Source organism: Sphingobacterium sp. ML3W (assembly GCF_029542085.1).
In the GTDB taxonomy this organism is placed as follows: Bacteria; Bacteroidota; Bacteroidia; order Sphingobacteriales; family Sphingobacteriaceae; genus Sphingobacterium.
The window spans coordinates 4381954-4439624 of the sequence record NZ_CP107036.1; the positions used below are offsets into that span (position 1 = coordinate 4381954).

Annotated in this window: 38 protein-coding genes (2 of these 38 only partly in view); 15 read left to right on the forward strand and 23 right to left on the reverse strand. The window is 39.5% G+C overall.

All coding sequences use genetic code 11. The features are described from left to right. The 10 genes in view from OGI71_RS18595 to OGI71_RS18640 are tightly spaced (at most 45 nt apart) and all read left to right on the forward strand, a layout consistent with a single transcriptional unit that may run on beyond the window. On the forward strand, nucleotides 1-2306 hold the 3' portion of the coding sequence (locus OGI71_RS18595) for a SusC/RagA family TonB-linked outer membrane protein (RefSeq protein WP_282250962.1). The gene continues 1048 nt to the left of window position 1, outside the view; 2306 of the gene's 3354 nt are visible here — the last part of the coding sequence; its start codon lies beyond the left edge, outside the window; the stop codon is at nucleotides 2304-2306. Nucleotides 2307-2310: 4 nt separating this feature from the next. Beyond that, nucleotides 2311-3765 carry a RagB/SusD family nutrient uptake outer membrane protein gene (locus OGI71_RS18600; protein ID WP_282250964.1) on the forward strand — a complete coding sequence of 485 codons (1455 nt, stop codon included), beginning with the start codon at nucleotides 2311-2313 and terminating at the stop codon, nucleotides 3763-3765. A gap of 8 nt (nucleotides 3766-3773) precedes the next feature. Further along, nucleotides 3774-4541, forward strand: coding sequence for a DUF4843 domain-containing protein (locus OGI71_RS18605; protein WP_282250966.1), 768 nt, complete (start codon nucleotides 3774-3776; stop codon nucleotides 4539-4541). Between the two features lie 9 nt (nucleotides 4542-4550). Next, complete coding sequence (locus OGI71_RS18610; protein ID WP_282250968.1) at nucleotides 4551-6104, forward strand: PKD-like family lipoprotein; 1554 nt, start codon at nucleotides 4551-4553, stop codon at nucleotides 6102-6104. Between the two features lie 29 nt (nucleotides 6105-6133). Then, nucleotides 6134-7513 (forward strand): TlpA disulfide reductase family protein, encoded by a 1380-nt coding sequence (locus OGI71_RS18615; protein WP_282250970.1) that lies wholly within the window; start codon nucleotides 6134-6136, stop codon nucleotides 7511-7513. Nucleotides 7514-7515: 2 nt separating this feature from the next. Beyond that, a complete protein-coding gene (locus OGI71_RS18620) occupies nucleotides 7516-8688 on the forward strand; it encodes a TlpA family protein disulfide reductase (protein ID WP_282250972.1) in 1173 nt (390 codons plus the stop codon). A 4-nt stretch (nucleotides 8689-8692) separates the two neighbouring features. Further along, nucleotides 8693-10222: a retropepsin-like aspartic protease gene (locus tag OGI71_RS18625; protein WP_282250973.1), complete on the forward strand. Its 1530-nt coding sequence runs from the start codon at nucleotides 8693-8695 to the stop codon at nucleotides 10220-10222. Nucleotides 10223-10267: 45 nt separating this feature from the next. After that, nucleotides 10268-11494, forward strand: a complete 1227-nt coding sequence (locus tag OGI71_RS18630; protein WP_282250974.1) for a thioredoxin family protein — start codon at nucleotides 10268-10270, stop codon at nucleotides 11492-11494. A gap of 11 nt (nucleotides 11495-11505) precedes the next feature. Beyond that, nucleotides 11506-12192 carry a hypothetical protein gene (locus tag OGI71_RS18635; protein WP_282250975.1) on the forward strand — a complete coding sequence of 229 codons (687 nt, stop codon included), beginning with the start codon at nucleotides 11506-11508 and terminating at the stop codon, nucleotides 12190-12192. 23 nt (nucleotides 12193-12215) lie between these two features. After that, nucleotides 12216-12869, forward strand: a complete 654-nt coding sequence (locus tag OGI71_RS18640) for a TlpA disulfide reductase family protein (protein ID WP_282250976.1) — start codon at nucleotides 12216-12218, stop codon at nucleotides 12867-12869. A gap of 115 nt (nucleotides 12870-12984) precedes the next feature. On the opposite strand, the gene OGI71_RS18645 is transcribed toward OGI71_RS18640, so the two are convergent. The 9 genes from OGI71_RS18645 to OGI71_RS18685 all read right to left on the reverse strand — a co-directional run bounded on the left by OGI71_RS18645 (nucleotide 12985) and on the right by OGI71_RS18685 (nucleotide 27866). Beyond that, nucleotides 12985-15456, reverse strand: a complete 2472-nt coding sequence (locus OGI71_RS18645; RefSeq protein WP_282250977.1) for a phospholipase C, phosphocholine-specific — start codon at nucleotides 15454-15456, stop codon at nucleotides 12985-12987. 163 nt (nucleotides 15457-15619) lie between these two features. After that, nucleotides 15620-17137: a SusD/RagB family nutrient-binding outer membrane lipoprotein gene (locus tag OGI71_RS18650; protein WP_282250979.1), complete on the reverse strand. Its 1518-nt coding sequence runs from the start codon at nucleotides 17135-17137 to the stop codon at nucleotides 15620-15622. A gap of 26 nt (nucleotides 17138-17163) precedes the next feature. Continuing rightward, nucleotides 17164-20517, reverse strand: a complete 3354-nt coding sequence (locus OGI71_RS18655; protein WP_282250981.1) for a SusC/RagA family TonB-linked outer membrane protein — start codon at nucleotides 20515-20517, stop codon at nucleotides 17164-17166. Nucleotides 20518-20520: 3 nt separating this feature from the next. Further along, the gene (locus OGI71_RS18660) at nucleotides 20521-21486 is read right to left on the reverse strand and encodes a FecR domain-containing protein (protein WP_282250982.1); all 966 of its coding nucleotides are present in this window, start codon (nucleotides 21484-21486) and stop codon (nucleotides 20521-20523) included. 47 nt (nucleotides 21487-21533) lie between these two features. Next, nucleotides 21534-22088: an RNA polymerase sigma-70 factor gene (locus OGI71_RS18665; protein ID WP_282250984.1), complete on the reverse strand. Its 555-nt coding sequence runs from the start codon at nucleotides 22086-22088 to the stop codon at nucleotides 21534-21536. A 286-nt stretch (nucleotides 22089-22374) separates the two neighbouring features. Next, on the reverse strand, nucleotides 22375-23967 hold the full coding sequence (locus OGI71_RS18670) for a DUF3843 family protein (RefSeq protein WP_282250986.1): 1593 nt from the start codon (nucleotides 23965-23967) through the stop codon (nucleotides 22375-22377). Between the two features lie 214 nt (nucleotides 23968-24181). Then, nucleotides 24182-24982, reverse strand: a complete 801-nt coding sequence (locus OGI71_RS18675) for a CpsB/CapC family capsule biosynthesis tyrosine phosphatase (RefSeq protein WP_282250988.1) — start codon at nucleotides 24980-24982, stop codon at nucleotides 24182-24184. A gap of 185 nt (nucleotides 24983-25167) precedes the next feature. After that, the gene (locus tag OGI71_RS18680) at nucleotides 25168-27156 is read right to left on the reverse strand and encodes a DUF4836 family protein (protein ID WP_282250990.1); all 1989 of its coding nucleotides are present in this window, start codon (nucleotides 27154-27156) and stop codon (nucleotides 25168-25170) included. Between the two features lie 5 nt (nucleotides 27157-27161). Further along, nucleotides 27162-27866 (reverse strand): hypothetical protein, encoded by a 705-nt coding sequence (locus tag OGI71_RS18685; protein WP_282250992.1) that lies wholly within the window; start codon nucleotides 27864-27866, stop codon nucleotides 27162-27164. 424 nt (nucleotides 27867-28290) lie between these two features. Between OGI71_RS18685 and OGI71_RS18690 the strand changes: the two genes are divergently transcribed. Next, on the forward strand, nucleotides 28291-29790 hold the full coding sequence (locus tag OGI71_RS18690) for a fimbrillin family protein (protein ID WP_282250993.1): 1500 nt from the start codon (nucleotides 28291-28293) through the stop codon (nucleotides 29788-29790). 239 nt (nucleotides 29791-30029) lie between these two features. After that, entirely contained in the window at nucleotides 30030-30674 is a 645-nt protein-coding gene (locus OGI71_RS18695) for an HAD family hydrolase (protein WP_282250994.1), read from the forward strand. A gap of 70 nt (nucleotides 30675-30744) precedes the next feature. Here OGI71_RS18695 and OGI71_RS18700 read toward each other — a convergent pair whose 3' ends face one another. Next, a complete protein-coding gene (locus OGI71_RS18700; RefSeq protein WP_282250996.1) occupies nucleotides 30745-32250 on the reverse strand; it encodes an alpha-L-fucosidase in 1506 nt (501 codons plus the stop codon). Between the two features lie 86 nt (nucleotides 32251-32336). Continuing rightward, nucleotides 32337-33935 carry a beta-N-acetylhexosaminidase gene (locus OGI71_RS18705; protein WP_282250997.1) on the reverse strand — a complete coding sequence of 533 codons (1599 nt, stop codon included), beginning with the start codon at nucleotides 33933-33935 and terminating at the stop codon, nucleotides 32337-32339. A gap of 368 nt (nucleotides 33936-34303) precedes the next feature. Here OGI71_RS18705 and OGI71_RS18710 point away from each other — a divergent pair, with 368 nt between their 5' ends. From OGI71_RS18710 to OGI71_RS18720, 3 genes are all read left to right on the forward strand, one after another. Further along, nucleotides 34304-36538, forward strand: coding sequence for a glycoside hydrolase family 2 TIM barrel-domain containing protein (locus tag OGI71_RS18710; RefSeq protein WP_282250998.1), 2235 nt, complete (start codon nucleotides 34304-34306; stop codon nucleotides 36536-36538). Between the two features lie 358 nt (nucleotides 36539-36896). Beyond that, nucleotides 36897-37175, forward strand: a complete 279-nt coding sequence (locus OGI71_RS18715) for a DUF4342 domain-containing protein (RefSeq protein WP_223584273.1) — start codon at nucleotides 36897-36899, stop codon at nucleotides 37173-37175. Nucleotides 37176-37458: 283 nt separating this feature from the next. After that, nucleotides 37459-39798 (forward strand): hypothetical protein, encoded by a 2340-nt coding sequence (locus tag OGI71_RS18720; protein ID WP_282250999.1) that lies wholly within the window; start codon nucleotides 37459-37461, stop codon nucleotides 39796-39798. A 59-nt stretch (nucleotides 39799-39857) separates the two neighbouring features. Here OGI71_RS18720 and OGI71_RS18725 read toward each other — a convergent pair whose 3' ends face one another. The 12 genes in view from OGI71_RS18725 to OGI71_RS18780 are tightly spaced (at most 30 nt apart) and all read right to left on the reverse strand, a layout consistent with a single transcriptional unit that may run on beyond the window. Beyond that, on the reverse strand, nucleotides 39858-41237 hold the full coding sequence (locus tag OGI71_RS18725) for a discoidin domain-containing protein (RefSeq protein WP_282251001.1): 1380 nt from the start codon (nucleotides 41235-41237) through the stop codon (nucleotides 39858-39860). 17 nt (nucleotides 41238-41254) lie between these two features. Further along, nucleotides 41255-43018, reverse strand: coding sequence for an alkaline phosphatase family protein (locus tag OGI71_RS18730; RefSeq protein ID WP_282251003.1), 1764 nt, complete (start codon nucleotides 43016-43018; stop codon nucleotides 41255-41257). Nucleotides 43019-43024: 6 nt separating this feature from the next. After that, nucleotides 43025-45034 (reverse strand): M60 family metallopeptidase, encoded by a 2010-nt coding sequence (locus tag OGI71_RS18735; RefSeq protein ID WP_282251004.1) that lies wholly within the window; start codon nucleotides 45032-45034, stop codon nucleotides 43025-43027. Nucleotides 45035-45052: 18 nt separating this feature from the next. After that, nucleotides 45053-46783, reverse strand: coding sequence for a LamG-like jellyroll fold domain-containing protein (locus tag OGI71_RS18740; protein WP_282251005.1), 1731 nt, complete (start codon nucleotides 46781-46783; stop codon nucleotides 45053-45055). An 18-nt stretch (nucleotides 46784-46801) separates the two neighbouring features. Further along, complete coding sequence (locus OGI71_RS18745) at nucleotides 46802-48397, reverse strand: DUF5008 domain-containing protein (RefSeq protein ID WP_282251006.1); 1596 nt, start codon at nucleotides 48395-48397, stop codon at nucleotides 46802-46804. Nucleotides 48398-48412: 15 nt separating this feature from the next. Continuing rightward, nucleotides 48413-49147, reverse strand: coding sequence for a hypothetical protein (locus tag OGI71_RS18750; protein ID WP_282251007.1), 735 nt, complete (start codon nucleotides 49145-49147; stop codon nucleotides 48413-48415). Between the two features lie 12 nt (nucleotides 49148-49159). After that, nucleotides 49160-50677: a RagB/SusD family nutrient uptake outer membrane protein gene (locus OGI71_RS18755; protein WP_282251008.1), complete on the reverse strand. Its 1518-nt coding sequence runs from the start codon at nucleotides 50675-50677 to the stop codon at nucleotides 49160-49162. A gap of 12 nt (nucleotides 50678-50689) precedes the next feature. Further along, nucleotides 50690-53863, reverse strand: coding sequence for a SusC/RagA family TonB-linked outer membrane protein (locus OGI71_RS18760; protein ID WP_282251009.1), 3174 nt, complete (start codon nucleotides 53861-53863; stop codon nucleotides 50690-50692). Between the two features lie 30 nt (nucleotides 53864-53893). Continuing rightward, nucleotides 53894-54937 (reverse strand): DUF5007 domain-containing protein, encoded by a 1044-nt coding sequence (locus OGI71_RS18765; protein WP_282251010.1) that lies wholly within the window; start codon nucleotides 54935-54937, stop codon nucleotides 53894-53896. Between the two features lies 1 nt (nucleotide 54938). After that, nucleotides 54939-55610 carry a hypothetical protein gene (locus OGI71_RS18770; protein ID WP_282251011.1) on the reverse strand — a complete coding sequence of 224 codons (672 nt, stop codon included), beginning with the start codon at nucleotides 55608-55610 and terminating at the stop codon, nucleotides 54939-54941. A 14-nt stretch (nucleotides 55611-55624) separates the two neighbouring features. Next, nucleotides 55625-57154, reverse strand: coding sequence for a RagB/SusD family nutrient uptake outer membrane protein (locus OGI71_RS18775; RefSeq protein WP_282251012.1), 1530 nt, complete (start codon nucleotides 57152-57154; stop codon nucleotides 55625-55627). Between the two features lie 13 nt (nucleotides 57155-57167). Further along, a protein-coding gene (locus OGI71_RS18780; protein WP_282251014.1) for a SusC/RagA family TonB-linked outer membrane protein crosses the window boundary here: on the reverse strand, nucleotides 57168-57671 show its 3' portion. The gene runs 2430 nt beyond the window's last position; the window shows 504 of its 2934 coding nt (coding positions 2431-2934); its start codon lies off the right edge, out of view — the gene reads right to left on this strand; it ends in the stop codon at nucleotides 57168-57170.

The following is a 57671-nucleotide window of genomic DNA, read 5'->3' on the forward strand; positions in this document are numbered from 1 at the left end:
GTAAATTACGTTTAAGTTTTGGATCAGAGCTAAAGGTTGAAAATGCTGACTTATCGGCTTACCACCTCCTTAATGCAAGAAACAAGCTCGAGTTGGAACGTATTACCGGACTTTATGACTCTCCAAATGCAAGTACCGACATTCCGAATAAACGTTATTATAATTTTCTGCTAGATGAAGTTAATAGCGGCGTAGAAACGGACTGGATGGCTATTCCACTGCGCACATCCTACGCATTAAGAAGTAATTTAAGATTGGAAGGCGGTGATAACCAGTTCCGTTATTCAGCCGGTATTCAAAATAACAATACAGCCGGTGTAATGAAAGGTTCTTCCAGAAATACACTGAATGGATCTATCACCCTATCTTATACCTACAAAAATTTGATATTTAGAAATTATTTAAACATTAATAATATTAAGAATCAGCAGTCACCATATGGATCATTCAGCGATTATTTCGACCTCAATCCGTATTGGCGTCCTTATGATAAAGATGGAAATGTAAATAAAGTATTGGGCGATCCGGGTACAACCGATTATTCAAATATATGGACTACCCTCCCAACGAACCCATTATATAATGCTACTCTAAAAACATTTGACAAAGGAGAACAAACAGATATAACCAATCAGACTGCTGTCGAATGGTCGATTCAAGAAGGATTAAGATTAATTGGTAAATTCAGCTTTACGAAATCGGATAAACAGTCCGATACGTTTAAACCGGCAGAACATACTGACTTTACCAATTATACTGGAGTCGATGTCTTTAGAAAAGGAGCTTATTGGATTGGTCTCAATCGTGGAATGAAATACGAGGGAGCTTTAAATCTATCCTACAGCAAAAAAATAAAAGAAAAACATCAGATTTTTGTCGGAACAGAGGCAAATATTTTTCAGGATAACACATCGCAACTAACAAACGCCGCAGAAGGTTTTCCAAACAGTGATCTTGATTTTCCATCGATGGCACTGCAATATATGAAAGATGGAAAACCTTCAGGAAACGAATACTACTATCGTACAGTGGGTTTCGTTGGAAATGCCAATTATAACTTTGATAACCGTTATTTTATTGACGGTACATTCCGTATGGATGGCTCATCACAATTTGGCGCCAACAAGCGTTTTGCGCCTTTTTGGTCAGCAGGTCTCGGCTGGAATTTGCACGAAGAAAAGTTCTTTAAAAAGAATGATATTGTCAATCGACTTAAATTACGTGGTTCAGTAGGGACATCCGGGTCTACAAAATTCAATACTTACCAGGCGTTGACAACTTATGGCTACTACACTTCCGATAGATATTATAATTGGCTGGGAGCTTATGTCTTGGGTCTCGGCAATCCGGATCTAAAATGGCAGCAGGTGCTTAAATACAATATCGGAACCGATATCGACCTTTTCGACCGTTATTTAACGTTACAGGCCAACTATTATATTGAAAACACCAATGACCTCGTTTCGTCCGTTAATACCCCCGCATCAAGTGGTGTAGGCTATTATACAGCCAACATCGGAAAATTACGAAATAAAGGATTCGAGTTATATGCGACAGTTTATCTGATGAAAAAACCAACCGGTCTAACCTGGTCAGTTTCGGGCTCAGTATTACATAACAAAAATAAGGTACTTGAAACTTCACAAGCATTAAAAGACGCGCAGAAAACACTTCAGGGGGATCTCTATAATGCCAATAAAATGTACATCGAGGGATATTCTAGCAACGCGATTTGGGTAGTCCCATCCCTGGGAATAGACCCGAGCACAGGGAAAGAGCTTTATCTCGCTGCTGACGGAACACCAACTTACACTTGGGCATCAAAAGATGTTACTGCTGTCGGAAACACGGACCCTAAAGTTTGGGGTAATTTCAATACGATGTTACGCTACAAAGGATTCACCTTTACCGCTTCATTCGGTTACCGTTTTGGAGGCCAGGCGTATAATAGAACACTTGCTGAACGAGTAGAAACCAGTAGTTACAAATATAATGTTGACGAACGTGTATACACCGGCAGATGGCAGAACCCCGGCGATTACGCTCCCTTCAAAGGACTCTTAAATACAAACCCAACCTATAAAACGTCCCGGTTTGTCCAGGATGAGAACACCATTTATGCGAGAAGTTTCAACTTCCAATATGATTTTCGCTACATGAACTGGGTTAAAAAAATAGGCTTTGAAAATGTCAATATAGGACTGGATGTTTCTGATCCATTTATTATTTCCAGTATTCGTCAGGAACGGGGTACAAATTATCCATTCTCAAGACAGGTTACTTTTAGTCTCAACGCAACATTTTAATAAAATGAAAAAACACATCATATTAGCGAGTTTATTGGGCATCTTATTTTTAAGCTCTTGCAATAAATTTTTGGATGTCTTACCACGGACCCAAATTCCTGCGGATAAGTTATTCGATTCCGAACAAGGGTTTAAAGATGCTTTGGCGGGCGTTTATATTTCGGCAAAAAGTAGCGCAAGCTATGGAAAAGCTTTAACTTTTGGAACATTAGAAAGCCTAGTCTCCAGTTGGGACGTGACCACAAATACTGTGGAACAGCAGCTGGGACTGTTCAACTATACTGACAATCGCGTAATTGATCAATTCAATGCCATATTTAGTAAGCAGTATGCAACAATCGCTTCAATTAACTCTATTCTGCAGAATTTAGAAGCCAACAAATCTGTTTTCAAGACCGAGGGGGTATATCAAGTGATCAAAGCAGAATGCCTGGGTTTACGTGCTTATATACACTTTGATCTTATGCGGCTATATGGCCCGATCCCAAGTGATCCATCCACTGGAAATCAACTTGCTTATGTAACAGAATTCAACAGAGAGATCCATCAGCATATTTCTTATGAAGAATTTAAAAGCAAAATTTTTACAGATCTGAAACAGGCTGAAGAACTCATCAAAGAATTCGACCCCATGCTTACCTATTCGATGAATGACGTAAGAAATCCGAATGGTTTTGGAAGCAATTACAAACCATTGGATGACTTCCTATCTTATCGCAATATGCGCATGAACTACTACGCAATGAAAGCTTTAGAATCCCGTGCAAATTTGTGGTATGGGGACAAAGACGGTGCTTACAAAGCCGCCAAAGAAGTGATTGATGCAAAAGATGCGAATGAAGACGCTAAATTCAAATTAGCAACAGGGAAAGAGTTTACAGCAACCAATTACATCCTAACTTCCGAACAGATCTTCGGACTTTATGCTTTTGATTTAGCAAAAACCTATACGGATAATTTTGGTAATGCAACCTATCGTAAAGGTACATCTGCGACAACCATCACAAATCAACTCTACGGAAATACTGGAACTGATTTTAGAGAATCTTCCCTTTGGAATATTGTTACATTGGCCAGTGGTTCTAAATATAATGTCTTAAGAAAATTCTGGGTCACAGCCGACAACGTAACCGTTTTGACGGATTACAAACAACTTCCTATGATACGAACCAGTGAACTTTATCTCATTTTAGCAGAAACCGCTCCATTCACTGAAGCCTTAGACTATTTGAAAACCTTTAGAGCAAATCGGAACATATCAAATCTCACTATACCAGGGGACGCTCCAACATTACAAAACGAGATTATCAAGGAATACCGTAAAGAATTCTATGGTGAGGGACAGGCCTTTTATATATACAAAAGACTCAATGTCCCAAAAGCGCAAGTCCTTTTTGCGCCATCAACAGCAGTTGTAAACTACCTTTTGCCCATGCCAACCGTTGAATCCATTAATTAATCACCATTATGAAACCATATTTTTTATCAATTATAGCTGGTATTGTATGCATCTCGTTCAATAGCTGCAAAAAAGACCAATATTATATATTTGACGATATCCCAAGATTACAATTTGGGCCACCACTCTCGACTCTTAAACTCAATGAATATACGGATTCGTTAAAATCTGAAACATTCTTTTACGAAGCACAGGATATCCATCAAGATACGGTGTATTTTGATATCTATACTGTGGGAGAGACATCTAAAAAAGACCGGAAATATCAGCTTCAACAAATTCAACTCAATGGGTTGGAAAATGCCATCCCAGGAAAACATTTCGTTGCGTTTGATGATCCAGCTGTTGCCAACCTCTATGTTATCAAATCCGACTCTGTACATGCAAGAGTACCTATAGTCATTTTAAGGGATGGAGAATTAAAAAATAAAACGGTCAATCTTGGTATTTCAATCGTTGAGAATGAAAACTTTGCTATTGGTGAGCCCACTAAATCTTGGCGAAAACTACAATTTACCGACCGTCTCAGCCAACCTAACGCCTGGACAACCTCTTACTCCACGTATTATTTTGGAGCATACAGTGTCAGAAAACATGAATTCATGATTGAGGTAACCGGAAAAAAATGGGATCAGGAATTTATAGCAAATCTCGCATCTGATCAAACAAGTTATTATAAATCCGTCCTTGGAATGGCGGTGATAGATTACAATAAGCGACATCCAAGTGCACCTCTACGTGCCGAAAATGGTGATCTCATTACTTTCCCTAATTAAACATAAGCGATGAAAAAGATAAATATTTACCTATTACTCCTTGGCTGTCTATCCATTTTAGCCTGCTCAAAAGATAAAAGCAATTATGATTACAGCGAAGCTGAGCATATCGATATCGAAGGCATTGAATCAAAATACAGTGTTATATCGCTAAAAGACACGTTAAAAATATCCCCAACAGCAAAATCAAATAAGGACGGTGAATTAGAATATAGATGGGGATTTTACGAAACCAATGTTCAAGGAAGAGCTGAACCATTGGATACAATCGCCAGGAGCCAGAACCTTCGCTATTTTATAACCGAGGATGCCAAGGACTGGGTAGCTGTCTGTATCGTTAAAAACAAAAAAACAGGTTACAGCCAGTACAAAACTGCAACCGTAACGGTAAGTACACAGTTTACACGGGGCTGGTATGTCCTTAAAGATGACGGCAACAATTCAGATTTGGATCTTTACCTTACCCCACAAAATAATGTGGTAAATGGAAAAATCGAAAATGTATATAGCGCGGCAAATAATCAAAAAATAGAAGGAAAGGCAAATTTTATTAGCTTCTCTTCCAGCTACAAAAGCAATATCTTAAATCCTGCGACTTATTCAAATACCCGGGCTTTATTTCTTGTTACAGACAAAGATGTACAGGCTATTAATGTCAATAATCTAAAAAAAATAAGAGACAGGCAGAACCTATTCTTAGGCGGACCACAAACGATATCTGGAACTACGGGCGCTTTCGTAGGAAGTAGTGCCAATTATGTTATTAATAACGCACAGTTATATAATATCTACGCGATGAGCGCCAACACAGGTCAGTTTGGAAACAAGGCAATGATCGATGGAAACAATAGTGCTTACGAATTATCAAAATTTATGATCTCTGGTGGTAGTAATGATCCTATTTTATTCGACAATTTAGGTGGAAATTTCGTTACACTGGGGAATGGATATGGATCTACCATGACTATATTTTCTGATGATAAGGACAATGATTTCAGCACGACGAAGAACAATCAGAAAGCGCTGTTTTTAGGAATGAAATCAAATATCTACCTACCTGATCCCGATTACTATTATAAAACTGTCGGATACGCAATTTTGCAGGACAAAACCGACCCCAGTCTGAAATCCCTCTGTGCATTAGAAAAAAATAAGTATGTCTTAAAAATAAAAAAAGATAGCATAGGGCCTTCTTCTAAATTATATGATGCAAGCCTGCATACCTTATTATTCGAAGATGAAAACCTGCTATATTTCGTCAACAACAATCAAGTATATAGCAAAAATCTGAGCAACGGTTTTGAACAATTGCAGTTTAATGCCCCCGGAGGAGAACAGGTTACTTTTATTAAACATCTCAAATACTCAGAATCAGGATATGCTTTCAATTTCTTCGTCGTTGGAACAAAAATTGGATCGAACTATAAAATCCGAATGTTTACGAAAAACTCGGGGAATTTAGATCCAAATCCCGCACAGATACTCGAAGGAACCGGTACAGCACGTTCGCTGATCTATATTGCACCATCTGTTTATGACTACACTTACCCATGGTCTTATTAAGGCTTTTATTACGTTATAAAACAATAAAAATGAAAAAACACATCATAACAGCTATAACATTCCTCAGCATAAGTGCAGTTTTTGCGCAAGCCCCAGTCCAAATCAAAGGAACATTTGACAAGGAGTTTATCAAACCCGTCAAACTTTTCAAGGTCGTGAACGGCGATATGGTAGAGATCGCTTCGGCACAACCGCAATTGGATAAAAAGTTCGGCTTCACTTTTTATCCTGAATACGAGGGATTTTATGCCATCGGTTCAGGAACAATAGGGAGTCAAACCGAGAATAATATCTTCTACTTTAAGCAGGGCGATCAACTCGAATTGACCGTCTCTGAAAAAAACTACCAATTGACCGGCACAAATAACAGTAAGGAAAACCAGATTCTCAACCGTTGGCACGAAGAAGTCAACCCAATAGAACAGAAGGCCTTCAATTGGATGAAAACCCAAAGTACCTTTGTCGATTTTTTTCCAGACCTGGAAACTGTCGCCGCCAAAGCCAATAACTTCACAAAAAATAACAAAAGTGGAAACACAAAATTCGATGCAAAACTACACGATTATATCCAATGGGATCTTGCCGCCAATGCGACAAATTTCTTAAATACACCGCGTTCGGCACACCCAGCTGTGGAGGAGTATACGGATTACTACAAAAGTCTCACGTTGACCGATTTTGCAAAAAATGCATCTCTTGTTTATCAAATGCCCTGGGGAAATCGCACCTTGGGGGGTATCTCATCGTTAGGCCGCCGGATCGCAAATATTCCTTACGAAAAAGGAATCGCAGGTTTACAAAAAGATGTGCAGCTTCTGCCTAACGACACTTTAAAAGGGGATATTATCCTGACTTATCTGGCGCGACAAAAAGATTATACCAGCTATAAAGAAGCCGTAGATAAATATCATACGTATTTGCTAACTGCAAGCCAAAAGCAACGTGCAACAAAGATCATGAATGACATGGCCCAATTAAAGACTGGCGACCAGGGACTCAATTTTTCTTTCCCAGACAATAATGGGAAAACTGTAAAATTTGCCGATTTAAAAGGTAAAGTAGTATTAATCGACGTTTGGGCGACCTGGTGCGGGCCATGTAAAGCAGAGATACCGCATCTCAAAAAACTGGAGACAGAAATGCATGGGACGGATGTACAGGTGGTAAGTATTTCCGTGGACGAGGAAAAAGATAAAGCCAAATGGCAAAAAATGATCAAAGACGAGCAACTTGGCGGCCTTCAGCTATTCGCCTCCGGATGGGGAGATTTTGCCGAATACTATAAAATTAAAGGTATTCCCCGTTTTATGGTATTTGACCGTCAAGGGAAGGTGGTGACAATAGATTCACCGCGTCCGTCAAGCCCAGAATTAAAACAGCTCCTTGAAAAAATATTAGCGACGAAATAGCGATGAATAAATTTTGGATTTACTTCCTATGCTTAACGTTATCTCCCTCGCTTCTATCTGCGCAGGGGGACAGCGTTACAATGAAAGGGAAAATAACATCGCCGGCAGTAGACCCTGTAGTAAAGCTGAGCATATCATTTATCGACACTCAAGGTAAAAGACAAGGTTTCGCAACTCCAGTAAAGGATGGATTATTTGAAGTCAAGATCCCAAAACAAGCACAGGTGGTTGATGCTACCTTAAGGACTATTGGCAAAGATCCAAACACCAGCGCATTACAACAGGTCATGCGTCATCCGCTCAATATTTTTATTTCTGAAAATGATATCATTATAGACGGCAATGCCGAGGAACTTGATTTAGCGCAAGTCAGAGGTGGAGAAGAAAACAATGAATACAATAGCTTGCGTCAATCAACAGCTGGATATATAAAGCAAAAAAACAGATTATACAGTCCAATTCTCGAGGGAAAGATAAGTACTGAATCTCCAGAAGGTAAAACGATACTCGAACAGCTCAGCCAATTAGGCAAAAAAGAAAGTGATCTCCAAAAGAAGTTTATAGAAAACCATCCGGAATCCTATGTCAGTTTATTTTTGCTTTACAGAATGAAGTTTAGCTATACTTCCGAAGACTATAAATTTGCATTTAATCGTCTTGCTTCGAATTATAAATCAACAGACATGGGTAAAGCGATAGCGTCGACAATTGCAAAAGAAACCGTGACTGCGAAAGGGAAAGCAGCACCGCTATTTACACGGACAACTGCCTACGGAACTCCTTTTAGGTTAGAAAAGATGCAAGGCCGTGTTATTCTACTCGACTTTTGGGGGAGCTGGTGTGGCCCATGCCGTGCAAGTATGCCACACCTCCAACAGCTTTACAGTCGTTACAAAAACAAAGGCTTTGAAATTATCGGTATTGCCCAAGAACGAGGTAAAACACTTGATGAGTCAAAAAACACCTGGCACAAAGCTATAGAAGAACTCAACTTGCCTTGGACAAATGTCTTAAATAACGAGAACAAGGAGCAAATGGATATTGTAAAAGAATATCAGATCAGTGGTTTTCCAACAAAAATTCTGGTGGATGAAAATGGAAAAATCATTTTGCGCGTTATAGCATCGGCAACAGATGACATCGATATTGCACTAAAAAAGATCTACGGCTATTAACCTAATGAGATCAATTACTAAAGACAATAACTTAAAAACCATGCCTTATAAACCAATAATCAAAGCTGGGAGCCTCTTACTGTTGACAGTCTGGGTATCATGGTCAAAAGCTCAGCTAGCGGCACAATTACCAGCTAAACTACTGACATGTTTTGAACAGAAAGACACCTCTATGATAACAGGTGAACTCGCACCAAATTTTTCCGTAGCAGGACATACTGGTGCAGGAGCAAGCTTCCGCTTAAACCAAATTGTCAAAAATTACCCCCTAAAAGCCGTACATATTCTATCGGACAAGAAAACAAAAAGAGGGACATTACTTCAAATAGAGGTCACAGATACAAAGGGTAAGACAACAAGCAATCAAGCTTTGGTCGACAAAGAGGGAAAACTCATCTATTTCAGTCTTTTTGATCAACTCTACGGACTAAAAAGAGAAATCCAGCCTAAATTACGTGCAGTCATTCCATTTGAAAACAAAAACGGATCTATTTACCTGCAGGTAAAAATCAATGGATACGAAAAACCCTTAAGGCTCCTCTTTGACACCGGAGCAGATGGTATGGCTGTCAACCAACAACTTGCTGATGCTATGGGCCTAAAGGTAACGCGTGAGAACAACGCTTCAGTAGTCGGTGGTAATACAAAGATTCAGGTATCTGACAACAATAGTATTCTATTAGACACGCTTAAGCTGACAGGACAAGGGATTGCCATCTTTCCTGAAATGGGAAAAGAAGGCGATGGCATCATCGGCAATAGCTTGATACGACAATTTATCACGCATATCGACTACGATAAAAATACGCTTTCATTATACGACTTCGGAGATTTTCAATACAAAGGCAAGGGAACGGTAGTACCGATTACAATGCCTGCCGGTGTAATGATATTGCCCGGACAGCTTGAGATCGTCAAGGACAAGAGTTACTCGGGGCATTTTGTTTTCGACACTGGTGCTTCGTATGACCTGATCTGTTTCCGTCCTTTTGTACGCCAAAATAAACTGCTGGTCAGCGGATTCAAACCCGAGACTCAGGCCGCAACGGTAAGCATGGGAGTTTCCTCCCCCACCTTCTCGGGCAAAAGCTACCAATTTGCCATTTCTCCACTGCCCCCAATGCAAGGCTTGCCTGTCACACTCATGGGCGGTAGTGCTGGAAATGAACAATGGCAACCTGGTTTCGATGGTTCAATTGGCGTTCGCCTATTAAGCCGTTATAACATTACAATAAATCTAGCAGAAAGCGAGGCCTACTTTTCTCCAAATAAATTACATGCCCACCCGCAGGATTTTTTGATAAAGAATTATCAGTTTGGCTGGGATAATGCCGGGCAGCTTAAAGCTCTTGGAGTTGTAGGAGCCGTCGAAAATCCAACGGGTCTGAAAGCAGGAGATTTGATTCAACGTATAGACAAGTATACGGTCGATCAATTGAAAAAAAATTCGACCCTGATAGATGCGATTCGATTAAAAGCAGCAGGAGAATCTATTTCGATTACCAGGACTGACGATAATATCGTAAACATCTAATCACGCTAAAAAGATATACTACCCTTAATTCTCAAAACAAATTATATGAAAAAGCGTATTTTTTATATTATCATAGCCTATTTTGGCATATTCTTTTCAAACGCGGCAATTGCGCAGGAAAAAACCTTCCAAGGCAGTTATGCGGAATGCCAGGCAAAGGCAAAAAAGGAAAACAAACTCATTCTGATAGATCTGTACTTTGTAGGCTGTATGCCTTGTGCTGAGATGGACAAACAAGTATTCCCGGATCCAGTCGTTATGAAGGAACTCAACGACAATTATATTATGTACAAAACAGATGTCATGAAAGAGACCGACGGGAAGAAATTAGCTCGTAAGTACGGTGCCCCAGGATTCCCCACCTATGTCATCGTAAGCCCCGAAGGTAAAACCATACTGACCGAATCTGGTTTCTTTGGTGTAGACCGATTTGTGCCACTACTGAAAGAAGCCGTACGGTTGAATAAAGCGCAGCAGTATTTAGCCTTTAATAGTACGCTGGACAACGACTTCCCCGCTGCTTACAGCGAGCGTTTTATCAAAACCGGAGAAAAACATGATTTTGCGGAACTCGAAGGATATCTCGAGCAACAAAAGGATCTCTTCAATGAGACAGCTTTCTTGGCCAATAGCGTGACCTCCTTTACAAAATATAATAACTGGGCTTATGACAATCTTCCAAAACTGATTAAACTATACGGCGGAAATCTACTCCGCAACAAAATTTCAACAATTGCCAAAGTAAAAAGTAAACAATATGGGGCAGCGCAGCAATTGGATAGCCTAAACACCATGTTGACCTATATACGTCCTACGTTCAATGATAAATTATGGGAGGTGTTTTTACCTGGGTTTGTTACGAGTTACTATGCGGGCTCACAAAATGCGGCCAGCTATTTTGCGCTGATTGACGAATATAAACTCTACCCTACTTGGGACGAACGTAGCAATGCCTTCGGACCGGTCATTATGGATCAGTCAAAAAATCCGACAATCCTGAAATCTATACGAGCTGAATATCTAGCCGCAGCACAACGAAACACACTGGATCCGGTGGATAGTTATCGACTGATACTATTAAATTACTATTTGAAAGATTTTGATCAGGCTTCCAAAGGGATGGAAAAACTACTGAAATCAGACCTGACATCTCCATTCCTAAACATCGACAAAAAAGACCTACAAGACTTACGTGAGGCCATACAAAGAAAAGATGCCAGCTTATATAAGGCTAAGGATATTAAGAAAATTATTCCATTTAAATTAAGTTAATCCTCTATATCATGATTAGAAAAACCATTTTATTGCTCGTTACCCTGACTTGCTCGATTGTCGCATTCGCACAACAGCCAAGTAACATCACCGGAACGACAGATCCCTCCAAAGTAAAACGTGTCGGACTATTTAAAGTACTGAATGGCCGCTTGAAGGAAGTCGCTACATCTATTCCCGACGCATCAGGTCGATTTGCATTTCGCTTCACGCCTGAATACGAAGGATTGTATGCTGTTGGCAGTGGAAATGCCCAGAATCAACAGGGACTTTTCCGTTTTTACTTCAAGGGAAATGAGGAATTAAACCTAAAATTAAGTCAAAATGATTATGAATTAACAGGTAAAAATAGCCCAGAAAATGAAACGTTATACGCTTGGGACAAACAATCGAAAACTTTTCGCGATAAAGGCACCACTCCTGGCGGCATGAGTACTTATGTCGATTTCTTCCCCGAGGTAGAGGAATTTAAAGGAAAATTAGAAGGGATCAAAAAGAAGGTCAAGACCGGGAATCCGAATTTTGACAAATTCTTTCCCGAGCTAGTCGATTATGATTTTGCCTATTATGCGATCTCTTATCTTTACATGCCGCGTACAGCCCACCCCAGCAAAGAGGAAATGAGCGATTTTTATACACAGTTCAACGCCGATCGATACCTGACAACTGAATTATTAAAATTTCCCTATGGCTATTAAAATTTCCCTATGGCGACCGCTTTATGAGCAATATGATTTACCGCAAACTGGATCTGTCAACAAAACCAACATTTGATCAACAAGTTGCGGCAATCGGACCAGATGTACTGAAAGGACAATATGTCTTACAACGGCTTGAAGGAGCACGTTCCTATGGTGACTTTCAGGAAATGAATGAGAAATACAAAAAATATTTTACGCTACCCGAGCAAATCGAACGGGCAAAAGTTGTAGAAGCCCGACTGGTCGAAACGAAAATCGGCGTACCTGCATTTCAATTTAATTACCCTGATATCAACGGAAAGAAAACAAGTCTTGCAGATCTTAAAGGCAAAGTTGTCTTAATTGACATGTGGGCAACCTGGTGTGGTCCATGCCGTGCCGAAGAACCGCATTGGGAAAAATTAAATGAAGAATTTAACGGAAAACCAGTTACGTTTGTAGGCGTATCAGTAGACCAGGATAAACCCAAATGGGACAGTTATGTGAAAGAGAAGAAACTAAAAGGTATCCAGCTGCACGCAGGTTCTGACAATGAACTTTCCAATGCTTACAAAGTCAATTCCATTCCGCGTTATATTCTGATTGACAAAGCCGGAAACCTCATTACCGCAGACAGTCCAAGACCAAGCGACCCCAAACTAAAAGCTTTGCTGGAAGAATGGATTAAAAAATAAAAACCCAATAACAACTTATCCTAAAAAAAGATCCCGGTCCAAATAAACCGGGATCTTTTTCTGTTCATATCGAATATGCCAACTGAATCCGTTTCGCTAGCTGTATCTTTGGTTTTTATCCCAATTGCGGATCAGTCTTCGAATGGCTTCCCGTTTCTACACGACCGGCAAACTGGCGAACAAATTTACTTCCAACAATCTGCAAAGTAACATCATACCAACCGTTAACCTTCTGAGATTCTACAACCCATTTTATAGATTTACCGGCACCCAATACTGTATTTTTTTTCCAGGAGCTATAGGCGTTATCTTTCACTTGAACATGAAGCGATTTGTCTCCTTTATTGCTCGCTTCCAGGATGAGATTCCCCGTGGGAGTACCTTTCTTTCCCATCTCATAAGTAGCGATAACAGACAAAGATTCTCCCTCACCTTTAAAGCTCCGCATAAACCCATTTGGCCCATATACCGTTAGGTCATAATACCCATCTTTAAAGTCAGCTAGGTTCCAGTCAAAACTCAATTCCTCACCCGCGATAATCGCAAATGGCCAAAAACTTACACCATCTTTATAACTCGGTCCACTATACACATTAAAAGGGCTGCTCAGGGATTTCGCCCCGAAAATCTTATTGCCCGCGGACATCGTCAGTTTTACGTTGTCCTTATCAATAGATTCACTCGAATACAGCTCATATGCCAGCGCATTAGAATTTTTTTGACCTTTTTCCTGTCTTGCCAATTGTGCAGCTTTTCCGGTAGTCTGCAAAGCTTGCATCTCATCTGCAGTCCATACATGGAAATTATTCGGTAGCGGTTTCGATTTGGCTTGATCAATTGCATAGATCTGTTGATTGCGATCCAAGAATGGCAGTTCTACAGCAGTTCCTTCTTCTGCCTTACGAAATACCGAAGTCAGATCTCCTGTTATAGCACGCCGCCAAGAACTGATATTATGTTCTTTCACATCCTTACCAAGCTTCTTATCAAAGAAATACTCCATAAATTGAATGGTCGAAGTGATATCGCAGACCTCCGAATTGACCCAGCCGCCTTTGCTCCAAGGAGACGCAATGATCAGAGGTACCCGATAGCCCAAACCAACCGGTCCCTCTGTGGCATGCTCCTTCTTCTCGCCACTGGCAAGTTCCTGCTCCAAACTCACATATTCATCGCTATAATCCAATCCTGCTGAAGTTTTTCCCGATCGGGCATCTGCCGGATTAGGCGCTACAAACGGCGGAATATGGTCGAAGTAACCATCATTTTCATCGTAGTTCAGCATAAAAACCGTTTTCTTCCAAACCTCAGGATTTTCGGTGAGTATATTCAATATTTCGGACACATACCAAGCTCCATACATCGGCGCACTGGGATGGTCCGAAAAACATTGCGGGGCGACCAGCCAAGATACAGTAGGTAAATTTCCAGACTTCACATCCTTCCGAAACTGATGTAATACATCCCCTTTTGGTACAGTAATCTGCTCACCTTCATGTACAACAGTGGCGGTTTCACGATAAAACGTATCATCCTCATTTGTCTGAAAGGCACGCTCATGCAAAGCGATTTGCTCCTTTGGAAGTTGCTGGAATGCCTGTTCGGTGAGTCGCTCTAGCTGTTTCTTATAGCTGCCCAGCTGCTCCTGTTTTTGCTTAAGCTTATTTTGGGTTTTCTGTACACTTTCAGTTCCATTATTCGCTAATGCTTTTTCAAGCTCCTGGATCTCAGCAGGTAATTCAACGACACGCTTACGCATAAATTCCAAGTGGCTTTTTTTGAATTCAATATGGTATTGTGAAAACCACTCTAAGTTATTGTCTGTAAAATTACCTAACCATTCTTCTCCATGAAGACCGCTCTCCATACTAACTTCATTCTGATATACCTTCCAAGGAATACTCGCAGCTTCCAGACGTTCAGGAAAAGTTTTCCAATGCGCCCAACGGTTGAAATAAATATCCGAATTACGAATCAACGGTTTTGCTCCTTTATTGGGCACACAAGTGCCTGTCCAGAAAAAATGACGATTGGTTGTCGTACCTGTAATGGAGGAACAAAAATGCTGGTCACAGATGGTAAACGCATCGGCTAATGCATAATAGAAGGGTATATCTTCACGGGTATAATAGCCCATGGTTAGCGGTATCTCACTCAGCACTTTTCCACCTGGACGCTTTGCTTCAATCCAATTATCATGCTTACCCTGATTACGTGCCGCCATTTGATTTTCCCATGAATGGGGAAGATTTCCTGTCCAGGCGGCATTAGAATTCTTGATATCCAATCGAAAGGGTGAATAGGTCTTTCCTGAAGCTGAAGCCTGCAACCATACGGGATTTCCACTAGGCAACTCGATAGCTCTTGGATCATTAAATCCCCGAACCCCTCTCAGTGTACCAAAACTATGGTCAAAGGAGCGATTCTCCTGCATTAACAAAACAATATGCTCGGCATCTAAAACAGAACTCCCCGCAACTGGTTCAATCGCCAAAGCACGCTGTATCGCATCCGGTACAGCACTCTGTAAGCCAAAAACCCCAGCCAACAAGGAGGCCTTCTTGATAAAGTCTCTTCTACTATCCATAAAAATATCTATTATATCTCTTATAAATTCAATGGTCTATCAGCGAATATATTCATTCGCTGGCGCTTTTCATGTAACGTTTTTAACAAAAATCCCCTCACACGATTGATCTCATGCGCAGGGATAGTTTTGACGATAAAAATTCAACAGATCAAAGTATTACCTATTTTAAGATCCACATCAATTGATTGACATTATCAACACCCTCAAATTGTCTGGATACCGCAGCATCCACATTCTCCGTGTTGTAATCATACTCAACAGCAGGATATCTCCAGCGAACCGGTATCTTGCCTGGTGCTTCTGAGTTCAAGCTTGTCTCGGGATTGATTTTCCATTTTGGATATCCTGTTCTTCTATAATCATAATACGTATTAAACTCCGATTGCAGAAAACTGGCAAGATATTTTTGAGTAATAATTTCCTCAATTTGTGCCTCCGAACCAGTAGGCAATGTCAAATCACCGAGATAGGTACTGATATAAGCTGCATCCAAGGACATCCCATGATGAAACTGTGCTGTATTAGGTGTATTATCAAAGATAAATTGCATCGATGCTTCTACACCTTTTTTGTGCCATGCCAATGCAGGTTCATTTATCCAGCCACGAACAGCTGCTTCAGCAATGATAAAACAAAGCTGCGCATAGGAAAGCTGCTGTGTCGGCTCACCTGTTGCGATCTCGGTATAGCGGTCATTCAGTTTAGAATAGTCATTGGAATTTTTAATATCTAGAATGTTATCGTATTTTAATGATGGGTCAATACCGACATAAGCATCAAAGTTCGCTGCTGTCATGCCTGCCGCAATCTTTTTCGGGGAAGGATTTCCATAATAGAATAGACGACGATCCGAACGCGATTTCAACCGATCAACGATTTCAGTTGACATGGTCGGATAGATCGTAAAGTTATTTCCAACTTTATAAAAAGGGTATTGTTGTCCGCTTTTATCCGAACGTATCAGCTGGTAATTATCCGCATTTGCCGTAAAAATTGGCTTATTGGCAACGATCTGCTGAAAACGATTTTTGATATTTAAATCAGCATCACCTGCTTTCTTGCTCAGCTGCATTAAAACATTTAACGTGTAACTATTGACCAATTTGCGCCATTTTGTGGCATTTCCTCCATAAAGAGGGTCTCCAACAAAATTTTCCCCTGCGGCAAAGGCTTGATCAGCCAGTTCCAATTCTTTTAGAATACCAATAAATACCTCCTTTTGTGTATCGTATTTAGGGAAGTATTGTTTATCCGTTTCTCCTTTTAATGCATCATGATAAGGTATATCACCTAAATCCATGGTTGCTTCAAAGAATTTGACGGCACGGGCAAAATACATTAAACCCTCGTAGGATTTAGCCAATTTTTCTGACGTGGCGAACTTAGGCATGAAGTGCGCATCATTTATTGCGCTCAAGCTCAATGTTCCAGACCCAAAACCGTTATATTGATAAGATTCGACAAATTCAGTCCAAACAATGTTTTTGTTGAGCATATAAGGCATTAGAAAACCTTTTTGTGTAGACTGATTGGCAAGATTTAGTATAATCCGTGTGGCAATCATGCCTGAAGTTACCTTGTCGGTTGCTTCAGGATTGGTATTGATATCTTCAAACTTGGAACAAGATATTGTTGTCCCAAAGAGTCCGATTAATAAATATGTGACTATTTTTTTCATTTGTAATCCGTGTTAAAAGGTTAAGATTAGAAACTAAGGCTTACGTTAAAACCAAGGTAACGCATCGATGGAGAGTTCAGATCTTCTGAACCTGCATCCGGATCAGAGAAGCGATACTCTTTTGTCCATAAAAACAAATTCTGTCCAGTAACACCAATGCTCGCCTTTTTGGCTTTAAATCGGGAAGCTACTTCTTTTGGCAAATTGTAACTTAATGAAACCTCCCTGAGCTTAATAAACGTTTCATCCCAAATATTCCGGGTACCGGAATAAGCTCTTTTCCAATAGTTTTCATAAGACACAACTGTTTCATTCGGCGCAAAAACACGCGTATCTTTTATAATCTGACCGTATTTATCGTAGCTTACCTCACCAGATACTATTTTCACCCCCTTGCCGATAAAAGTACGATTACCATTAACCACCTCTTCATAGCGCTCTTTCGTGTCGGAATCAGGATGTGCTCCTGTCTGCCATAGACGCGCATTCATATTGGAATAGGATAAACCTTTGATACGCCCATCAAAACTAAAAGAGAGACTAAAATCTTTGTATTGGAATTGATTAGTAATTCCCCAAAACCATTTCGGGGCGGTGTAACCAAACAATCGCGCTGTATGTACAGCACTGACGGGCATGCCGGCAGCATTGTGGATAATCTCTCCATCTGGTGTGCGTTCCCAGTCTCGTGTCACATAATGGTCTGTACGCATACCTTCTTTTATATAAAGTGCATCTGCTGTATAGTCAGGGTCAAGTTTATGGTAGTATTGCAAATTCTGCGAAAGATTACCATTAACAGACCATTCAAAGTTCGCTCTGCGGATCGGAACCCCGCCCAAAGAGATCTCATGACCTCGGGTCATACGCTCTTCTTTTAAATTGATCAGACGTCCCCTAAAACCTGTCGTATGTGATATATTGCTATAATTGGGATCGGAGATATCCGCTTTAATATTATAACGTCTTCTAGCGTAGTAGGTGTAACTCCCTGTCAGACGATTGTTTAAAACAGCCCATTCCAAACCGAACTCGGTCATATCTTCCTTGGTAGGATTGATGGAATAGTCTTTTATAATATTCGGATACGAAGCCGTTGTCATACCATCCCAAACATTGTTGCTTACGCCAAACGTTTGGTTAATTTCGTACGGATCAGGTGGGTATACCGTAGATGCCCAGGACCCCCTTACCTTCAATAAATTCAGCCAATTTGGCTTTTGAATTAAGTCAGATACCACAACACTTCCCGATACTGACGGATAAAAATAAGATTTGTCCGGTAACATCGAATACCAGTCGTTACGAGCTGTACCTTCGATGAAGACCGCATTACGCCATGATAAAGACAAGCGACTGTATATACCATTACGCATTTCTTTGGTTTTACCCTCAACTGCAGAAACAGGCCCCGTGGAGTTACGCAGGGAATAAAAGCCCGGAATCGTAAGACCGTTTACTGTTGACGCTGTCATCGTATTATCCCTACGATAAAAAATAGATCCCCCCACAAGCGCATCAATACCAAAATCACCAAAATTCTTCTTAGCAGTAAAGATAAAGTCATTGGTTGTACTAAAGCCATCTTGTTTTCTGGACCAGTATTTTCCTCTATTATCGTAACCTCCTGAGCCATCAAAACCGCCACGAGTGCCATAGATACCCATTGGATTGGTTTGTTCTCTTGAATTACCATAGTAATCATATCCACTACGCACCAGGAAATTCCCCCAATCAGTCATTTTGTAATTTAAGGTAACTGCAGCATTCAATTTATTGACAAGTTCTGAACTTATTTTTTCATAAGCTGAGAGATAGGGATTATCGTACCAAGCTTTATAAAGCCAGTTTTGACTCACATTTTCTGTCTGCCAATAGTCTTTATATTGTGTTAGATCGTATTCTGGTCCTGTCCATACCAGGATATTATAGATATATCCCTGATTATTGTACCCCGAACCAAAGTCATTTGGAGCATGCCTTCTGTTGTATCCCAAGCGGGTCTCCAAATTAACCTTATCAGATATTTTGGTTTCCCCAGCCACCGAAATATTGGTCATATTCAGCTTGGTGTTCGGATATTGACCCTTATTGAGAATATGGCTTATTGAGGTACGGATACTCCCGTTTTCCCCTTGGTTCGTAAAGCTGACAGAATTATTGGAAATAAATCCGGGTTCCAAAAAATTCTGGAAATTGTTTTTGCCCTTTGAAGTCAATTCGGTTTCTACGTCATCCATCTGCTTAGTAAACGGATTCCATTGCTTATATTTTCTGCCGATATCCAACTTGTCTCCCCAAACTTCATCGTCGGTATTGTATTTACCACCATATCCAGCTGAATAAGAAGACTGCACATTAGGAAGTGCTAAATAACCGGCAAAGAACATATTATTGGAGTTTACAGTTATCTCTACCCCTCTTTGTGAAAGTCCTTTTTTAGTCGTAACCATTATTGCTCCACCTGCCCCTTCAATTCCATAGAGAGCCGCCGCTGTAGAGCCTTTTAGCACCGAAATATTTTCGATATTGTCAACAGCGATATCACGCAAACTCATGTTTTCATAAGCAACACCGTCAATCACCAATAAAGGATTTTTTCCACGAAGTTGTATATCTGGTGCACGGTTAAATTCAGTACTGTTCATAACACGCAACCCTGAAACACGGCCTGTTAACGTCGTTCCTACATCAACCCCCTTTACTTTGGCTAATTGGTCTCCTTTGATGTCCTGAACGGCATATCCCAGAGCTTTCTGCTCGCGCTTGATACCCAGAGCAGTTACGACGACCTCCTCCAGAGCCTCCGAGGATTTGGAAAGCCGAATCAGACTCGCGCCAGTTGCCGGCACTTCAATAAGCTCATACCCAATAAAAGAAACTTGCAGTATCGCATGATCTGAAACACTAGATAGCTTAAATGCCCCCGTTTGATCAGTCGTTGCAGCTATTGCTGTCCCCTTGACACGTATCGTGGCACCCCCAATCGGCAGGTTAGTCTCCTGATCAACTATTTTTCCGCGCAGTTCCTTTTGTGCTACATGGAGCTTCTTACTTTCTGATTCAGTCTTCTCTTTCTTTGAAACCACATACAGCTTATCATCAATCTTTCTTACCTCAAGATGCCCGTCAGAAATCGTCCGGATGAATTGGGCAATCTCTTCCTTTTTTAATTTCTCAAGGTTAACTAATTCATTGATTTTTTGATCGGAGATAGAAGCATCATAGCCAAATTTTACATTGAACTTTTGTTCCATTTTGGCAAGAATTTTCCCGATTCCTTCCCCAGTCTTAAACTGCGTGGCCATGGTTTGAAGTGCTAAGGATTGAAATAGCAAAGCACCTCCCATAAGTTTTAAATAGTAATTGGTTCTTTTCATAAATTACTTTTTATGGATGATTGTTTGATTAAATGCGGTATTAAGAATTTTTAAAGATTTTTCAAGATCGCTGGCAGGCAGATATCCTGTATAACTTGCTGCTTGAAATGAATCGATCAACTCTAGATTTTGATCGGGGTATAGGTTATTCAGATCCGCGACAATCTGCGATAGCGGAACGTTATTGAAAGACAATAGGTCATCTTTCCCATTTGAAGAAATGACTGTATCTGCGATAGATACGTCAAATTGTTTTTGCCGTTTATCATAAGCCACCTGCTGGCCGGGATGGACGATAGAGGACTGCTGTCCATGTGATACCTTCACCTTTCCGTGGCTTAAGACCAGCCGACTACGTTGCGATGAGCAAATTAAATTAAATGCTGTCCCTAATACGCGTACGTCAAAATCTCCTGAATTTACAATGACAAAAGCTTTCTCGGGATTCTTAGCAACTTCAAAGAAAGCTTCTCCTGAAAGTTTTACCCGACGCAAACTATCTGCATTAAAATCAGATAGAATTTCGATATATGCCCCTTGACGAAGCGCAACCTGAGTACCATCAGAAAGCGTGAGCTGCTTGACAAATTTAGTCGGATTAGTATATCTTACAACGTTGAACTTGGTCTCAGTCTGCATCGATGGCACAATGTCCCAAAATAGAAATGCAAAACCAATCAATAGCAATGCTGCCGCTGCCGAGATTAAAACTCGCCATCTCCACCAAATAGGCTTCACTTTGGGCTCTAATTCAGTACCGGTAATCGTATAAAAAATATGGTCTGAAGTAGATTTATTCAAATCACTAGCGCGATCATCCAGTGCAATTACCTCTTCTAGACTGGGCAGATCATCTTCATCGCAGGCAGTAAGTAAATCTAAAAATATGGTGTTTTCCTGTGGGGTTAGTTCCCCCAGTAAGTATTTTCGGTATAATGCAGCTAGTTTAGGATCCATCATTTTTGCCATCGTTTAAATACATATACGTATCTAAAAGACGATAAGACGACGCTACACTAAAAAATAGTTAAGAAAATCAATAGGGCTATTGAAATCTCAAAATTATCAAGAATATATTGGCGGACAAACTTGTTCCCCTTGACAAGTTGGTCCCGAACAGTATTAACAGAAATACCCAAGCGGTCGGCAATTTCCTGATTGTCCAAAAATTCCTCTTTACTCAAAAGGAATATCTCCAGGCGAGCCTTAGGAAGCTTTTCAATTGCCTCTCGATAGACGCGTTCCAAATCTTTAAAACGGATGGATTCTTCATTTGAATTGTCCACTTGCCTAGAGGTATCTATCCCGTCAAGTTGAAATTGAACCCGTACTTTCTGCTTCCTTAATTCGTCAAATACAAGATTCTTAGCAATTGTATATAAATAAGACTGAGGATTCTTATTTCCATCTAATTCTCCCCACTTTTTCCAAATGCGAGAAAATGCTTCCTGAACCAAATCGGCGGCAGTATCTTCTTCTTTCAGATGTAACAAAGCATATTTATATACCTTATCTTTATAAGACAGAAAGAAATTTTTAAAATCCGGAATGTTGTCGTTTTCAATAGGCATCCTTCACCACTAATAATTGATCTTACAAGTTTAGGTAGAATTTTTCAAAATATTTGAATGAAAATGTATCATTGGTCGAAGCTGCCCCTTACCTCCGACAGTTATAACATTTTAATTATAATTAGTTTACATAAATTTAACCCTCAGACATCAGCTTTCGGACAGAAAGATAAAAGCATCCTGGCAAGATCAGAATTTGGTTTCGCTGGCAGGATATCATTCAATAAAAAATCCCATTGTAGATTCCAATGGGATTAAAAAATTATATGCGCTTAATAGAAAGCTATTATTTTAGGAGCGGAAAAGGTCCTAGAAAATAACTCCCCCTTTTATAAAAACGTAGGAAAAAATCCAGTATGGACTCTTCCAATGGGAAGAAGAATTGTTTATCTACCTCAGTTTTAAACAAGTTGGCATAATACCTTGGCAATTCGCTAGGGAAAAAGTCTTCTACCAAAAGATTCAAAAAATAACGCGCATAAGGCACATCTGCTTCAGCCCCCTTTTCTTCCTTTTCAATAAAAGGATTATGTTTCAATGGGAAAAATTCTTCTATTCCGCCAAATACCTCTAATCCTGTCTTTGGATTGAAGAAAACTGTTACTTTAGCATCTGCAGTAAGTTCCAAATTCGATTCCGGGAGTGGCGATTCCTCTTTGCTTGGATATTTTTGCTGATATCTTTGAAAGAATTCGTTTGCAAATTCTTTTACTTCTCGTCCCTCCATGAAAGCTACAGCTGCTTTTTGCTCTGACTGGAATAATTTACCCATATCTTTCAACTGCTTTTCTGTTTTTTTCAGGCTCTTGTCCTTACCGTTCATCGCTTCAATACGGTAAGTCATTTCATATTGTTCTGGTAGATCAAAATTCACCTCTTCCGGATTGACCACTGTCATAATTCCCGACAAATTCCAAGCTTCTTTCCAAGGAACGATTTCCATATAAAAGGATAATATGGCAGAAGGCTCCGCAAATTCCTGAATCGAATCCTTGTAAATCTTGAATGCTGCTTTTGTGCCAATATGTTTTACATGGACAAACTGTTCATCTGTCTTTACATATTCAAAAAAACTATGGATGCGATTACCGAGCGTTTTGACAGAGCTATACAGAGCATGTTCCTTACCCACTACTTCTGCAACAAATTCCGAAGATTTAAGGGCAAATAAATGTAGCCTATAATTGTTGAAATGATTATCACGGACACGATAAATCATTTGTTGCAATTGAGTTTGATCATGCTGATATCTTCCCAATTCAGCCACCTGCATCAAGTGGTTGAGATTGGTGTTATATTCTCCCGCGGTCAGATAGTTTGTTGCAACAAGTTTTTCGATAAAATTTCGAACCTCAAAATAGTTCGCATTTTCATCTAATGAATATTCTGATTTTAATTTTGGGTTTTCAGGCGCCACTTCATAATGTTCCTCCAAAATAGCATAGGTTAGATCTGTGACCAATTGTATCAAACGGCCCTGAGGATCAATAAACAAGTGTGGATTCCGTTCACTAAAAAATAACCAGGTCAATACAGCGACATCTTCGCTATTGATATCTTCAGGATAGTAATCCGTCAGATTATTATCCTTGTAGAAAGGCAAAAACTGGCTGTATAGTTCTTTATGGATGGTCCTAAAAGCAGCAAATATCCCTGTATTGGCAATAACATCCTCTAGATAACAGGTGAGATAAATACTTAATGTTTTTAATGCGTCAGTGTGAATGAGGTCATTTGTCTCCGGCTCTTCAAACCACAATGTCGATAGACTATCGTTGATCTTATTGGCAACTCTTAAATAATAACTATCTATATCGTTTGCTTTCTGGTAAGTATGGTGTGCAATCCAATCTTGAATAAAAATTTTGTTTCCTCTCATATGAAAAATGCTAAATCCAAAAGTAGCCAAATTTTCGAAATTTCCATGATTGCAAAACACAAGCATAGACGAAAATAATTTAGATATTCTTTCCGGTCAATAAAAGACAAAAACGGCCGTAGATGAATTAGCTCAATGACGATAGAGGATCGTCTAACAGAAACAAAAAGAGATGCCTTATGGGCATCTCCGTATCGTAAATTTTATTTTTTCTTTATCCTGCAGCAATTACATTATCATTGCTTTTCAAATGATCCTGAAGTGACGGATTTAAAATATTACATGTTTTTAGTAAATCACGGACCGGATATTTTGCAACGATATCTTCCAACGCTGCAAGGTGGCGACTGTGATGTACATCCGTTCCAACAAAATCATACATGCCGGACTTAATCATTGTCAGGGCCGCAGATTTCACCTCAACACCATAATATCGACTGATAGAAAGAAGATTCAATTGTAACATACAGCCAGCGTCTTTGATCTGTTTGTACATATTGAAATTATAGTGGTAGTAATTATAGCGTTCTGGGTGTGCTAAAATTGGCTGGTAACCCAGTCTTTGTATATCTAAAATAGTTTGAAATAAAGCTTTAGATTCCTGTAGATAGGACATTTCAATGAGCACATAACCTCCCGGCATCACACAAAGCTCGTTTGTATCAATCAGCCTTGCAATGCCATCATCTATCATATGTTCAGCAGCATGATAGATAGCAGGACTGTTAGGAAGTTGTTTTATTCCATTCACCAATTTATCTTTGGCATCCTCAATTGTTCGGATTGTATTCGGATGCACACCTTCCATAATATGTGGTGTACAAATAAATTTTTCAAACCCCATTCTTCCCAAGCCTTTCAACAAATCAATAGATTGTTCAATGGACTGGCTTCCATCATCTATTCCGGGAAGGATATGATTGTGCATATCCACCTCTAAAAAAGCGAGTGTACCAACAACCTTGATCTTTGACTCTTGAGTTTTGTTTCCAAACAGCTTTGAAAATATCCCCATATTATATAAAGTATAAATCGTTTAGTTATCTTATTATTGTGTAAATAATAAATCACAAAAGTACCACTATCAGTCCAAAAGAGCGTAATATTATTTTAACATTATAAAAATATAACCATAATATTACAAACTTTGCATCAAACAATCGGGTTATAAAATTGTTTGATGCAAAGTTCAATACCATCTTATTTACTGATCTCCCGCAGGATCTGATCGATCATATAGCCGATAGCACCTTCTTTTGTCTCTGGCAGTTTTGTTGATATTTCGGCTTCCATACGGTTGCCCACAATCCCCTTCGAAGTGATTGCTGTGCTACCATATTGGTTCAATTGTGCCACAGTTTGCTCCCATTGTCTTCCTGGACTTACACCCATCTCTTTTAACATTGCGGGCAGCTTTTGTAAATCAATCGCAGCAGACATTTTGTTTTGCTTCATCAACTTAATAAAATCTTTATTTGCAGTGCCAGCCGTTTTATTTTGACGGATATCATGTAAAGACAAAGAATCATTACTTACCATCACCAAATCATCTTTTAGAAGAACATACATTGGAAAATCTAACCCTTTTTTGGACGAAAATGCGTAGATGCCATCCTGTATTTTACCAAAGGTTTTAGCTACTGCCAGATCTAGTCCCTTTCTAAACAAACGCTGGTCTTTTGATGTAAACATCCAGATAAAGACAGGTAGAGTTTCGTCCTTTGTCTTCTTTACCTCCGTTGAATTATAATCATCGTCATAACTATAATCAATATATTCCTTTCTGAACTTGCGTAGACCATTCACCACAAATAGATGATCCCCCGGCATTACTTGAGCAATTGCTTTCTCATCCAATGCAACTTCAAGTGCCATTAATCCCCATTCAACCAAATCTTGCTGAGGGCCTAGTAATCCGCTATAATATTTTGCTGTATAACTAGGCATATCTCGCAAATAGGCTTCTGAATTAATATTAACGTTAAAGAAACCAAGCGTTTTATCGGTCAGATATTTATTGAATTTTCCATTTGGTTTTCTTGCATATAATCGCTTGGACATTTCAACCAGATCTTTATCTAATCCCATGGAGCCTCTCAATCGCAATACATTTCCATCCTGCAACAAATCCAGCATTCCATCCTTATATCCTGTTTTAAATTTGTCCATATTAATCCCCATATAGAGATAAGGAATGGTTTTATAAGGCATAAGGCCACGATAGAGTTCCTCGACATGTGGTACATATAGACGGATCAATCCTAAGTTTTTGAGAACTTTTTCCTGATCTGAAACTGAGAGAGGCTTATAGGATGCAGACAGCAAACGTGTCGCTTCTCCGAGCAACCACTTATCACGAAGCGCATTGCGTATAGAGTCGTTTTTTCTATTTTGATTCTCGTATTCTGTATAAAGCGAATCGTAATAACTTGGATCATGCATTTCCACCGCCTCAGCGGCCGCAACAGCTGCATCGGCAGCAATATCAACAGCATCCGCCTGCGCTATGACCGTATCTGGTACACTCTCTACAATCACCGGAGGAGACAGTGGCTCCAGTACCTTTTCATCTTCGTCCCACGCCACCACTGCTGCCGTTGCCGAATCCACTACCGCAGTTGTGGAATCCAGTTCGGGAGAATATGCGTCAGCCGCAGGTGCCATGTAAGCAACCTTCTTTATCCCATACCGGTTAGCAACAGAGTCGTTCTCGAAGAAAGTTGTACTCATTGTCGACGAAATAAAGCGCGCCACACGGTCGTTGTAAACCAACACGCTGCCCGCCTTCATCCCTATGCTTGAATATCCATTGGCAAAGGGCTTAGGTTCACCGACATCATGTAGCAGTTTTTCAAATTGCACTTTATTGGACAACGGAAATATAAACTCGAGAAAACTGACACTGTCTGTCTTTCTGTTATAGAAATAAGACGTTTGTGACAAATCGATACCCAAGTTTTTGATATCATTCCCAACTGAAGCACCTGATTTTTCAAGTTGCTTGAACAGACCTGCTTTCTGAAGCAACTCATTCAACTTGTTTGCATTCGCCTTCTGAACAATTTCCTTCACATTAAATGCAGCGATAATTTCTGCATCTTCAGGAATGAGCTTGACTAAATCTTGTGACTTCACAGTCCCCATCAAAGAGAGACACGCTAGTCCAGTCAATAAAATTTTTGATTTCATATAGGTTATTTTGTTAGTGTGATTTTATTTGCCAAAGTAGACTTACCATAGACCAGATCCGTAAATGGTAATTTTAGTAGTACGCCCTTCTTATTGCCCGCAACTTTTGCTTTGCTATTATCCTGAGCCACTATCGTTTTTTCAAAACGCACGATCTGCGTATAAAAAGCATCTGCAAACTGTGTTGTATTATCGCTTCCCAACTGATTGAATTTAGCCTTCCAGTTGCTCGAGGCTACAAATTTACGTTCAAAAATATTGGTCTGAGCGTTATAATAGTATCTATTTGAATTTGATATCTTTGTCTTAAACCGATTAGCCAATATATCCGAAAAGGCATTTAATGACTCGATCTGACTAAAGTCACAGGATATATTTACAATAAAATTTGTGAAGTCAGTTTGATACTGAACATTGGAGATACCCTTTGTCTGCTTGAGTAGCTGAACTACCGCCTTAATCTCCTTTTCCATCTCGGCCTGCGTTGGTATCTGTATCCCTTTTATACTTTTCATCTTCATCAAGGAAGAAACCTTTGTTTTGCTTTTACTCAGGTTCAATGTAGCCGCTATATGTCCCGAACCATTGGGTTTAAGATCAATCTGTTCAACAAAGTCAAAACAACTGGACAATGTAAAAGTCATCAACAATGCACATACAACCACATAAAACCTATTCAACGGTTCTTTTAATTTAAAAACTCTCTTCATTTCTTTTCAGTACCGATTAATAAATTATCAAATCAATATATGTTCGGGCATTAACAGCAAATAGTGTGCTATTTTCGTCACTTTAGGAAAATTTTAAAAAAAAGATATCCAATAACATATTTAGCACTAATCTTTACCGTTATTTAAAAACAGCTGTCTTCCTCAAAAATTATTCAGTAACCACAATAAATATATCTAAAAATCAAATAGATGCATTATCAAAGCATTTGCTTGCACAAAAACACAGATTTATGCCCGGATAATTCAACTTTTCTTAGGTACTTTTGCCCCTCTTTGCTAACAAACACTAACGATCAATATGATTTACACCTCCAGAACTATTCCACAGCATTCAATGTGGCGAATAGTTTATTTTATGATTACGTTGCTTACTCTTAATTCATGTAAAAAAAATGAGTCCAGAATGGAGCAAGCTGCATTACAATTTGCCCCTACAATTGTTGGCCAAATTAACACCAAAGCTGCTGGGACCTCTTGGGACAAAGGCGACCAAATTGGCGTTTTTATGATCAAATCAGGTCAGCGATTAACATCAACCTCAATTGTGAATGCTGTCAACAATCATGCATTCGCGATTAATGGTTCATTATTTCAAAGTAAATCACCTATCTTTTTACCAAATGAACAGGTAGATTTCATTGCATATTATCCTTATAAATCCATTACTGATTTTCAATATTCCATCGATCTGAGTGATCAGTCAAATCAGTCAGCATTGGATTTCATGTATGCCAGCAATGCAAAAAACATCAACAAAACCAACAATACCGTCCCACTCAATTTTGTAAGACAATTGAGCAAGATTGCGATTCATTTTTCCATTACCAATACAGCGGGTTTAGAAGCCAATCAGATTGCCGTCAGTATACCATCGGTACACACACAAGGAGGATTTGATCTCTCAACTGGAAAACTAAATGTTAACCATGCTGAAAAGAAAGATATACAAGGAAAAGTTTCGGTGAATACCAACCAAACAGCTATCGTAGAATTCATCCTCCTTCCCGGAGAGGATATCACCGGAAAGGCTATTAAATTTATCGCTTCTAACGGCGATAGTTATACATGGACAACACCACAGAGTCAGAATCTGAAAAATCTAATTACCGGAAATCGCTACAATTTCAACATCAAAATTGACAATGGTAAGCTAAGTGGAGGAATTGGAGATGCCCAAGCTTATCTGGAAATCCCCAAAATGAACAATTTGAACAATGATGAAGTGTTCATACAGCACTTTCTTCCTGATGCAAGCACAGCTAGAAACTACGCTATGCTGTATGATAAAAAGTTAAAAATGGCTTACTGGGTAGCTTACCCATTATATAATAGCATTTTAGGTTCTGGCAATCGCACGGATGCCTGGGGATATGATCCTTCTATATCAACAGCATTCCAACCAAATCTATTTAAAGGGTTTCAACCAACGGGTTATGACAGAGGTCATCAGCTACCTAGTGCTGATCGCAACCTAAATATTACCCACAATAAAACAACATTTTATTTTACCAATATGACGGCACAGGCATCCCGTCTCAATCAAGGTCTTTGGGCAAACCTGGAAACTAAGGTACGGACCTGGACAGCGCAATGTGACACCATGTATGTTGTAACAGGAGCAATGCCCACAACAGATACGGATAATCTGCTTAATTTTGCACAAGACAATGACAGGAAAGATATCGCAAAACCAAAATACTATTTCAAAGCCTTAGCCATGAAGAAAGGGAGCGAATACTATACGATTGCCTATAAAATAGACAACATAACTCCGCCTTCAGGAAGCACGTTTAATAATTATAAACTAACTGTAAGCGATCTGGAAAGAGAAACAGGATTTACATTTTTTCCCGATTTAGACAACACGAAAAAAGAAAGTATAAATACCAATATCTGGAAATAATTCATGGTCGGCTTTATCGAATTATTTTATTCCGATTAAGACAATTACTTAAAGCTTGATAAGTCTTAAAAAGGCCAAGATCTCCACCATAAAAAGACAATGCACGATGAATTGTGCCTTGTCTTTTTATTTAACGGTATAGCCACGATGCGTCAAAAAACTTGACATTCCTGTAAAAACACCATTTTATCCTTAAAATGCACAATCAATCCATCATAGTTTTTTATTAGTTTTAACCCATGAAGCTTATAATATTCGATCTGGATGGAACATTATTGGATACATTACAAGATCTTGGAGACAGTTGCAACGCGATCCTTCAGCGATTTGGTTATCCTATACATCAGCTACCGGCCTACAAGAAATTTGTAGGTAATGGTGTACAGAAACTGATCGAACGCGCCCTTCCCGAATATGCACGAACCACGGAAATAATCGCAACACTGCTAATGGCATTTAAGTCCTACTACGAAGAACAGACAATATGCCATACAAGACCTTATATTGGAATTGTCTCGCTACTGGAGATGCTTAAATCTTCGGGGTACCTCATCTCTGTAGCATCCAATAAATATCATGAGGCGGTTATTCCTTTGATGGAAAAATATTTTCCCACGATCGCTTTTGATCTGGTCCTTGGCCACCGTACAGGACATCCAGCCAAACCTGATCCAGACATTGTCCTGGATACTCTCCGAACATTAGGGATAGCAAAAGAAAACTGTTATTATGTTGGCGATTCCTCTGTTGATATGGACACAGCCAATAACGCCGGGGTGACTGCGATTGGTGTGACCTGGGGCTTTCGCGATGAAACCGAGTTGCGGCAACATGGTGCAAAGCATATTATTCACATTCCACAGGAACTGTTGGACGTCGTATAAAAGAAAAAGCCGAACTTAATTCCAACGATGGTTTAAGTTCAGCTTTTTTGAATTAAACTATTGTTGTTAGCTACATTTTAGCATCCATCAGCTTTTCACTTTGCGCCTTTGGCTTTCCTAATTTCATCTTGATCACAAAGGCTTTATTTGAGTTAAACGAATTGGGAAGCCGAATATCGTAATATGTATTTTTGTCTAAGTCTAAGCCAATATCCGCATGGCTCAATTCCAAGGATTGTCCATTGTGGAGTATAGTAGCAGAGACTGGAACCTCCACAGCCTTCTTAGGAACTGCAATACGCACGATATTGTTGACAGGACGATTAAAAACAGTCAGATAAAGGTTATCCTCTTTCTTTGTAAAGTAACCCAATTTGGATGGCGCTAGACCAGCATGTCTGACACCATATACCGCTTCGCCGTTTATCTTAATCCAGTCACCGATTTCTTTGGCGAGTTTATCTTCTCCAGGATGCATAAGACCATTCCCATCAGGTCCAAAGTTCAACACAAAATTGCCATTCATGGAAACACAATTCATCAACATATCGATGAGATCATCTGAGGTTTTGGTATAAATCCCAGACCAGTCTTTCATATAGCCCCAACCATTCGGTGGAATCGTCATGACACAGTCCCAGTCACGTCCCTCCAACCATTCAAACTCCTTCGGCATTTTTCTTTCCCAACCTTGTTCATAGTCACCTAGCATATCACCATTGGAGTCAAAATGCCGCTTTCCAAATTCGTCATTTCTAAATCGGCTTCCAATAATCAATCCTCGATGTTTTTCACGTAGCTCTTTTTCTAATTTATACGTAAAATCATACGATTGGATCCAAGATTGATCCCAAGTACCATCAAACCAAAAACCTTTTATTTGCGGGTAGTTTTCCAGAAGTTCTAGCAACTGATTACGCGTGTATTCCAAAAACTTATTGAATTTAGCCTTTTCTTCAGGACTAGAGGGGGCTTTCCCCATATAGTTTGAATTATTCCATTCAAGAATTGAAAAATACAAAAATACATCTATACCTTCCGCTGTATAGGCATCTACGACCTGCTTGACGATATCTTTTTTATAAGGACTCTTCTTCACTGTATAGTCTGTATACTTAGAAGGCCACAGGGCAAATCCATCATGATGCTTTGTGGTAAAAATAAGATACTTTGCACCCATTTCTTTCGCCTGTTTAGCCCAGTTTTTTGCGTCAAAACCTGTAGGATTGAACTTTTTGTAGAGGTTATCATAAGTATTCTTCCAATCTTTCGGCGCTGTTGGTCCACTCCAGGTACGTATCCATTCGGATGCCGCCGCTCCTTTTCGTGCACTCACCCCTTCCCATTCGTTACCAGGAATTGCATACAAGCCCCAATGGATAAATTGTCCTAATCCATAGTTTCGGAACCGTTCCATCGCTTCATCTGTCCGATGTCCGGGCGTCAAAGGCCCATATTTTACGTCTACCTTGTTTTCTACTTTCTTGCGAGGACCTGTCCATTGTGCCGAAGTAGTTTTTACTCCCAGCAATATGCTGCCGAGAATCAATGCTGTGATTATTTTATTATATTTCATCTTATCATTATTTCTTTGAAAATGACTCTTCCTAACGACAAATAAATCTATGTTTATTGACCAGATATATGTTGCCCGTCCGACGATCACTTTGGATTATCTATATATTGTTTTTGCGATTTCTTGATAACTGCGGGCTCTGCGTTACTGTCCTTAAAAGGATCAAAGTAATAAAGTCCCTGATCGCGGTACAAGGGCAAATGCTTTTTTAATGTTTTTGTAAATTCATCAAAATTTCGACCTGTTCCTGGCACCCATGCTGCCTCCGCCAATGCCGCTATTCTCGGAAACACAAGGTAATCCAAACGATTGACATTCGTCACTGTTTCAGTCCAAAGATTAGCCTGAATACCCAAGACCTGTTGTTTTCTTTTTCCCAAACTATCCAATTGATTTCCAGCAAAATTAAATACATCCTGCAAAGGATTGAAGCCTTTTCCCCATTTACGACCATACTTATGATGCTCTTGTTGTACAAAGTCAAAATACATGGGCAACCTAGGAGTTAGTATAACCTGATAGCCTTTATCCAAAATCTTGTTTAGCTGTTCTGGTTTATCATGACGCCACCACATCATGACCGTCTGATCTTTGGCCAACTTGGCATCCACCATTTCATCCCAGACAATAATCTTTCCGTTTATCCCAGCCACAGAATCTGCCATACGACGAATAAAATACTCTTCAACTTCTTTGTTAGATTTTAGACCTACTGTCTTTTTCAATTCCTGAACTTTGACATCATTATTCCAGGCTTCACTACCAAAAGCAACCTCATCTCCTCCTAAATGAATATAGACAGAGGGGAACAGTGTTTTCACTTCACGCAAAACATCAGTCAAAAATGTATATGTTGTATTTTTAGCAGGATGAAAAGTAAAATCGGGATGTCTTTCGTTCCCCCCACCAGACAGAAAAGGATAAGCCCGGTTTGCGGCTGTAGCATGTCCCGGCATATCAATTTCAGGAATGACCTCGATATTTCGCTCAGCAGCGTAGGTAACGATCTCACTAATATCAGCTTGACTATAATACTGTACCGGAGCATAAGGATCGAGATAATTGCCTATCCCCCCAACTTGGGTTAACCAGGGGTATTTTTGTATACTTAAGCGCCAAGCCGGTTCATCTGTCAAATGCCAATGGAATTTATTCAACTTGTAAAAAGCCATCCAATCCAGCAAAGATTTCACTTTCTCCTTACCAAAAAAATGGCGCGATTCATCTAACATAAACCCTCGCCAGCCAAATTGCGGTTTGTCTTCAATATTCAATACAGGTAATAGGAACGCATTGCCTTTTCTTTCAGCAGCGGTAAACACCTGCTCCAAACTAGCAAGAGCATTGACCATACCCGATCTATCAGAAGCATATATTTCAATACCTTTGCGACCGATCTTTAGACGATATGCTTCATGTTGTAATTTGCCATCAAGCTTCACGATCATTTTTGCGTCCTTTTCCAACGAAGTGTAAGTTGAAATTCCAAAACGGCTCAACATCAGCTTCCGAAGATAGTGCAAAGACGATTCAAACACAGCATCTCCAGTGACTCCAAAATTACCCGCCAACTTCAACTCTCCCTGCCCCATTTTACACTCTAAAGGTTGTGGAATAATCGCGATTTGAGCTGTCACATTTTGAATGAGCAAGTAGGTTATAATAAATACTAATTTACGTTTCATATGATAATTAAGACTTTACCTTGGTTAGAAGGTGTTAAAATTAATTATTTAAGCATCATCCTGCTACATTTTTATAAAACCTTTATTTTCGATTCTAATTGTAGCTCTGCGTAATACAATGGTAAAGAAATTATTAAGTTATTACTGAAAGTCAAATCCAGTCAATCGTTTGCGCAACTCTCGAAAACGTTATAGTGTATTTTATACAAACAAAACAATAAGGAAATATATTTAAACATAGAAATAATAAAGATTTAAAAAATTAATATTATTGCAAAATCTTACACTAACTAAAACCCGTACAATTAGCGATTGTCTTTTTGTTGGTTATATTTGAAAACGAAACAAATACCCTAAGTTAAAACCATATGATTAAAAGGATTTTTTATACGCTCTTCTTTATAGGGATAACTATTCTGAATCTACAAGCCAGAACTGTCATTCCGTTCAATGCAAACTGGTCGTTTAAAAAAGGTCCGTTTTCCACCTCAGCATTGGACTATAACCAGACATTTGATGGAAAGTGGCAATTGGTTACCCTACCACATACCTGGAATGCAACAGACATGCAGACAGCAGAGATTAAACCGGGAAGTCTTGGAAAAAATGAACGCTTTTATACCGGCGATGCTTATTACCGCAAAACATTTGTCCCAGGATCAGATTGGAAAGGTAAGCGTATTTTCATCCGATTTGAAGGGGTGAATACCAATACCGAAGTTTATCTAAATAATAAACCTCTTTCTGCCAAAGCAGGAAAAAATGATATTACCTACGATAACTCGCAACGAAATGGCAACTACAGTTTTGTTGGCAGACATCAGGGCGGCTATTCTGCTTTTGTCTTTGAATTAACCGATATGCTTCAATTGGGAGTGGAAAACGAGCTGTTAGTCAAGGTTAATAATGAAGCCAGTCCACAGGTTATTCCGGTAAACCACACCTTATTCCCGATGTACGGTGGCATTTATCGTCCTGTTGAACTTATAGTCACCGATGACATTCATGTTGCTGTAAATGACTTTGCTTCCCAAGGTGTCTATATCACGCAACAAAATGTTTCAAAAAAGACTGCGGATATAGCATTAAAAATAAAAATTGACAACAAATCCGGAAAAATACAACCGATCGAATTGCTAACGACCATTTTTGAAAAAGATGGTACCATAAAAGCAAAACAACAAACTGCATATACATTGCCGCCACAGGGCCGTCAGGTCTTATCACAACAAATTGCGGTCAAAAACCCACATTTATGGCAAGGATTGGACGATCCCTACCTCTACAAGGCTGTGACACAGATCAAAAAAAATGGTCAGATCATTGACGAGGTAACGACACCTTTAGGTATACGCAAATTTGAATTACGTACTGGCCAAGGTTTCTTTTTAAATGACATCAAGTATCCCCTATACGGTGTATGTCGACATCAGGATCGTTGGGGCAAAGGTTCAGCCCTGAGCAACGCCGACCACGACGAAGATCTATCCATTATCAAAGAAATGGGAGCCACTTCCATTCGTTTGGCACACTATCAACAGTCAGCATATTTCTATTCCAAATGCGATAGCATCGGGCTTGTGATCTGGGCCGAAATCCCATTTGTGAATCGCGTGACAACATTTGAAGACAATAACGCCCAACAGCAGTTGAAAGAATTAATTCGACAAAATTTCAATCACCCTTCTATCTATATCTGGGGGATGCACAATGAAGTTTACTCGCCGTCCGCCTACACGGTAGAACTCACAACCAAACTAAATGATCTCGCTAAATCCGAAGACCCAGATCGTTACACCGTATCCGTAAGTGGATATAATGTGATTGATCATCCGGTTAACAACAATGCCGATGTACAGGGAATTAATCATTATTTCGGTTGGTATAATGGTGAACTGGAAAACAAATCCGATAAAGATGACGATGTAGCCACATGGGCACAACGTATAAGTAAAGAGTTCAAAGATTACAAGATTATCTTCTCTGAGTATGGCGCAGAAGCCGTTCCCGAGGATCAAGCGGAAGAGGTAGGTAATTTCGGGAACCAATGGAGCAATCCATCCTTCTTTCCAGAAGAATATGCAACAAAATTCCATGAAGTCCATTGGGGAGTAATCTCCAAAAATCCTATTTTCCTTGGATCGTACGTTTGGAATACTTTTGATTTTGCCACACCGATTACCGCACTGAACGTTAATCCAAGAAATTACAAAGGCCTAGTTTCCTTTGATAGAAAACTAAAGAAAGATGGTTTTTACTGGTACAAAGCCAACTGGAGCAAAGAACCGATATTGTATGTCACCCAACGCCGTATGATCAATCGCGGAAATGAAATTACTCCTGTAACCGTTTATTCCAATAGAGGCGAACCAACCTTAACCGTTAACGGAACGGTTATCAAAGGCGTTAGAAAAGGGCAAACAGATGTACATTACATTTTTGACAATGTTAAACTTGCAAAGGGGGCCAATACCATAGAAGCAAAGATCAACCAAAAAGATGGGAAGGTATTAACCGATACCATTCATTGGAACTATGATCCATCTTATAAACAAGATGCAACTGGCCCAACGAAATCTAAAACAGAACACGTAGGACTCTAATCGCAATACAGCATAATATAAATTAAAAAAGCACCAATAGTCCTTGTACTATTGGTGTTTTTTTATGTAAAATCCATTTTGCCCGGCTGTAGCCGTTTTGACGGCCTATCTGTTCAATCCAATTGATAACAATTTAGGCATTTCACGGTTAGACGCGATCCAATTAACAGAATCAAGTTTTCACCTGTCAATGGAAAAACGTTTTCATTTCTGAAACAGGCCGATGATCATTAACCGACATAACCTGACCGTTTACCGAAATTCTTTCCTGATTAGCCTAATGCCCCTCCCCGACAACGCAAATCTGCCCTACCTTTGAGATATCAAATAAGAAACAAAACATTAAAAAATAAACATCATGGCAACTAAAACAACATTCAGCATCAACAGCAAAACGATCACAAAAGCTTTTCAAGACCTTTTTGATTCATTTAAAAGTTCACGTTTAAAGGTGTCTTCCAAAAATGGACAGGAATACCTCAATATATCATTATTGCTAGCGGTGATCATTGGAGTTATTTTTCCGATAGCTTTTGTGGTCCTTATTATCCTTACTTTGATTTGTAGCCTTCAGTTGGCCATCTTACAAGAAGATAAACAGGAAGAAGAAAAACAAAAAATGATCGAGCTAAAATAAACGCTATCCTTGATATAACTTATCATAAACGGGATGCCCATCGAAGGGCATCCCGTTCTATTTTTATCAATATCTTACTTAACGATCGGAAAACACATTGTTCCAACCTTGGATTAAATTCCCTACCATAGCCCCAATTTTTCACCAAAAACAATGCAATCGATTGATTTAGATTTATTTTTTGATAGAAAATTAATTTCCGTACCTTAAACTGAACAATACTTTTTAGTGTTGTAAATGCTATAAAATAACCCTAAGAGAAAACCATTTATAAATTTTGATCATGAGATATATTATCTTGTTCCTTCTATTTATACAAATAAACTTCAGCCACGCACAGAGCAACAGTATTTACCTGCATACAGACAGGGATTACTATTTTCCTGGCGATACCGTATGGTTTAAAGGTTATGTTTTGGAAGAAGGTATTCTTTCAAAAAATGTGTTTAATCTCTACCTCAAATGGGCAGATGGACAAGGAAAAGAATTCCAACAGGCTGTAGCAATGGTTTCGCAAGGTATTACTGCAAGTCACTTTGTTATTCCACCAACTTATCAGGGAGACGAGTTATTTATCAATGCCTATACAAATGATCCGAATTGTCCGCAAGGCCACCCATATTTTAAGAAAATAGGCATACTGCAACTCGGAAAACCTATTTCAGACCAACGATCTGATTTTCCTAAAAAAGACAAGCACTACAATCTATTTCTTTATCCTGAAGGAGGTTTATTATTAAGCGACATTTCGAATCAGCTTACGATCAAATGTATGGACAGCAATGGAATTCCGGTCTTGGCCAAAGGTAGCCTGACGGATGATCAGGGAAAGTTTTTAGGTGATTTCCAGACTGACGGGGCAGGACTTGCCATGATCTATTTTACCCCGAAAATGACAACGAATTATTTCATCGAATGGACCGCTGTGGATGGAAACAGTCGAAAAAACAGCTTACCAGCGGCGAAATTGGGCAGTAAAGCAAGCCTGATAACAGAGAATGATCAAACCGTCATCCAATTACAGACCAATATCGATTCACAATCTGTATGTATTGAAGCCAGCTTACAACAACGTTTTCTTTTCAAAGAACAAGTCCATCTGACTAAAGGAAAAAAAATTAACATTCCACTTCAGAATAACAGTTTGGAGTATGGACTTTTACAAGTTAAAGTCAACGATACATCAGGTCAATTACTTTCTTCGAGAACAGCCATCATTGGACAGGAACAAATCCTTCTCCATCCACAGGTTACTTTACAACGGGGAGATGGCGAAAAATCTGGGAATAGGCTCCAAATACAGCTTCCATTAAAAGAATCTGCAAAATTATCGATTTCGGTAACGGATATTGATGTTCCGCTAGATAGCAACGAAAGTATATTGACAGATCTATACTTTAAACCATTGGCCTCAGAAAATTTAATCGCACCTCAAGTTTACTGGAACAAAAGCAAGAATAAAGACAGTTATATCCAGAGTGTGAACTGGATGCGAGAAATCTGCTACAGTGATAAGCAAAACTATAGGGATACATTACTTGTATTGAAAGGCCAGATTATAATGCCGAAAGACAGATGGGCTAAGTTTTATGAAAGCTACCGAAGCCTATTAAAGAAGGAGGAAAAATCCAAAGGTAGGGATCGAGGAGCTTCTTTCGGTTATCAGGATTTCGGTTCGTCACGCATGAAATACCAAGAAATTGGTTTTGATTCGCTGGGGAGATTTAGTATTCCCAACTTAATCATTTTTGATTCCGTAGAAACAAAATTTAGCCAAATCTACCGTAGGCTAAAGTTTGAGCCATTTTCCGTCCATTATACTTTTGCCTATCCGCAGCAATTCCGACGTCCGGTTTATATTGCTGACGGTTTACCACAAAGAGATTATAATACGACAAATTTAGCGCAGCTCGAAACCTTTGGCCCTAATTTCACCGTTGATGCAAAGGGCCAACGTACCCTAGCAACTGTTGTCGTCAATAGAAGTCGATTGCAAAGAGCACAAGAGCGCATTCATAAAAGATTTTATATGGCAGATATTCCAACCAATATGAAGCCAGATGCAATAATGTATCCAGCGCTTGACAGCAATGTTATTAAAAGATCGTATGATATCAGCGATTACATAAGGAGACAACTCAAAAGTTATAACCCGAGAAGAAACTACAAAATCTATATCAATGGGATAGAACAGATCTTTACTAACTTTGAATCCAGTATTGGTGATAGTGGACTCTTTGAAGACGCTGCGAACTTTCCCATGGTAAAATATTATGCAAGTTTGCCGCAGGCAAACAACCAGCCAGCCATTCTTCTGTTTCAGTCCTCCGCTGATGAAGTGGACCGTGAAATTGGCAAAGTAGTGGATGAGCAGACTCTTGTGGGATACATGCCAATTACCCAATATACCAATGTGACCTACGAAACTACAGCTAAGAAGTTTAATAGCCCCAAAGATTATCGATCAACATTATATTGGAATGCCTTTGCTACGATCGAAGCCGGAAATACATCAGGACTTTTCACCTTCTTTAATAATAGCCGAGCGAAGGGATTTTGTATAACTATCCAAGGTATCACGGAATCTGGCAAGGTTGTTTATTATAGAGAAGTGTTTAATTAAGGATGTTGAATACCGAGCATATAATGCAAAATGTATAAGCTCGGTACTCAACAAAAAGACTAATATCCAAACACGCTAAATTCACCTAAGTGTGTAAAAGCGTCGCCCTGATTTTTCGGTGCTGTCATTGTAACTCGAACATATCTCGCTTTAACTGTTTTGGGCAAAATATAGTCTTGCCAACCATCATTTAATGGATTGAATTCTATATCTTTTGCAACATTGGTAAAATTATTGCCATCGACTGATACTTCCAGGTTATAACGTACAAAGCCATTACTGCTATTTTTTCTACGAATCATACTTATTTTAGAAACAAACCTTGCTTTGCCGAAATCTATTCTAAACCAATGCGGAAATGGGGCCGGTGTACCCCAATCGGAATGCCAATAGGTATCTGTATTATTATCAATTAATGCAGCAGCTCCTCCACCATCTCCCGCTTGATTGTCCGACACGGTAGCTGTCCAGCTGGCTTTATCAGTAAATTCTTTAGGCGGTAAAATGACACCATCAAAGGAAACAGAAGCGCCTTCTTTTCCCGTCAAAGTGACATGTACATTTGTCGGATTACCTTCAAGAAGTAATTCTCCATCTCGATCGCTCGTAGAAACCTGAGCTATTTTCGAACTTCCATTCCATGTGTATTCTACCTTTACAGTTACTTGCTCTCCTAGCGTGTTTGTCCAAGCAGTAATAGCATTTTTTGGTCCACTATAGTAATATGCAAAAGAAGGAACCAATGTCTTATAAGGCAAAGTTCCTGGTGATATTTCTACAAGTTTTGTTTTTGACCTGTTTAATGTCGCATCGGAAATTGTAATATTAAAATCTATGTTTTTTGTATCATCAAAAAGTTTATCGACGATCAACACATCAGACTTCGAATTCTCGCTTTCCAGCTTTCTGTTCTCTCCATTTACAACATAATTGATCACGTACTTAAATGTTTTATCAGAAGTATTAGGAAAAACAAATTTTACTCCGCCATCGACTTTGTCTGTTGCAATATTGGCCAATTTATAATCTACCTCATAAGGACGCGGCGTTAGTTTGGCGTCTGTTACTTTGGATGCAGTTGCATCGGCTGTAAGGTATTTTAGTGCGAAATCATATTCCTTTAATTCGTCTAAATGAATGATTGTTGGTTTTGTAAAATCAGTCACTTCAACCCGTTTCTCTCCCCCATCGATATAACTAATCTGTGCTTTAGCGACACGGTCACTTAAAGCTGGCCAGTGAATCTCTATATTTTGATTAAAGGTAGAAACTAGGGTCAAATTTGTTGGTTTCGCTGTAGGGCGTGTTTCAGTAACAATCACCTCTTGACCTTCCTGTTTAGGAAAAACTAGTTCTTCTTCCTTACATGCATAGAATGAAAGCAGCAAACCTACAAAGAGAAGACTGTGATTCAGATTCATTTTAAGTATTCTTTTCATTTCAAAGGGTTAATTAGTTAAGGTTTTAGGAATTCTACCTCATAATTGTTTAAGAATGTCTGTCCATCCAAATTCCATTCTTTCTGTGTTTGCAATTCCAACCAGTAAAAAATCTGTGTGTAATAATCTGTCGACTGTATAAAATAAAAGTTCTTGCCGAAATCACATGGTGAAATTTTTGTTGTATTTTTACCTCTATATGGTCCGGTCAGTTGCATCGCGCTTTTTCCAGAAATCTCATTTGCTACGACGCCAGCAGCATTTGGGCTCATTTTCCAAAACCCCTTAAGGCTTGCACCATAGCTGGAAGATTTTAGATCATCTTTATAGCAAACAAAATCCCTAATTTCTTCTTGGGACAAAGCTTTGTTCAAAATATGTACATCTGCAACATCAAAATCTACCAAATCGTAAGAAATGCTGGGTCTATATCCGAAAATTAAGGGATCAGAAGTCTTGATATTCTCAATTTTCATATTCTCTGTTGTTGATTCTTGCGCCAATGTACCATTATTATAAATTTTAATATTTAGCTTATTGGGACTAATGGATTTTAACACCGCTGTCATTGTATACCAATCGCCATTGATTTTTCCAACTTGACAAGTTGCCACTGATGATCCATCACTGACCCGAACTTGTATATCATTTCCAAAAGTATAAAACATCCATCCTGGTGTGCCTGTTGACGTATTTGAATCTTTCCCAAATATTCCAGAATACCAATAATTATATGATCCAAGATCATAAGTGCTAGGTATCTTTGTATTATTCCGATTAAACCTAAACTTCGAGAAAATCGTCAATTCATTTGTTGTCGCTAAATCGTAATCACTTTTATCACTAATATTCTCACTAAGTGCTCTTACCCCTAAAGGATATACACCGGTACCATCGTATCCCCACATCCGTACGGAGCTCATTCTTTCCCCATTCAATTCTGCCGATTTAAAGTTTTTGTTTTCGAATATGGCGAATGTATTTCTCTCTGCAACAGAATTTCCTCCATAGGACTTATCTATACCTCCGTGATTGGAGGTTATTATTATTAACCAATCTTCTAGCAAAAAATTAGGTCGCTTTTCAAGCGCACTTGTTATCTCACCAATATATCCATCTATTTTATTCAAGGCAGAGACATATCCAGCATTTTCGATGTTAAACCCACCATTTTTCCCTGCTTCTAACAAATCTGTAAATTGAACTATCGTTAAATCATTGTTCTTTTTATTTAACAATTCTACGACTTTTGTTTTTACCGCTTCATCAGATTTAGTCTCATACGTCTCATTGGCACTGACTAATAACCTATCGTTTATAGCGACAGATCGAGATATAACAGCAGTTTTTTTATTAGGTGCAATTGTTGACATCCTATATAATATTGAAGGATACCCACCTACTGTTTGGTGCGGATTATTTTCATTTGGCTTGGGAATATAAGAGTCATCAGTAATACCATGATTGGCGAATGACACACCGCTCATCATGGACATCCATGTCGATGCATCACTTGTATTTTCATCCGCCAAAGCATTAAAAGTATATTTGCTTGTCTTTAATAGGTTTGTTAAATTTTTCGGCAAGTTTTTTTTAATTTCCTGCCCCACGGCACCATCAATTGAAATAAAAAGAACTTTTCTTTTCACCGTTCCATCTCCTCCTTGCTCTAAATCCTCATATACAGCGGGAGGATTTTCATATTTAGTACAACCTGCCCAAACGATTAATATCGCCAAAGCGCATATCGCTGCTTTAATTCGATTAAAATATTTTTTCATAGTCTTTTATATATCGTAAAACACCCCTAACTCCGCTAGCGCAACATGATTCTCTCCACTCAGATTCTTCTCCGGAAATGAGAATTTCACATATTGAGCCTCCACAATTTTATCGAAAGCAAACTCTCGCATCACATTTCGTTGTCCGGTTGTTTCCGAAGATTTGGCAAGGTCATATGTCCCCATATCCACCCAGTTCTTATTATCTTGACTGACGCGTACAATGACCTTTGTTGCATAGGTATTATTCTGTCTATTCTGAATAAAAAATCCTTTGAATGCATTAATTGTCTTCATATCTATCATAATTTCTACCGGCAAATTTGTGGCAATACTACATCCGGAATAGCATGTATGCCAATATGTATCAGATTTTCCATCTTGCATCGCATCAATTTTACCCGTACTCTCACCTGTAGCTGTGGAGACGTTCGATGTATACACAAAAGTAGCTCTCGGAAGGCTGTACTTTGTGGACAGAATATCGTCTCCTCCGGTAAAGGTCAATGGGTTATAATCCCAAATTTTGTTCGCCATAGGCGGATACAAATTACGCATCTCCCGTTTTGCAGCGGTACTGACTGGAATACCCCAGGCAAAAAAGAAACGATGGAAGTCCTTGCCCGTAAAATGACATAATTGTCTGAAAAAATAGTCTTTTTTAGCTTGATCTAATGAAGTAAAGAAATTTTCATTTCTTGCTTTACTATAGATGTAAGGGAAGAAATCCCAACCAGACTCGCCATTTTTTCCTTTCACTTTATCAAAGATTTGTAGGAATGGTGTTAAGCGGGCAAATGGGTCATCTGCATCAAGCCCGTAACCCGCAGGAAATGGTTTGAATGTCTTAACGTCGTTATAGGCCGCAAACTTTAATGCACCTGGGATAGATGTTTTTAAAGCCGGATGAAAATCAATCCGGTTAGTCTCACCTCGATTTCGGGCCGCATTAAAAATAAAAAGGTTATTTGTTGTTTCCACTAGGTCAGACCAGCTCCAGGACGATCCTGCTTGGTAATTATGTCCTACCTCATGATAGGTTCCCCATGAAGTTCCTTTTTTTATCGTATTCGGGTTTGTCAATTCATCCAACCAATATTCATCTTCCTGCATGATCCACGGACTTCCGCTATGGGCATAACCGGCAGAAGGGTGAATATCCATCACTCCGCGCTCCCACAAACTTGGATAACGGTTTATTGGGTTAGCAGCAGTAGGAGAAAGACCCATCCAGTTGTAATAATCTTTTTCATACGAATCATCCCAAAGCTGCAAAGCCTCATCCACATGATCCATTTTGCCTGACTGAATCAGCTTTACAACAAGCGAGCGAGGAACTGAAAATGCTGTTCTTTTGCCAATAAGATCCATCCAGGGCACATCGTTGGCCAAAACCTGCTTTTGCCAATCTGAGACCGTCATTTTTCCCAAAACAAAATCATTGGCCTTTGTCGCTCCAGATATTTTTAAGTTAACTGGAGCTAGCCTTGTTTTTTGACTAATAATCCATAATGTACCACCATACAGGTTACCGACATAATTATTTCCAGGAAATAATTCTTTCCGGGTATAGATAATAGCATCACGCCGTGGAGCATCTTTACCCGTAATGTTGTCAGTATGTACTCCAATCTGGGCCGTGAGGCCAACTACACCAGCAGGGACAGTAATTCGAACATTTTCTCCTGCGGGCGCATACAACCCCGTGCTGTATATTGGTGATGGCGTATAGCTTACCTTGTATTGAAAATCACTGATATATTCTCGGTCTATCAATAAGGACAATGTTGTATCCTGAATACGTCTTACATTTTCGCCTACAAGTCCTGGATAGATACGGGCACGATGGTATAAACTTTTATCCGCCTTCCCCATGGTTGTATCTGTTATAATAGGAGACTCTGTTACGTCTCCTTGCTGATAGCCATCCTTAAAATCGAAGCCCTCTTTACCACAGGAAGATACCAAAGTGATCATCCCGGCAATAAATCCAAATACTATATATCTTTTATTCATAATGGTCTATTCTATTGGTTAATTTCTTATTTGTGCATAGTTGGGGCTCCAGCTCTTGCCATCCAGATTCCAGGCACTTTCTACTGAGATCCCTAACCATTGATAAATCATAAATGGAACATCCACTGCATTGGGCACCTGACGGAAAAAAGATTCGCCAATTGGGGGCTGAAAAAATGGCACCAATTCATTGAAACTAGTCCAGGATACGGGTCCTTTTAGATCTATATTTCCAGCCCCTTTACCCGTTTTTTCAGTTAATTTAATCGTATTCACATCATCATAACCTGGCCAATATGCTTGTAGATTACTCCAAAAAGGAAATTTTTCATCAATATGGGTAATACCACCATACTGTTTTACCTCATCAAATGTAAACGCACGATTATATACCTGAATATTACACATTGAAAAATCTAAGTTATCTCCATCACGTTGTGTATACCCTATTGTTAAAGGGCTTGTATTATCAAAATTGCTATTCTTAATCACATTTTGAGAAACCTTTCCTGAAATAGAAGATTTCGTACCGTCGGTATAGGTATACACAGAATCTTGTGTGCCACTTCTTTTGATGACAACTGTTAAAGCATGCCATTTCCCATCGTTGATATAATTACCAAAAGTTTGATCGGCAAATGAACTATTAAATCCCCAACCCCCACTTTCTGAAAAAATATTCCATCCATTCCCCTCAAACCCTTTGGTTCTTTTCGCAAAAAAAGTAGCATAATTATAATTAGTACCAGCAACATTGTGCCGAACAAAGAAAGTAAACGTCCAATCATCACTTGTACTAATATTAAACCTATTGGCGTCTGTAATTGATCCTGTCACTTTACCATTCCCCGAATAACTATAACGTGTTGCTGCGCCCACAAAAGGCACATCTTTGGCACTAGGTCTTGGTAAAATCTTACGTGCAAATTTAGGAGAATACATCAGCGTATAAGTCGCGCGTTTGGCATCACCAAATGCCGTAAAATCTGTTACAGGGTCCTTGGAATCACCGCCTCTACCTGAGGTCACAATGACCAGCCAATTTTCATTGATATAGGACTTACGGGCCTTAATCGTATTGACCAATTGCTGAACCTGCTGATCCATTTTCTTGATTGCATTGACATATGCTGTCGACTTGTCCGAATATTCAGCGCTCGCTCCAGCTTTGTCCACATCCACCAAATGCACTACGTTTAAATCCGCAGAATCAGTTGCCAAACCTTTGTTAGCAGCCGCCAAAACCGTTTCGTCGGTCGTACTCTTTTCCAAATGGGCATCTTTTCCCAAATAAGTAGCATAGGTAGAAGATGAGGTGTACAGACTAGAAACTTGTTTGCCCTGAACAGATTTCAACCGGCTGAATATCGTTGGGTAAGTCGCAACATTCAATGTCGAAAGGTCATCGGTGGTTACTTTATTTTTAGTCGCATTTACACCTGTGAGCAATGATGATACAACGGCTTCATTGGTCATTTGAAAATCAGTTGTTGGATCAGCAAGGCTACCATAGGTAACCATGCCATTTCGGGTCATCTCAATGAGATTGGTTGGTTCGAGGGATTGCACCACAGGCCCCGAAAGCCCGTCTACAATAACCATTAAAACTTTATCCCTATTCTCTGGGCTATCTTTTGCCTCTTGAAAATTCTGAAGCAGATTTGGAAAATCTTTATTACAGGCCGTAAGAAGCAAAACTCCGCCCGCACAGTAGATTATTTTTTTGATGAGTTGAATATACTTGTTCATATCTGGTTCTTTTTGAGGTTATTCTTTAACTTCCAATCGAAAAAAATTGCCTACGGATTTCTTTCCATATTGGTTGATACTTCCTCCTATTAGTAATGCGGGTAAACCCAAGGACGATTTTGTCTCCACCACTTTCCGGATGTTTCCAGAAAAAGGGGCCTGACTATTATACTTCTGTAGCAAAGAACCATCTTTTTCGAGAATCAACATATTCGTCCTACGAACGTTGTTATAACTTTCGATCGTGCCATCAATGATCACCCGGCCGTTGTTCAATACCTGTGCAAAGGTGGGAATACCGTTACCAGCATTCTGAAAAACAAACTGATCATCTATAGTACCATCCGTATTTAAGATCGCAGCTCCATTAACTTTACCATTAGCTCCTAGCCCCTTAAAAACACCCGCAATGGCAATTTTCTTTAACTGTTCATTGTAAGTGATCTTCAAAATTCGATCTATAGTGCCGCCTAGATTAAAAGAAGGATCTAGCGTTCCATCTTTTTTAATACAGGCAATTCCCGGAACCGCTTTACCATTATAGGACGTAAATGCACCTACAATAACCACACGGTCATTATCAATTAAGGCAGCGTCCATAATATTTCCGTTGGCACCCTGGTTTTTAAACGCGAAGGTAGAATCCAAAGATCCATCTGCTTTCATCCTAATCACATTCTTTGCCTCAGTCAATAAATACCGTCTATTGTCCCTCGACGAATAGGTATAGTCAATTTTATAATAATCCTTAAAGTTCCCTACCGCAACAACCATATTGTCAGACACCGCAAAAACTTTTAAAGGTGCATTTCCAAGGATACCACCATTAAATGCTGAAACAGTATCACGTGAGTTTCTCGGATTATCAGTTGTATTAACAACATCCACGATCATCGTATCCAATTTTCCGTCTGTGTTTAGCTTGGCTATATTATTAACACGACGTTTATTAAAAGTACCGAATGGTCCACCAATGACAAATTTACCATCCGTCATTTTCGTCACGGCATTAATACTACCACCGCCTGAAGCCCCTTCTCCAAAAGTCATCGTGGTCGCCGACTTACCATTTGCATCAATAAAGTGAATACCATTCCGAAATACCTTTTTATCTACAGCTTCATTTTCAAAATTGATAAACGATCCGGTCACGATATAACCACCTGCATTTGGCAGAATATCATTTACTGAAAAAAGGAAACCATTCACCATACCATAGTTCTCATCCAAAGAAGCATTACCCTCGATGTCCAGTCGAGGCCCATAAAATACCTGTCCATCGACTTCAATTTTCGCATTCCCAGATGATATTTCTGTAGGGACTTTTATCGTGACCAATGAATCCTTTGCGGTAATGACTTCAACCTTTGTATCATTGACTGAAAAATTAATTTTCCCGAGATAAGGCTTAATTCCTTTCACATAAAAATCCACTAACTCTCCGGGTTTTGCTATTTCAGGGTTGGCATAATTCGTGTAAAACCCGACGCCTAATGACTCCTTTCCGCCAGCATAGGGATCTGTACCTAAAGCAATGTCCTTTGAACAAGCAGAGAAGCCAAGCACACTAACTAGCGTCGCATACCAAATTTTGTCTAATATTATTCTTTTCATAATCTGTCAGTCAAATCAGTTTTTAGGTAAAATACCCTGTACCATTACATCCTCTGCAAATAGCGCACTCCGAAAACCAAGTGCATGTTTTGAAAATTGTAAAACATGCAATACCCCATTCGTCGGCTGAATATCTGAGGTGGCAACAGGAGCTGTAATAAAAGGAATCAGATAATCCTCCAAGCCCGGGATACTGAACGGATAATTGAAATACAATTGTCTGTAGCCAGCATATTTAATAAGTTGATTATCATTTGCCCGGACATCATTATAAAATACACCAATATTCATTTCGGTATTGTCAAATGTTTTATATACTCCCCCCGGATAAGAATCCAATTTCAATGTATCCAACTGCCCGAAATCTTTTGCCACATATTTTCCTTTGAGAATATACCGCGATAGATATTTATGCCAGATTTCAGGTTTTATTTGATCAAAAGAAGTGATGGAATCCTGTCCAGAACGAAAAAGGGACTCGTTAAGTAACCACACCGATTTCATAATGGATGGATCCGGAGGAGCGAAGAAAGTAACTTCCTCATTTTGCAACACCACATCCAATTTTGCTATTTTAAGCGCAACAGTAAGGGTATCAAAAAGATCTGGCCTGCTCTCAAGATATTGCCATATCGTCCCCTTGTATTTTGGGTCGTGAACCCCTGTATCTAGATAATCCTCTTTCTTGCAAGCGCTTAGCGCCAGTACCACGAGCAAAATAAATGTTCCTATTTTTAAAAAAATCTTCATCTTTCGTTCCTTTTAGTTCCAATAATTGTTTAAGCGCATATATGGATTATTTAACAAAGCAGATTTATCGATCGGCCATGTCCAACCGCCACCATTAAAAGCGCCTACCGACATTGGAGCTGGGGTATACTCCGAATTAATAACCTTTTTTGTACGCACCAGATCATAATAGAAGTTTCCTTCGCCGAGCAATTCGCGCACACGTTCCCACCAGATCGCATCTTTAAGATCATCTCCAGATTCCATAATATCAGCTGCCTCAGCACGTTTACGAATCACATTGACCACGGTCCTGGCTTCATCATCCCGATTTAATTCTGCCAATGCCTCGGCACGAAGGAGGATCGGATCTGAATATCGAAAGATCATCTGATTATCATCTGGATTATTGTCTTCGCCTTCTTCCATAAATACATTGGCAAATTTCAGGCATTGAAAATCGCCATTTGTAGCATAGATATCGTCGTCAAACCAATATGTCTTACGCAGATCTTGTTCAGCAGGAGGGTACATTTTCTCCATAAATTTTGGATCGTAATAGATATACGATTTCGTTGTCACCTTATTTGGCGCATGTAAAACGTAATCTGAGTAGGAGGCGGAAAGGTGAAAACTTTCTCCATAATTGAAATTCTGAACAATTTCAAATAAACCTTCCTTGGTACGGCCTTTAAAAATATCCTTTGTACGGGTTAAACTCAATAAAGTATATGCACCACCATTTTCTTCCATCAGTTCTCGTCCCATCGAAGCGACTTTTTCATAATAAGGAGCCTTATCCTCATTAGCAAAACCTGCTATCCACATATTGACATGCATATTGAGCGCCATGGCACTCCCCCGCATAGCCTTTACCGCTACAACCGATGGATCGTCATATGTCCATGGCAAGTCTTTGTAAGAAGCATCCAAATCTGCAGAAACATTTTTTAAAACTGTAACCATATTGGTGCGTGGCAATGGATCTGTATTGACATCAGTATAATAAGGGATATCACCGTACAAGCGCACCATAAAGAAGTAAGCCAAGGATCTTAGGAATATCGCCTCTGCTTTATACGCCTTTTTCTGTTCTGCAGACAGAAAGGGCATATCCTTATTATCGATCTGATAGCAGACGATATTCGCATTTTGTACCATTTTATAGAAGTTATTCCATTGCGTAATGCGAGGAAATCTGAAATAGGAAAAATTATTATCCTGTTTGTCATCACTTCTCGTCAAAATCGTATTTAAATTATTCTGCCTTAACAGTGAGATGTAATCCCTTCCAGCGCCTGAGGTTGCACTTGTTCGATTCGTAGGTGCACAACGCAAGTCGCCTGACGCGGGGAAAAAGATATTGGTCATGGTAGCTTCTCTGAATGTAGAATAGATTCCACCCATATACTGCTCCACATCCCCTTTGCTCGTCCAATAGTTGTTACCTGTCAATTTATCGATCTGCGTAATATTCAAAAAGTCTTTACCACAGGACAGCAAGCTTAAACTTGCGCCTACCAATAATGTATATATAAATGTTCTTTTCATGATTTGATCAAATTAAAATTGTACACTCACACCCAATGAATAGGTTCTCTTGCTCGGATAACCATTTGATCCGTCCCGACCAACTGAGGTTACCAGCTCAGGATCAGGTCCAGCATAACGACTAAAAGTATAAATGTTATTTGCCGTGAAATTAATTCTGGCCGAGGTCAAACCGTAGCGCTGAATCCATTTTCTATCAAAGTTATATCCCAGTGTTGCGGAATTGATTTTGAAATAAGATCCATCTTCTAAAAACATCGTTGAGTTATACCGATAGGGATTGTAAAGAGTCAAACGCGTAAAGTCTGACACATTGGGATAATCCGCATTGTCCCCGAGTTGGCGCCATACATTGTAAGCATCTAATGGCACGTAAGCCCCTGGGACATAGTCCGGTTTTCCTTCTATAACTCCTGTTGGGGTGTCATAATTCCGGAAACGATCGGTCAACGCGGTATTTAAGATGTCCCGATCCAAGGTATAAGAAAACTGTGTTCGTAAGGACCAGTTTTTATAGCGTGTAAATACGGAAAGACCTCCGGTCACTGCAGGTTGCGAATTTCCCACAAACACCAAATCATTTTCATCCAGGATATAATCGCCATTGATATCTGTGAAAATGGGATCACCGGCGCGGAAAAACTTCCCTGCTGAAAATTCTCCACCAGCACGGTACCGCTGCCCAGTCAATGGATTAACCGGCACCTCATCATCCGTTTTGTACACCCCTTTATAGTCATACAATACAAAAGTTAGCGGGTTTCTTCCCAATCTGAAAAACTGTGGTAAATTGTAACCTGATGTATTATCTGGCTGAATCAATTGTCTTACGCCATCCGGCAAGGCCGTTGTGTAATCGCGGTTTAAGGCAAAAGTCGCAGTACCACTTACATCCCAATCGCTATTTCTTAATCTCGGTCTAAAATTAATGGAAACTTCATGTCCCATATTTACCATAGCGGCTTCATTGGTCAGTACATTTTCGAAGGCATTGTGATTTGCAATTGCCTTTGAACGCAAGATCTTATCAGATTGTTTATAGTAAGTTTCGTAAGTCACATATAATGCACTGTTGAAAAACCCTAATTCCATGCCCAGTGACCATTGTGTTGTGGTCTGAGGTACGAGTTCGGTATTCGGCGCATTCTTTAAATCCAAAGAAGTTGTTGGTCTATTATTGTACCGTCCAGCATCAACTTTATACCAGCCATACAAATCAGATAAAGTTCCTGTAGGTTGGATAGTGCGTCCGACGGAACCACGAAAGAATCCGGTATCCCACCACGAAAATTTATCCATGAACTTCTCTTTCTTAAAATTCCAGCGAAAACCAACAGAAGGATTAGACGTCCATGGTGAAGCACCACCAGTGACTGAAGTACCATCGACACGATACGTCAAGTCTACAATATACTTGGAATCATAATTATAGGATGCATTACCTGCATAGGCGATCGAACGATAATTTGTGAGGTTATTCAGCAAACCACCTAACGTTTGCCGTGTATTATAACTTATGCCCGCCTGAAATTGATCATTTGCTGTTCCCCTAATTTTATTTAATGTCGAAGAAGACTGTGAAATCTCCATTTCCGTAAAACCATACAGGTTGATCACATGCTTCTCATTGATCGCTTTGACCCAAGAAAGCAAATTTCGATTATAAACCTTGCTCTTATTATCGTAGTACCCATATATTTCAGAACTATTACCAAGCAACAGTTCCGGCGTATATCGATCCTTGGTGGAGGTTGTATAATTATAATTAAAAGTAGAAGTTGCCCGTAACCCGTTAATCGGCTCATACTGTAGTTCAACTTGGGCTACATAATTTCCTGTCTTATTCTGATCATCGACATTAAGTGCAGATAAGGCACCCATACTACCTGAAAATAGTGATGGTGCGGGATAAAGGGAGGTAGTATTAACCGATTTCCCGACCCCGGTCTGCATCGCCGCATTACCACTTCCCATTTGATTCTGAGCTAAATTCGCATTCACATTCGCCATCATCCGGAAACGGTCATTCGGTTCATATTGCATATTGGATTGCACCGTATATCTTTTAAAACCCGTATTTGCAATAATCCCGTTCTCATCATAGTAATTCATATTCACTTTATAATTGAATACGCGCTCTCCTCCAGAGATATTGACGTTATGTGTCTGATTATAGGTATTTCGATAAAAATAAGATTGCCAATCTGTGGAGTTGTTATAATACGGGTTTAAACTATCTGCTAACATGGGCGAATCGTTGATCCGTCTGATCGCCGCCGCTAAAGTTGTATCATTCATCAAGATCTGTTCAACACGAACCATCCGTTCGTCTCTTCCGCCAATTACTTTACGTAACTGTGGTACAGCACTCATAAAAAACTGCCCCTGGTATTGTACCAATGGAATTTTTGAATTACCCCGTTTGGTTCTTACCAGAATAACACCATAGGCTCCACGTGATCCATATAAAGCTGTCGCCTGGGCATCTTTTAATACCGTAATGTCTTCAATATCCTCTGGTGGAATCATGGAGATAGGCGAAACGCCCGGTCCTGCTGTTTCAAAACCATATTCGTACCCCGAATTGTCATCAATAGGCACGCCATCAATAACAAACAAAGGTGAAGTCGGTGTCAAAAAGGTATTATCACCACTTCCAGACACATTAAAATTAGAAATACCACGTACAGCAATCGTTCCACGCATCCCTGGACTACCCGTATTATTCTGAATATTCATACCAGCCACTTTACCTTGTAAAAGGTCCACAAAGTTACCTGAAGGGATATCCTGAATTTCCTTGCCGGATATTGTCACGACTGACCCTGTTAAAGTCTCTCTTTTTCGCTGTTGGTAACCAACCACTACCGTCTCCTCCAATTCTTGTGCTTTGCTTTCCATCGAAATACTGTACTCTGTTTTTCCTGCTGTAACGGACTGTTTCACTGTTCCGTAACCTTGATAAGAAAACACCATTACCCCGTTGGTAGGCACAGATACAACAAAACGACCGTCGTCACCTGTTTTACCAAGATCCCGCTTTGGATTTTCCAACTTGATGGAAACTCCCGCCAACGGTCTATTGTTGGCCCCTTTTACCGTCCCCTTCACCATACCAGTCTGCGCCAGTACGCTATTGGTCAACACATTGGCAAAAAGGAATATTAGTATACATAATTGTTTCATAATTGTTAAGCTAAATTAATCGGCACTTGATCAGTCAAATTTTGGTAACTCATAAGGAAAACGAAATTGAATTTCCCAATTTCCCTCCTCAAAAATGGAAAACTCCAATCCAAAGTAATTGTCCTCCAAGAAACCAAAATCACCTTTGCGTCGAAATTTGAATTCAATGTAAGCGTTCTCCCCAGTTATATTTGTGTAAGGTGTTCCAATTGCTGACAAGGGAATTGGGTAGGCCACATCATACACAACTTTGTTGTTCTCAAAGCGATGATTAAAGCCATGTACCAATCCTTCCCATTTCGTTGCCGAGAATTTCTTGGGATCTATGGGATTGTTCAATGAATCCAAGAAACTGATAGTAAGGGTCTTGGTCCCTGCTACATTATTCTCCAATTTGTTGAAATAAACTCTGATATCTGAATTGAACATTGCCCGATCCGTTCTGTCTCCCCTCATATTGCTTGACATCTTTGTTATAAACGTATATGGTATTGGCGATAGACCGGTTATTGGATCAATTATACTGGGCTCATAGGGCCGTTCACGTAGTGGCTTCAGTTTAAAATTCCGTAAATAGCGTCTTCCACCTGTATTGGTTAATTCGACATCAAAAACATACCCAGAATCCGGTTGAGCCTTGACAAATCCGGAATTTCCCGATTCTCCCCAAAAATTGATATTCCCCGATTTCTGCAAGATTTCAAGGATCGGACGGTATTCAATTTTTCGTTTCGCTTCGATTTCCGCTATTGATTTCTCAAAACCCGTATAAGCCTCTTTCCAAATCTTGACAGGAAATTTATCATCAAATAGCGTTGTTGGTTGCCCGTCAATATCCCGAGCGTTCACAATTTTAAAGGTTAAAGGCTGTGAAGTATTTTGTCCGATATTGACGATATTGTCATAAAAGGTATTTCTCCCTAAAACGGGTTGAAATTCTGTCGTATTATAAACCACATCCTCTCCCAAAGAATCCTGATCCGTGGGGATATATTTTTTACAAGATGTTAAAGCGAACAATGCAAATCCGAATAGAACAACTTGTTTGATCGTGTTATATGATTTTGTGTTCATGTTATCTATTTAAGAATTTAGCCAGTTTAGAAAAGCCAAAATTGTGGCTGGGCGACAGAATATGTAACCGTCCATTTGTTGTCCGAATATTGACGACGGAAGTGTTACTTTCCTGCCAATAGCGCTGAAAAATTGAGTTATTCATATCACTCAATACAATTTGCTGTTGCCCCCCTTCAATAATTCCTGAAGCAGAGCTCACCTTATATTTCATGGTCATCCGGTAATCATCAACACTCCGTATTTCTTTTCCCTCCACAAAATCTTTCAGGCTCTCCGTATCGTGAATACCATTGAAAGCATAATGGTAAGTCAACGTATCAATCAACGGTTGTGGAATATCTTCCAGGAATAAATGTGGTCTGTTTCCTGCTGCACGAATGGCATTCATTGCGTCAATGGCATTGGTGAAACTATTGTTGGTCATCGCAAAGAAAGTAATCGTGTCTTTCGGATTTTTCAACCTCGCCCGCAGGTCTGGTACGCGTTCCAATACCAATAGCAAGGAATCATAAACTGATCCCTGTTCTTCCAGAAACTCTAGCATCGTACCATTGTACTCGGTGTATTTTATCTGATAATCTTCATAGTATGTATTCCCTTTTTTGCACGATGCAAGTCCCATTAATAGTAACAAGACGGAAATACCAACATAGCATATTCTTTTCATCATGGTTATTTGTTAGCTTATTTCCAGTAAGAGTTTTGTTCCAGTTTCGAATTACGTTCCAATACATCGGAAGAGATTGGCCAATAAATACCTCCATTTTCAATTAGTGCGTTTAATCGCGGATTGTTCCTTTTAATCTTCGCCAAACGGATCTGATCATACCATCGCCAGCCCTCGCCCATCAACTCGCGTCGTCTTTCCAAAAAGATTTCTTCCAGAAGATCCTTGGGCGAGTTATTGATATAAGGTTTTAAGCCGCGCTGCGCCTTAATCATATTTAGGTATTTAATGGATTCATCTTTCTGTCCTAGCACAGCCTTTGCCTCGGCTTGGAGCAAAAAGATGTCTTCCAGTCGGGTAAATACAAGGTTGGATCCGAATATGGAGAAATCCGAATCTCCAGAACCATTACGAATCACTTTGATCTTACTGAAAATTGGAATATCACCATTATAATTTGTGAAATAGTTGGTCCGTACCAGTCCGGATACAGAATCTATTCCGAAACGGGTATCATTAACATCATCAAAAATTTTGTTAATGGTATCACGGTTCACGTAAATGTCGGGTTTAGCTTTGGTCACAATCGGATACCCTAAAGTCAATGATTCGATATGTCCCGTATTTGTTGCTTCACCTAATTCATATGAGGCTCGAACAGCAAGAATCTGTGCCTGTGTACTTGGTCCGAATAGGCCGGTTGTGGGATTGATCAAATTCGGCACACTTATAAGTGATAAATTTGTTTTTGAGTAATTATCAACGACAAATTTGGAATATACATCTGCATTGATATATTTACCTTGCCATGCGGCAATATGTGCCAGCAGAGAATAAGCAGTGATTTTATTGACTAATACACCTACCCAAGTCCCATAACTTTCACCATAGTAACTTTGTGTACCTAAAGCATATACATAAGGTAAATCTTGTGCAGCATTTAGTAACTCTGATTCTGCAAATGCTAATACCGTAGCCTCTGAAGCCTTAGCCACCTCAACAAAACTGCCATTGTCATAAGAATCCTTCAGTAAAGGAACCTCACCCCAGATACGCACCATGTAAAAGTACATCAATGCTCGAATCGTACGTGCTTGAGCGATATCATATTTCAAATCGCGTTCGGTATAGCGGCTATCTTTTGATAATACTTCCGGTGCGCGTTCGATAAATAGTGAGGCGGCATTAATTACCGCATAAAAGCGACGCCAATCTGTCAATCCTTTAATTAGGGGATAGGCTGCTTTCAACTTATTTTCTTGTACAACCCGAAGATCAGCACGAGAGTAGGAATTGAAATCCCCATAACGCATCTCGCCATAGACCCAATGCCCATAATTATCTACCATTGCCGCTCTCATCAAACCATACATCCCCATAAGATGCGCCCGGGTATCAGAAATTGAAGCCCATTCCTTACCTTCTGAACCAACGTTAACGGCAACAATATCAAGTTTTTTATTACAGGATGTGCTCAACACACAGATACCCATCGCAAGTAATAGGTATTTCCCCCATTGATTATATTTCTTTATCTTAAACATCATTCAATAATTTGCGTTATAAATCCAATTTGATTCCCATAGTCACAATTGGGGACATTGGCAGACCGTATCCTGTATAATACCCATTGAAATCAATTAATTCGGGATCAGTTCCTGAAAATTTGCTTATCGTCACTAGATTTGTACCGGACAAATAGACATACGCGCGACGTATTGTTTTCATTTTATCCTTGATTGAATTCAGTTGAGCTAAATCATAACCTACACTCAGCGCACGCAATTTTAGAAAAGAAGCATTTTCCAAAAAGAGATCCTGATCCACGCGATAAGCGACTATTGGACTCCATGGATTATAAGTTGGATATTTCGTAATATCTACATCCTGCTGCCAATGAAAAACTTCTCGAATGCCATCCAAAGAGTTTGTGTTTTCCGTATTTATAAAATCGTATTTCGTAGATGCGCGTTGATTAAGTGCTTTCTTGCCAATCGCAAAGTACCACTGCATATTCAGATCAAAGCCTTTAAATTTGAATTGGTTGTTGAATCCGCCAACTAG

Excerpts from the sequence above, each read along its gene's own strand:
- OGI71_RS18690 (WP_282250993.1), top strand. The coding sequence starts at position 28,291 with ATGGAGCAAGCTGCATTACAATTTGCCCCTACAATTGTTGGCCAAATT.
- OGI71_RS18715 (WP_223584273.1), top strand. The coding sequence starts at position 36,897 with ATGGCAACTAAAACAACATTCAGCATCAACAGCAAAACGATCACAAAA.
- OGI71_RS18700 (WP_282250996.1), bottom strand. The coding sequence starts at position 32,250 with ATGAAATATAATAAAATAATCACAGCATTGATTCTCGGCAGCATATTG.
- OGI71_RS18680 (WP_282250990.1), bottom strand. The coding sequence starts at position 27,156 with ATGAAATCAAAAATTTTATTGACTGGACTAGCGTGTCTCTCTTTGATG.
- OGI71_RS18755 (WP_282251008.1), bottom strand. The coding sequence starts at position 50,677 with ATGAAAAGAACATTTATATATACATTATTGGTAGGCGCAAGTTTAAGC.
- OGI71_RS18630 (WP_282250974.1), top strand. The coding sequence starts at position 10,268 with ATGAAAAAGCGTATTTTTTATATTATCATAGCCTATTTTGGCATATTC.
- OGI71_RS18720 (WP_282250999.1), top strand. The coding sequence starts at position 37,459 with ATGAGATATATTATCTTGTTCCTTCTATTTATACAAATAAACTTCAGC.
- OGI71_RS18660 (WP_282250982.1), bottom strand. The coding sequence starts at position 21,486 with ATGGCAAAAATGATGGATCCTAAACTAGCTGCATTATACCGAAAATAC.
- OGI71_RS18625 (WP_282250973.1), top strand. The coding sequence starts at position 8,693 with ATGAGATCAATTACTAAAGACAATAACTTAAAAACCATGCCTTATAAA.
- OGI71_RS18745 (WP_282251006.1), bottom strand. The coding sequence starts at position 48,397 with ATGAAAAGAATAATATTAGACAAAATTTGGTATGCGACGCTAGTTAGT.
- OGI71_RS18665 (WP_282250984.1), bottom strand. The coding sequence starts at position 22,088 with ATGCCTATTGAAAACGACAACATTCCGGATTTTAAAAATTTCTTTCTG.
- OGI71_RS18695 (WP_282250994.1), top strand. The coding sequence starts at position 30,030 with ATGAAGCTTATAATATTCGATCTGGATGGAACATTATTGGATACATTA.
- OGI71_RS18710 (WP_282250998.1), top strand. The coding sequence starts at position 34,304 with ATGATTAAAAGGATTTTTTATACGCTCTTCTTTATAGGGATAACTATT.
- OGI71_RS18610 (WP_282250968.1), top strand. The coding sequence starts at position 4,551 with ATGAAAAAGATAAATATTTACCTATTACTCCTTGGCTGTCTATCCATT.
- OGI71_RS18645 (WP_282250977.1), bottom strand. The coding sequence starts at position 15,456 with ATGGATAGTAGAAGAGACTTTATCAAGAAGGCCTCCTTGTTGGCTGGG.
- OGI71_RS18615 (WP_282250970.1), top strand. The coding sequence starts at position 6,134 with ATGAAAAAACACATCATAACAGCTATAACATTCCTCAGCATAAGTGCA.
- OGI71_RS18670 (WP_282250986.1), bottom strand. The coding sequence starts at position 23,967 with ATGAGAGGAAACAAAATTTTTATTCAAGATTGGATTGCACACCATACT.
- OGI71_RS18705 (WP_282250997.1), bottom strand. The coding sequence starts at position 33,935 with ATGAAACGTAAATTAGTATTTATTATAACCTACTTGCTCATTCAAAAT.
- OGI71_RS18765 (WP_282251010.1), bottom strand. The coding sequence starts at position 54,937 with ATGAACACAAAATCATATAACACGATCAAACAAGTTGTTCTATTCGGA.
- OGI71_RS18760 (WP_282251009.1), bottom strand. The coding sequence starts at position 53,863 with ATGAAACAATTATGTATACTAATATTCCTTTTTGCCAATGTGTTGACC.
- OGI71_RS18640 (WP_282250976.1), top strand. The coding sequence starts at position 12,216 with ATGAGCAATATGATTTACCGCAAACTGGATCTGTCAACAAAACCAACA.
- OGI71_RS18600 (WP_282250964.1), top strand. The coding sequence starts at position 2,311 with ATGAAAAAACACATCATATTAGCGAGTTTATTGGGCATCTTATTTTTA.
- OGI71_RS18725 (WP_282251001.1), bottom strand. The coding sequence starts at position 41,237 with ATGAAAAGAATACTTAAAATGAATCTGAATCACAGTCTTCTCTTTGTA.
- OGI71_RS18750 (WP_282251007.1), bottom strand. The coding sequence starts at position 49,147 with ATGAAGATTTTTTTAAAAATAGGAACATTTATTTTGCTCGTGGTACTG.
- OGI71_RS18735 (WP_282251004.1), bottom strand. The coding sequence starts at position 45,034 with ATGAATAAAAGATATATAGTATTTGGATTTATTGCCGGGATGATCACT.
- OGI71_RS18675 (WP_282250988.1), bottom strand. The coding sequence starts at position 24,982 with ATGGGGATATTTTCAAAGCTGTTTGGAAACAAAACTCAAGAGTCAAAG.
- OGI71_RS18740 (WP_282251005.1), bottom strand. The coding sequence starts at position 46,783 with ATGAACAAGTATATTCAACTCATCAAAAAAATAATCTACTGTGCGGGC.
- OGI71_RS18655 (WP_282250981.1), bottom strand. The coding sequence starts at position 20,517 with ATGAAAAGAACCAATTACTATTTAAAACTTATGGGAGGTGCTTTGCTA.
- OGI71_RS18770 (WP_282251011.1), bottom strand. The coding sequence starts at position 55,610 with ATGATGAAAAGAATATGCTATGTTGGTATTTCCGTCTTGTTACTATTA.
- OGI71_RS18775 (WP_282251012.1), bottom strand. The coding sequence starts at position 57,154 with ATGATGTTTAAGATAAAGAAATATAATCAATGGGGGAAATACCTATTA.
- OGI71_RS18650 (WP_282250979.1), bottom strand. The coding sequence starts at position 17,137 with ATGAAAAAAATAGTCACATATTTATTAATCGGACTCTTTGGGACAACA.
- OGI71_RS18730 (WP_282251003.1), bottom strand. The coding sequence starts at position 43,018 with ATGAAAAAATATTTTAATCGAATTAAAGCAGCGATATGCGCTTTGGCG.
- OGI71_RS18620 (WP_282250972.1), top strand. The coding sequence starts at position 7,516 with ATGAATAAATTTTGGATTTACTTCCTATGCTTAACGTTATCTCCCTCG.
- OGI71_RS18635 (WP_282250975.1), top strand. The coding sequence starts at position 11,506 with ATGATTAGAAAAACCATTTTATTGCTCGTTACCCTGACTTGCTCGATT.
- OGI71_RS18685 (WP_282250992.1), bottom strand. The coding sequence starts at position 27,866 with ATGAAGAGAGTTTTTAAATTAAAAGAACCGTTGAATAGGTTTTATGTG.
- OGI71_RS18605 (WP_282250966.1), top strand. The coding sequence starts at position 3,774 with ATGAAACCATATTTTTTATCAATTATAGCTGGTATTGTATGCATCTCG.